Annotated in this window: 48 protein-coding genes and 2 pseudogenes; 21 read left to right on the top strand and 29 right to left on the bottom strand. The window is 59.8% G+C overall.

What is annotated here, in order from left to right:
* Window positions 1-174: 174 nt before the first annotated feature.
* Together ACPYOJ_RS16645 and ACPYOJ_RS16640 are read right to left on the bottom strand one after the other, a co-directional pair.
* Window positions 175-965, bottom strand: a pseudogene (locus ACPYOJ_RS16645) (HEPN domain-containing protein).
* Window positions 966-977: 12 nt separating this feature from the next.
* A pseudogene (locus ACPYOJ_RS16640) lies at window positions 978-1265 on the bottom strand (beta-barrel domain-containing protein); the annotation flags it as partial.
* Between ACPYOJ_RS16640 and ACPYOJ_RS16635 the strand changes: the two are divergent.
* The 4 genes from ACPYOJ_RS16635 (at window position 1245) to ACPYOJ_RS16620 (ending at window position 5632) form a co-directional block, all read left to right on the top strand.
* Window positions 1245-1895, top strand: a complete 651-nt coding sequence (locus ACPYOJ_RS16635) for a GntR family transcriptional regulator (RefSeq protein ID WP_481417256.1) — start codon at window positions 1245-1247, stop codon at window positions 1893-1895. The pseudogene ACPYOJ_RS16640 and the gene ACPYOJ_RS16635 sit on opposite strands and share 21 nt — an antisense overlap.
* Window positions 1896-1986: 91 nt before the next feature.
* Window positions 1987-3423 (top strand): FAD-dependent tricarballylate dehydrogenase TcuA, encoded by a 1437-nt coding sequence (gene tcuA, locus ACPYOJ_RS16630; RefSeq protein WP_481417255.1) that lies wholly within the window; start codon window positions 1987-1989, stop codon window positions 3421-3423.
* The gene (tcuB, locus tag ACPYOJ_RS16625) at window positions 3420-4556 is read left to right on the top strand and encodes a tricarballylate utilization 4Fe-4S protein TcuB (protein WP_481417254.1); all 1137 of its coding nucleotides are present in this window, start codon (window positions 3420-3422) and stop codon (window positions 4554-4556) included. The genes tcuA and tcuB overlap by 4 nt, the downstream gene beginning before the upstream one ends.
* Before the next feature lie 179 nt (window positions 4557-4735).
* Window positions 4736-5632 (top strand): LysR substrate-binding domain-containing protein, encoded by an 897-nt coding sequence (locus ACPYOJ_RS16620; protein WP_481417253.1) that lies wholly within the window; start codon window positions 4736-4738, stop codon window positions 5630-5632.
* Between the two features lie 50 nt (window positions 5633-5682).
* Here the strand turns inward: ACPYOJ_RS16620 and ACPYOJ_RS16615 are convergent, their stop codons facing one another.
* The 13 genes from ACPYOJ_RS16615 to kdpF all read right to left on the bottom strand — a co-directional run bounded on the left by ACPYOJ_RS16615 (window position 5683) and on the right by kdpF (window position 23110).
* Window positions 5683-6939 carry a LeuA family protein gene (locus ACPYOJ_RS16615; protein WP_481417252.1) on the bottom strand — a complete coding sequence of 419 codons (1257 nt, stop codon included), beginning with the start codon at window positions 6937-6939 and terminating at the stop codon, window positions 5683-5685.
* A gap of 15 nt (window positions 6940-6954) precedes the next feature.
* A complete protein-coding gene (locus tag ACPYOJ_RS16610) occupies window positions 6955-8055 on the bottom strand; it encodes an ABC transporter ATP-binding protein (RefSeq protein WP_481417251.1) in 1101 nt (366 codons plus the stop codon).
* 10 nt (window positions 8056-8065) lie between these two features.
* The gene (locus tag ACPYOJ_RS16605) at window positions 8066-9760 is read right to left on the bottom strand and encodes an ABC transporter permease (RefSeq protein ID WP_481417250.1); all 1695 of its coding nucleotides are present in this window, start codon (window positions 9758-9760) and stop codon (window positions 8066-8068) included.
* A gap of 17 nt (window positions 9761-9777) precedes the next feature.
* Window positions 9778-11148 (bottom strand): MmgE/PrpD family protein, encoded by a 1371-nt coding sequence (locus ACPYOJ_RS16600; RefSeq protein WP_481417249.1) that lies wholly within the window; start codon window positions 11146-11148, stop codon window positions 9778-9780.
* Complete coding sequence (locus ACPYOJ_RS16595) at window positions 11145-12197, bottom strand: ABC transporter substrate-binding protein (RefSeq protein ID WP_481417248.1); 1053 nt, start codon at window positions 12195-12197, stop codon at window positions 11145-11147. The genes ACPYOJ_RS16600 and ACPYOJ_RS16595 overlap by 4 nt, the downstream gene beginning before the upstream one ends.
* Window positions 12198-12228: 31 nt before the next feature.
* Entirely contained in the window at window positions 12229-14310 is a 2082-nt protein-coding gene (locus tag ACPYOJ_RS16590; RefSeq protein ID WP_481417247.1) for a hydantoinase/oxoprolinase family protein, read from the bottom strand.
* A 1-nt stretch (window position 14311) separates the two neighbouring features.
* Window positions 14312-16015, bottom strand: coding sequence for a hydantoinase B/oxoprolinase family protein (locus tag ACPYOJ_RS16585; protein ID WP_481417246.1), 1704 nt, complete (start codon window positions 16013-16015; stop codon window positions 14312-14314).
* 261 nt (window positions 16016-16276) lie between these two features.
* Entirely contained in the window at window positions 16277-16987 is a 711-nt protein-coding gene (locus ACPYOJ_RS16580) for a response regulator (protein WP_481417245.1), read from the bottom strand.
* Window positions 16959-19070 carry a DUF4118 domain-containing protein gene (locus tag ACPYOJ_RS16575; protein ID WP_481417260.1) on the bottom strand — a complete coding sequence of 704 codons (2112 nt, stop codon included), beginning with the start codon at window positions 19068-19070 and terminating at the stop codon, window positions 16959-16961. The genes ACPYOJ_RS16580 and ACPYOJ_RS16575 overlap by 29 nt, the downstream gene beginning before the upstream one ends.
* A gap of 28 nt (window positions 19071-19098) precedes the next feature.
* Entirely contained in the window at window positions 19099-20490 is a 1392-nt protein-coding gene (gene kdpB / locus ACPYOJ_RS16570; protein WP_481417244.1) for a potassium-transporting ATPase subunit KdpB, read from the bottom strand.
* A 14-nt stretch (window positions 20491-20504) separates the two neighbouring features.
* Window positions 20505-21179, bottom strand: a complete 675-nt coding sequence (gene kdpC / locus ACPYOJ_RS16565) for a potassium-transporting ATPase subunit KdpC (protein WP_481417243.1) — start codon at window positions 21177-21179, stop codon at window positions 20505-20507.
* 12 nt (window positions 21180-21191) lie between these two features.
* A complete protein-coding gene (kdpA, locus tag ACPYOJ_RS16560; protein ID WP_481417242.1) occupies window positions 21192-22895 on the bottom strand; it encodes a potassium-transporting ATPase subunit KdpA in 1704 nt (567 codons plus the stop codon).
* A gap of 134 nt (window positions 22896-23029) precedes the next feature.
* Window positions 23030-23110: a K(+)-transporting ATPase subunit F gene (gene kdpF, locus ACPYOJ_RS16555; RefSeq protein ID WP_168832197.1), complete on the bottom strand. Its 81-nt coding sequence runs from the start codon at window positions 23108-23110 to the stop codon at window positions 23030-23032.
* A 377-nt stretch (window positions 23111-23487) separates the two neighbouring features.
* Here kdpF and ACPYOJ_RS16550 point away from each other — a divergent pair, with 377 nt between their 5' ends.
* Complete coding sequence (locus tag ACPYOJ_RS16550; RefSeq protein ID WP_481417259.1) at window positions 23488-24207, top strand: response regulator; 720 nt, start codon at window positions 23488-23490, stop codon at window positions 24205-24207.
* A 38-nt stretch (window positions 24208-24245) separates the two neighbouring features.
* On the opposite strand, the gene ACPYOJ_RS16545 is transcribed toward ACPYOJ_RS16550, so the two are convergent.
* Complete coding sequence (locus tag ACPYOJ_RS16545) at window positions 24246-24380, bottom strand: hypothetical protein (protein WP_481417241.1); 135 nt, start codon at window positions 24378-24380, stop codon at window positions 24246-24248.
* Between the two features lie 860 nt (window positions 24381-25240).
* On the opposite strand from ACPYOJ_RS16545, the gene ACPYOJ_RS16540 reads away from it, so the two are divergent.
* The 7 genes from ACPYOJ_RS16540 (at window position 25241) to ACPYOJ_RS16510 (ending at window position 32561) form a co-directional block, all read left to right on the top strand.
* Window positions 25241-25891, top strand: coding sequence for a hypothetical protein (locus ACPYOJ_RS16540; protein WP_481417240.1), 651 nt, complete (start codon window positions 25241-25243; stop codon window positions 25889-25891).
* A gap of 366 nt (window positions 25892-26257) precedes the next feature.
* Window positions 26258-27211, top strand: coding sequence for a C45 family autoproteolytic acyltransferase/hydolase (locus ACPYOJ_RS16535; protein WP_481417258.1), 954 nt, complete (start codon window positions 26258-26260; stop codon window positions 27209-27211).
* 197 nt (window positions 27212-27408) lie between these two features.
* Window positions 27409-28935 carry an ABC transporter substrate-binding protein gene (locus ACPYOJ_RS16530; RefSeq protein ID WP_481417239.1) on the top strand — a complete coding sequence of 509 codons (1527 nt, stop codon included), beginning with the start codon at window positions 27409-27411 and terminating at the stop codon, window positions 28933-28935.
* A 63-nt stretch (window positions 28936-28998) separates the two neighbouring features.
* A complete protein-coding gene (locus ACPYOJ_RS16525; RefSeq protein WP_481417238.1) occupies window positions 28999-29940 on the top strand; it encodes an ABC transporter permease in 942 nt (313 codons plus the stop codon).
* On the top strand, window positions 29940-30809 hold the full coding sequence (locus tag ACPYOJ_RS16520) for an ABC transporter permease (RefSeq protein ID WP_481417237.1): 870 nt from the start codon (window positions 29940-29942) through the stop codon (window positions 30807-30809). Before ACPYOJ_RS16525 ends, ACPYOJ_RS16520 begins: the two co-directional genes overlap by 1 nt.
* A gap of 3 nt (window positions 30810-30812) precedes the next feature.
* Window positions 30813-32024, top strand: coding sequence for an amidohydrolase/deacetylase family metallohydrolase (locus ACPYOJ_RS16515; RefSeq protein ID WP_481417236.1), 1212 nt, complete (start codon window positions 30813-30815; stop codon window positions 32022-32024).
* A 24-nt stretch (window positions 32025-32048) separates the two neighbouring features.
* Window positions 32049-32561, top strand: a complete 513-nt coding sequence (locus ACPYOJ_RS16510) for a RidA family protein (protein ID WP_168834327.1) — start codon at window positions 32049-32051, stop codon at window positions 32559-32561.
* Between the two features lie 13 nt (window positions 32562-32574).
* Here the strand turns inward: ACPYOJ_RS16510 and ACPYOJ_RS16505 are convergent, their stop codons facing one another.
* Entirely contained in the window at window positions 32575-33441 is an 867-nt protein-coding gene (locus tag ACPYOJ_RS16505; protein WP_168834328.1) for an IclR family transcriptional regulator, read from the bottom strand.
* A gap of 78 nt (window positions 33442-33519) precedes the next feature.
* On the opposite strand from ACPYOJ_RS16505, the gene ACPYOJ_RS16500 reads away from it, so the two are divergent.
* On the top strand, window positions 33520-34716 hold the full coding sequence (locus ACPYOJ_RS16500; RefSeq protein WP_481417235.1) for an aminotransferase class V-fold PLP-dependent enzyme: 1197 nt from the start codon (window positions 33520-33522) through the stop codon (window positions 34714-34716).
* A 35-nt stretch (window positions 34717-34751) separates the two neighbouring features.
* Window positions 34752-36587: an ABC transporter ATP-binding protein gene (locus ACPYOJ_RS16495; protein WP_481417234.1), complete on the top strand. Its 1836-nt coding sequence runs from the start codon at window positions 34752-34754 to the stop codon at window positions 36585-36587.
* Between the two features lie 305 nt (window positions 36588-36892).
* Here the strand turns inward: ACPYOJ_RS16495 and ACPYOJ_RS16490 are convergent, their stop codons facing one another.
* The gene (locus tag ACPYOJ_RS16490) at window positions 36893-38383 is read right to left on the bottom strand and encodes a sulfatase (RefSeq protein WP_481417233.1); all 1491 of its coding nucleotides are present in this window, start codon (window positions 38381-38383) and stop codon (window positions 36893-36895) included.
* A gap of 273 nt (window positions 38384-38656) precedes the next feature.
* On the opposite strand from ACPYOJ_RS16490, the gene ACPYOJ_RS16485 reads away from it, so the two are divergent.
* The 7 genes from ACPYOJ_RS16485 to ACPYOJ_RS16455 are packed head-to-tail and all read left to right on the top strand — an operon-like array spanning window position 38657 to window position 45848.
* On the top strand, window positions 38657-40003 hold the full coding sequence (locus ACPYOJ_RS16485; protein ID WP_481417232.1) for an extracellular solute-binding protein: 1347 nt from the start codon (window positions 38657-38659) through the stop codon (window positions 40001-40003).
* A 55-nt stretch (window positions 40004-40058) separates the two neighbouring features.
* A complete protein-coding gene (locus ACPYOJ_RS16480) occupies window positions 40059-41360 on the top strand; it encodes a carbohydrate ABC transporter permease (protein WP_481417231.1) in 1302 nt (433 codons plus the stop codon).
* A gap of 2 nt (window positions 41361-41362) precedes the next feature.
* A complete protein-coding gene (locus ACPYOJ_RS16475; RefSeq protein ID WP_481417230.1) occupies window positions 41363-42205 on the top strand; it encodes a carbohydrate ABC transporter permease in 843 nt (280 codons plus the stop codon).
* A complete protein-coding gene (locus tag ACPYOJ_RS16470) occupies window positions 42205-43260 on the top strand; it encodes an ABC transporter ATP-binding protein (protein WP_481417229.1) in 1056 nt (351 codons plus the stop codon). Before ACPYOJ_RS16475 ends, ACPYOJ_RS16470 begins: the two co-directional genes overlap by 1 nt.
* The gene (locus ACPYOJ_RS16465; protein WP_481417228.1) at window positions 43260-44039 is read left to right on the top strand and encodes a glycerophosphodiester phosphodiesterase; all 780 of its coding nucleotides are present in this window, start codon (window positions 43260-43262) and stop codon (window positions 44037-44039) included. The genes ACPYOJ_RS16470 and ACPYOJ_RS16465 overlap by 1 nt, the downstream gene beginning before the upstream one ends.
* Window positions 44023-45027 (top strand): LacI family DNA-binding transcriptional regulator, encoded by a 1005-nt coding sequence (locus ACPYOJ_RS16460; protein WP_481417227.1) that lies wholly within the window; start codon window positions 44023-44025, stop codon window positions 45025-45027. The genes ACPYOJ_RS16465 and ACPYOJ_RS16460 overlap by 17 nt, the downstream gene beginning before the upstream one ends.
* A complete protein-coding gene (locus tag ACPYOJ_RS16455; protein WP_481417226.1) occupies window positions 45027-45848 on the top strand; it encodes an inositol monophosphatase family protein in 822 nt (273 codons plus the stop codon). The genes ACPYOJ_RS16460 and ACPYOJ_RS16455 overlap by 1 nt, the downstream gene beginning before the upstream one ends.
* On the opposite strand, the gene ACPYOJ_RS16450 is transcribed toward ACPYOJ_RS16455, so the two are convergent.
* The 11 genes from ACPYOJ_RS16450 to ACPYOJ_RS16400 all read right to left on the bottom strand — a co-directional run.
* Window positions 45849-46700, bottom strand: a complete 852-nt coding sequence (locus tag ACPYOJ_RS16450) for a glycerophosphodiester phosphodiesterase (protein WP_481417225.1) — start codon at window positions 46698-46700, stop codon at window positions 45849-45851. It lies immediately after the preceding gene.
* 150 nt (window positions 46701-46850) lie between these two features.
* A complete protein-coding gene (locus ACPYOJ_RS16445; RefSeq protein ID WP_481417224.1) occupies window positions 46851-48215 on the bottom strand; it encodes a M24 family metallopeptidase in 1365 nt (454 codons plus the stop codon).
* Between the two features lie 244 nt (window positions 48216-48459).
* Window positions 48460-49353: an intradiol ring-cleavage dioxygenase gene (locus ACPYOJ_RS16440; RefSeq protein WP_481417223.1), complete on the bottom strand. Its 894-nt coding sequence runs from the start codon at window positions 49351-49353 to the stop codon at window positions 48460-48462.
* A gap of 7 nt (window positions 49354-49360) precedes the next feature.
* Window positions 49361-51115 (bottom strand): FAD-dependent oxidoreductase, encoded by a 1755-nt coding sequence (locus tag ACPYOJ_RS16435; protein ID WP_481417222.1) that lies wholly within the window; start codon window positions 51113-51115, stop codon window positions 49361-49363.
* On the bottom strand, window positions 51108-52196 hold the full coding sequence (locus tag ACPYOJ_RS16430; RefSeq protein WP_481417221.1) for a branched-chain amino acid ABC transporter permease: 1089 nt from the start codon (window positions 52194-52196) through the stop codon (window positions 51108-51110). Before ACPYOJ_RS16430 ends, ACPYOJ_RS16435 begins: the two co-directional genes overlap by 8 nt.
* Window positions 52197-52201: 5 nt before the next feature.
* Entirely contained in the window at window positions 52202-53065 is an 864-nt protein-coding gene (locus tag ACPYOJ_RS16425; RefSeq protein ID WP_481417220.1) for a branched-chain amino acid ABC transporter permease, read from the bottom strand.
* The gene (locus ACPYOJ_RS16420) at window positions 53052-53771 is read right to left on the bottom strand and encodes an ABC transporter ATP-binding protein (RefSeq protein WP_481417219.1); all 720 of its coding nucleotides are present in this window, start codon (window positions 53769-53771) and stop codon (window positions 53052-53054) included. Before ACPYOJ_RS16420 ends, ACPYOJ_RS16425 begins: the two co-directional genes overlap by 14 nt.
* Window positions 53771-54490 (bottom strand): ABC transporter ATP-binding protein, encoded by a 720-nt coding sequence (locus ACPYOJ_RS16415; protein WP_481417218.1) that lies wholly within the window; start codon window positions 54488-54490, stop codon window positions 53771-53773. The genes ACPYOJ_RS16420 and ACPYOJ_RS16415 overlap by 1 nt, the downstream gene beginning before the upstream one ends.
* A 64-nt stretch (window positions 54491-54554) precedes the next feature.
* Window positions 54555-55838, bottom strand: coding sequence for an ABC transporter substrate-binding protein (locus tag ACPYOJ_RS16410; protein WP_481417217.1), 1284 nt, complete (start codon window positions 55836-55838; stop codon window positions 54555-54557).
* 33 nt (window positions 55839-55871) lie between these two features.
* Complete coding sequence (locus tag ACPYOJ_RS16405; RefSeq protein ID WP_481417216.1) at window positions 55872-56933, bottom strand: maleylacetate reductase; 1062 nt, start codon at window positions 56931-56933, stop codon at window positions 55872-55874.
* Window positions 56930-57671: dioxygenase family protein (locus ACPYOJ_RS16400; protein ID WP_481417215.1), on the bottom strand; the 742-nt coding region annotated here is incomplete at its 5' end. The genes ACPYOJ_RS16400 and ACPYOJ_RS16405, both read right to left, overlap by 4 nt.

Genomic DNA, 57671 nt, shown 5'->3' with positions numbered 1-57671 from the left:
CGGCAATCCGGTGCGATGGTAACCCGTTGAAATCATGGGAACGAGACCGTTAACCAGAAGCGATACCGGTGCTGGCTTCCGTCATCGCTGCGGATTTTGGGCGATGTTCTCACCATCGATAAGTATAGGTTATCGATGGTGATTTACCGATGAATTCCGAACGCCTCAGCTAGCTCAAGTCTCTCTCACCTTTTCCTGACATAAATGCTGAATGGTTTTCGTGAGATCGCTTGTTTTCTCTAGGAGCCATTGAAGGGCCTCGTCGGTGATTGCGTAGTTCGGCGAATACCGGGCCTTCACATACGCTTCATTGACGACGTTAAACCAAGCAATAAATCTTTGTCGGTCCCGCGGCCAAAGGTTGGCGAGTTTCTGCTGATATTGCTCGGAAAGGCTCCTCAACAAATTGAGATTATGGGAGGCCGGCGAATAGTTCGTGAACACTAGGAGAAACGTATTGTAGCTTGCCTTTATCGCTTGCTGGAGATTGAAGGCAGCAAGGTTTCGATCTCCTCTTTTCAAATGAAACACGCGCCTTCAAGAAAGCCGACCGCCAAGTGGAACCGCGCGTTGAAATGAGACTGGGCAACCGCCGCAATCTCTTCATTCGACAGCATTCGAGGCTGTGGCAGCGAAGTTTGGTCGAATTCATAGAGGATAATTCCGTCACGCCGAATATCCAAGAAGAACGGTTGGCCCAGGTGTAACGCATCCCCGACTTCGCGGCGTGAATGGATGATCGGGATGTCATAGTCCGAGCGATAGCCCTTGGTCGTGTGCGGTTCATCGACCCAGGTGCCGCGCGCATAGGAGCCGAAGAGAATGATCTTCCAGATGCGGCCCTTCTTCTTGAACTCCGCCTCCCCTCCCCTCAAGGCATCCTCGAACTCCTCGTGAATGATTTCGACGACGCACGCGAGTTCGCGCTGCTTCTTTTCCGGCCAAGCCTCTGCCATTCCCCTCAAAACCCCAGCGCGGACGACATAGTAACGTTGCCCGGATCGCTCATCGGCGGTGAGGTCTGCTGCGACGCTGGCGATGATGCCATTCAGCTCAGGCGTATTTCGTTGACTAAAGGCTGAAAACCGCACGTGGACCTGCTGCCCGACCGAAACGTGATCAACGTCCTGCGGTGCCAGTTTGACCTCCGGAACGCCTTGCGCGGCCCTTGGATAGTCCGGCTTTCGTAAAATCGTTAGCCCCTGTAATAAGATTTGCCACTCTTCGACCCTCGGAAAAGAATCGTGACAAGAATCGACAGCCAATCCGTCTCACGCAGTCAGAACACGTATCAAGCTATCCTGACGGCAATACGCGAAGGCATTTATCGGCCGGGCACCGCGTTGCGCGAGGAGGAAGTGGCCGCCCGTCTTGGGGTAAGCCGCACGCCGGTACGCGAAGCGCTCGGTAGATTGCAGGAGAAGGGTTTGCTTGAGGCCGCTCCCGGTCGAGGCGTTGCAGTCGCCGTGCTGTCCATGCCGCAAATCTTCGAGCTCTACGCCATCCGCGAGGCCTTGGAGGGGATTGTCGCACGCTACGCCGCGCATCATGCGACAGAAGCGGAAATTGCCAATCTTGAGCGCATCAATCGCGAATTCTCCGAAGCCGCCGGTGATGCGCGCAAAGCGGCCCAGCTCAACCGGGAATTCCACGCCCGTCTCTACGAGGCTGCCCGCAATCGCTATCTTCGTCAGGTTGTCGAAGACCTCCAGGAAAATATCGCGCTGCTTCCAGATACGACGTTTACCGTCGAGGGTCGCACCGCGACGGCTGCCCGAGAGCACAATGCGATCATCATGGCGATGCGCAAACGCGATGGCGAGGGAGCGAGCGCACTTGCGGCAGAACACATTCAAGAAGCCCTGAAGGTCAGGCTCACCATCTCCCCCGGCTGACATCACCAAACCCGACGAGCGCGTCGGATTTGACAAGCGCCAAATCATGCCGTATCCGTTTGCATGCAATTGTATTCATACGGATACGACAATGATCGATATTTCCCGCAATTATGATGTGCTTGTCATCGGAGGCGGCAATGCAGCGCTGTGCGCTGCAATCAGTGCGACGCGGAACGGAGCGAAGGTGCTCGTCGTCGAAAAGGCGCCGAAATTCTATCGGGGCGGCAATACGCGACATACCCGTAACATGCGCTGTGCCCATGATGCGGCCACTGAGACGCTTTCAGGCCCGTATCTCGAAGAAGAATTCTTTGATGACCTATTGCGTGTGACCGGTGGGAACACCGACGAGAAGCTTGCGCGCATGATGATCCGCGAATCGAAGGACATGCTGAACTGGATCGTCGACCAGGGCGTGCGGTTTCAGCCTTCCCTCGGCGGAACCTTGAGCCTCGGACGGACGAACTCGTTCTTTCTGGGCGGCGGGCGGGCGATGCTGAACGCCCTCTATCGGACCGCGGAAGGCTTGGGCGTCGATGTCGTCTACGACGCTGAAGCTGTCGCCCTCCAGACTGAACGCGGTCGTTTTTCGTCCGCCACCATTCGCCATGCCGGCCGCGACGTGACCGTGCCGGCAAAGGCACTTGTAGCGGCCTGCGGCGGCTTTGAAGCCGACATCGAATGGCTCAAACAGGGCTGGGGTGAGATCGCCGAGAATTTTTTGATCCGCGGCACGCCCTACAATCGCGGGACGGTTACAAGAATGCTGATCGATCAAGGTGTCAAACAGATCGGCGACCCAACGCAATGTCACGCTGTGGCGATCGATGCGCGAGCGCCGAAATTCGACGGCGGCATCATCACGCGGCTGGATTGTGTGGTCTTCGGTATCGTCGTCAACAAGCATGCCAAACGCTTTTACGACGAGGGTGAGGATGTTTGGCCCAAGCGCTATGCCATCTGGGGGCGCCTCGTGGCAAACCAGCCCGACCAGATCGCCTACATCATCTTCGATGCGAGGTCGCTTGAACTTTTCATGCCGTCGCTTTTCCCTTCAATCAAGGCCGGCAGCATCGAGGAACTTGCCGAAAAGCTCGGCCTTGACCACGCAGCGCTCGGTGAGACGGTCTCTTCATTCAATTCGGCTGTTCGGCCGGGCCAGTTTGACCACACGGTTCTGGACGACTGTCACACCGAAGGGCTTACGCCGCCCAAAAGCCATTGGGCGCGGCGGATCGAGAAGGCGCCCTTCTACGCTTACCCGGTGCGGCCGGGCATCACATTCACCTATCTCGGCGTCAAGGTGAACGAGCAAGCGCGCATGCTCATGGCGAACGGCAGCGAAGCTGAAAATATGTTCGCTGCGGGTGAAATCATGGCTGGCAATGTGCTCGGTCAAGGTTACGCGGCCGGCATCGGCATGACGATCGGCAGCGTCTTCGGACGGATCGCCGGGCAGGCGGCCGCCGCCGCCTGCTTGCCCACCAATAGCCGATCAAGGGCGATGCAGGCGGAGGTTGCATGAATATTCATACCACGATCGATATTCTCGACATGAGCAAGACCGCAGCGGAGGCTGAACGCCTCATGACCGTCTGCAACTCATGCCGCTATTGCGAAGGGCTTTGCGCCGTCTTTCCGGCCATGGAAATGCGGCGGGCATTTTCGGAGGGAGACCTCAATTATCTGGCCAACCTGTGTCACGGTTGCGGCGCCTGCTTGCCGGATTGCCAGTTTTCCCCGCCGCACGAATTCAACGTCAATGTGCCGCAGACCCTTGCGAGACTGCGAGGCGATACGTATCAGGCCTATGCATGGCCGCGCGCATTATCTGGACTTTTCGAGCGGAACGGCTTGGCGATCGCGTCAATCGCGGCCCTCAGCGTTTTTCTGTTCATCGCAGGCTTTGTGGCCTGGAATGATGAAGCCTCGCTTTTTCGCGCGGATGGCGGAGCGGGTGCTTTCTACAGGCTGATGCCACACAACGCCATGGCCGGCCTTTTCATCGCTGTGACGCTTTCCGTGGTCGTTGCCGTCATCATGAGCTGTCGTGCGTTCTGGAAAGATATCGGCGAGCCCGCCGCGACTCTGCGGCAGCCCGTCTCGCTGTGGCAGGCGATCCGCGACGCCGGGACGCTGCGATATCTCGATGGTGGCGGCGTCGGCTGCGTCAACGATGACGACATGCCGACGGATCGGCGCCGGCTTTATCACCACATGACGTTCTATGGTTTCCTGCTGTGCTTCGCCGCGACCTCGACGGCGACCCTCTACCACTATCTGCTCGGCATCGAGGCACCGTATCCATGGTACGACCTTCCCGTCCTGCTCGGTACCGCCGGCGGTATCGGCTTGGTCATTGGTCCGTGCGGTCTCCTTCTGGCAAAGTTGCGCCGGGATCCGCTCCTTCTCGACCGGCCACGCTGGGGCATGGACGTCGCATTTATCGTCATGCTGTTTCTGACCAGTCTGACCGGCCTGTTGTTGATGATCTTCCGCGCGTCGCCGGCGATGGGAGTGCTGCTTGCGCTGCATCTCGGCGTGGTTTTCAGCCTGTTCTTCACCATGCCCTACGGCAAATTCATGCATGGCATCTATCGTTTCCTGGCCCTGGTTCGCTATGCCAAGGAACGTCGCGAACTCGAAACTGGCCACTGAGCGCGCCCTTCAATTTTCGCGCGCTCGTCTCAAGATCGCCGCGGCACACCGCCTTGCCGGCTGCAAATCCCACACTGCCCTTGCGCCAGCTATTCAAGCGTGGGGCGTTATTGTCCTTCATCTCACAGCAAATCCGTTTATGCTCCCGCATGGAATAGCGACGGAGGTCGAAGAAGCGTATGTTGAACTTGCGCCAGCTTGAGGCGTTTCGGGCTCTGATGCTGACTGGGACGACGGTTCAAGCGGCCGCCATGCTGGGCATGACGCAGCCGGCAGTCAGCCGGCTTGTCTCCGATCTCGAATATCACGCGGGCCTTGACCTCTTTGCAAGGTCGAAAGGCCGCCTCCGGCCGACGCCCGAAGCGGAAATGCTCTTCAGGGAGTTGGAGCGCACCTTTGTCGGGCTCGATTATCTCGGAAACTACATAAAGGGGCTGAAGCGGTATTCGGGCACGGTCAATACGCTGTCGACGATGCCGATCGCGCACGGCGTGCTGCCGACCGTCATCAATCGGTTCAGGGCCGTGCAACCCGACGCCGTCGTTAGCGTCAAAACGGTTCTCAGTCGCGACGTGAGGTCGTGGCTCGACACGCAGCAGTTCGATATTGCCTTGACGAACTATCCGGTCGACTACCCGGCGTCCGCCACGGCCGAACTCGCGAGATCGAGCGGCGTCTGCATCATGCCGATCGGTCACCCGCTTTCCGGCAGGGAGCGCATCTCGGCGTCGGACCTCAATGGAGTTCCGTTCGTCGCCATGGCACCGGAGACGCGGCATCGACAGAAGGTGGACGGGGCGTTCGCAAAGGCGGGCATCGAGCCGCGCATCGTCATCGAAGCGCAGACGAGCGCGATCATTTCCGATCTCGTCGCCGCAGGCAACGGCGTTTCAATCATCGATCCGATCAGTGCCAATGCCTTCGTCGCCAAGGGGCTCGTCATACGCCCCTTCGAGCCGCAGTTAATCTACGAATTTCGCATGCTCTTCCCGCTTCAAAAGGCCCGCTCGAAACTGACGCAGCTGTTTGCGAAATTTGCCGCCGATTACACACGCGAGCTCGGGTTCCTGGAATAGGAAGGCAACGTATGGCCTGCCCCGGCTGCAGCCGGCCGGGGCAAGTTCGGTTACGCATAGATCTTGCGAATGACCTCTTCAACCTCGCCTTCGCTGATCTCGACCTTCTCGTAAATCAGCTCTTCGAGCTTCTCGAACACCTTTTCGATATTGGCGGAAGCCGGATCGAAGCCCATCGTTTCGACCTTGATGGAGACCGGCGCGGTTTTGCCACGACGCAACGATGTCGGCCCAAAGGCAACCGACCGCACGTTGCCGACCGTCTCGGCCCGGATGTTTTCCCAGAAATACCATTGGCCGCGGAGGATGCCTCCGAGGTGGCTCCCGCCATAGGAGTACATGTGCTTGCCGGTGATCGGAAGGTTGGTCGGGATCGGAACCTTGTAGAGTTCGGCAATCATGTCGGTCAGCGAAGTGAGCTGCGTCATATCGATGTCGGTCTTGATGCCGTAAAGCGACTCCAGGGCCGGAACGACCTGTTCGAAGGCGGCGTTGCCGCAGCGATGGCCGGTCGAGTTGACTGTCACGTCGCAGGTCACCGCTCCGGCCCTGATGGCCTCGATGGAATTGATCGTCGCCAGGCCCATGTCGTCATGGCAATGCACGCCGATCTCGATGTCGGGGCCAGCAAGCGCGCGCACGTAGCGCACTAGGAACGACATGCTCTCGGGTACGAACCAGCCGCGCACGTCGTAGACGACAATCCGGTCGGCACCTGCCTCGGCGGCCGCCTTGACGACACGGGCGACGAGGTCGAGGCGATGGTAGTCGGTTCCAACCGCAATCTTTTTGGCGCCGTGCCGCTTTGCATGGCGCACCGCATCGCCGATCCGCTCCTCGATATTGCCGTTCCAGTTCTGCGGGCAGAGCGCATGGGTCATGATGTAGCCCCAGTAGCCCACGAGGTTGACGAGATCGGCTCCGGCATCGATCGTCTTTTCGATTTCGGTCCGATAGTCCGGATCGTAATAGCGTGTGTGCATGCCGAGTTCCATTTTCGAACCGGCAGCCTTCAGCATCTTCACGAATTCAACATGCTCGGGGATGGTCGGATAACCCACCTCGGCTTCCACCACGCCCATGCCTTCGATCTTTTCGGCGACGCGCATCTTGACGTCGTTCTTGACGTAGACGCCGGGCGTATTGACGCCCGAACGCAGCGTGTCGTCGCGGATGATCACCCTATCCATCACGCCCTGCGGGCGGTGCCCCATCGCGACCTTGTTGACGACCGGCGTCATCCATCGCTCCTGGGGATCAATATCGACTTCCTTGAGAAGGTCGGGATGCAAGTCACGCAGCTTCATGTTTTGTCTCCTCTTTCAATCTCTGATGATGAAGCAGTCCTGGGGGGCGACGCTCGCCACAACAGCCTGGCCGGCATTGAAACGGACATAGGGGGGAACCTTGGCCTTCAGCACGGTGCCGCGCGGTGTCGCAATCTCGTACTCGATGCAGTCGCCGAGGAAGATCGAATCCCGGATCGTGCCTTCCCAGCGATTGTCGCCGCCAAAGACATCCTCGCCCGGCGCCATGAGCTTGATGAGTTCGCACCGCACGCCGAGCTGAACGCGATTGCCGGCCGCCCCGCTGGTGCCACCGTCGACGGGCGCGCGTTTTTCTTCACCGTCTTCGCTGCTCAGGCGCAGCCAGCCAGGATCGGACCCAGCGGTGCCGATTTCCGTCATTTCGAGAAGGTTGACGTTTCCAAGAAAGCTCGCGGCAAACCGCGTCTTCGGCCGGGCATAAAGCGCCTCCGGCGGCCCGATCTGCACGATCCGGCCCTTGTCCATCACGACGATGCGGTCGGAGATTGCCAGCGCCTCCGACTGGTCGTGCGTCACGTAGACGGCAGTGATGCCAAGCCGCTTCTGGATATCGCGGATTTCATTGCGCAGCTGTTCGCGCAGCCGAACATCCAGATTGCTGAGAGGCTCGTCGAACAGAAGGATCCGGCACTCAGACGCGAGAGCTCTCGCAAGCGCGATGCGCTGCTGCTGGCCGCCGGAAAGCATGCCGGGAGAGGATGCGCTCGCACCGGCGAGGCCGACGAGTTCAAGCGCGTTCAGCGCGCGCTTCTGCCGGTCCGTTGCCGACAGCTTTTGTTGCCGCAGCGGATAAGCGACATTTTCGAGCACGGTCATATGCGGCCATAGCGCATAGGACTGGAACACCATTCCGATCCGGCGGCGCTCAGGCGGGATGTTGACGCCCTTCCGGTCGGAGAAAATGCACTCCCCGCCCATGGTGATTTCACCCGATGTCGGAGGTTCGAGGCCTGCGATGCAGCGCAGGGTCGTCGACTTGCCGCACCCACTGGGACCAAGGAGCGTGACCAGCTCGCCCTCGGCCGCCTCGATGGTTACGTCGCGAACGGCATCGAAGGCGCCGAAAGACTTGCCGAGGGAAGTAACTCGAAGCATGTGTTTCTCCTTAAGCCTTGGGTTTGATTTTTACGCCGAATACCAGCGCCGAAAGCACAAGCGTCAGGAGCACGATGACCGATATGCCGGTGCCGAGCGCGGCTACCTCCGGATAGCGGCCCTCAAGATATGCGTCGAATATCAGGACGGGCAGCACGACAGAATTGAATGCGTAGAGCAGGACGGAAGTGTTCAACTCCTTGATGAAGGAGATGAAGTAGAGAACCCAGCTGGAGAGGATGCTGCCCCTGATCAACGGGAAGGTGATCGTCAGTGCGGCCTTCGTCTTGGAGGCGCCCGAGACCCTGGCGGCATTTTCCAGGTCGCGATCCACCTGAGTGAGTGCCGCCGACATGTTGCGAATGCCGAAGGACAGGAAGCGGGTGATGTAGGCGATCAGCAGGATCCAGATCGTGCCGTAGATCGGCAGGGGAACGCGGATCCATGCCCAAAGCAGCGCGACGCCGAGGACGACGCCGGGTACGCCGACCGTCATGGAGCTCAATATGTCGAGGAAAGCCCTGCCCGGCGCCCGCGTGTGCGACACGACATAAGCCACGGCACCGGCAAGGGCGCAAGCGATGAATGCGCCCACGAAGGAAAGCAAGAAAGAGTTCTGGGCGGCGCGAATAAACAGGCCGCGGGTGAACACCGCCTCGTAGTTAACGAAGGTGAACGCCGTGAATTTCGTGGTCCAGTAGAACTGGAAGGACGCCATCACCATCGTGAACAGGGGCAGGACCGTGGAAATGAAGACGAACAGCAGAAGCCCGCCGAAGGCGACCCAGCGCGCCCGGCCGAGGGAAATCAGCATCGGGCGGTAGCTCTTGCCGCTGATGGCGACGTAGTTCTTACGCCCGAGGAAGCTGCGCTGGACGAGCAGGCCAAGAGCCGTCATCAGCACGAAGGAGATCGACACGACGGTTGCATATCCGTAATCCGGCGGTGGATAGGAGAATTTCAGATAGATCTCTGTCGGGATGAACGGGATCTGCGACGGCACGCCGAGCACGGCAAGAACCCCGAAATTCTCCATAGACAGGACGAAGACGAGCAGTGCGGCAGCGAAAATGGAGGGCGTCACGAGGGGGAACGTCACGCGCATCAGCGTCTGGAACATGCCCTGACCCGACAGCCGTGAAGCTTCCTCCATCGAGGTATCGATCGACGTCAGCGGACCCGAAGTAAACAGGAACACATAGGGCGTCATATAGAAGCCGAGCACCATGGCGATCCCTGGCAGGCTATAGATGTTGACGTGGATCGGCAGCCCCAGTCCCGAAAACACCCGGTTGAGCAGGCCGACATTCGGTGCGGCGAGCCCGCTCCAGGCGATCGCGCCGATGAAGGGGGAGATAAAGATCGGTAGGATCACCAGCAGTTCGCAGATGCGCCGGTAGGGAAGATCGGTGCGCGATATCAAAAAGGCCGTTCCGAGCCCGAAGACGAGCGCCATCACCGACGAGCCGATGCTGACGAGGATGGTGTTGCGCCAGGCCATCCAAAACTGCGGGTCGCTCAATATCCTTGCGAAATTCGCCGCGCTGAGTCCTCCCGCCGAGCGATCCGGACCGGAGACATTCAGACTTCCATAGACAAGACTCGCCAGTGGATAGGCGACCAGAATGAGCATGATGACGACGAGGACTGCCGTGACAGCAGTTTCGCCGGCGGGCATGCGCCAACTCTTTGTTTTCTGCGTCATTTTGCGATATCTCAAGGTTAATGTGCCGCAGCGCGGCATGCGTCCGAAATCGCCGAGGTGAGATCCAGGCAGCTATTTGCCTCCAGGTTCTCCACAAGGCCGATGACCCTCTCGACTGCGGAAGATTCTCCGATCGGTCCCGCCATCCGGCGGAATTTTTCAGCAACGTCGGAAAAGCTCGGTGGGCTGGCGGCGTCGCCGACGGGCGCCATTATGGCCCTTTCCTCGATACGGCCGTCCTCCAGCTGCGCGCGCACGGCAGCGCCGAAGCGAGGCATGCTCTCGTCCGCGATCAAGCGCACCTGAGGCAGGTGACGGCGAATATCCGGATCCCAGAGCTCTTCCTCTCCAAGATCGCCCCTCAGCACCGAACCGCGATGCAGGATGAGGGCGATATTGTATTGCATGCTCAGCCGGGCTGCGAGCAGCGTGGACGGATTGACCTCGTTGTTGTCACGGAAGACGACGGGATGACAGCGAACCTCGATTTCGGCGATGCGGGCCTCGTTCGAAAGACCGCGCAGGATCTCTTCGGTCGCCCCGGACGCTGCGAGCGTCGAGCTGCAGCCGTAATAGAGACGGAAGCTCGTCTCTTCGATCAGGAACCTTTCACCGAGATCCTGCGTCAGCACAGTTTCGTCGAACTGATCCGTCGTCGCCTTACAGAAGCCCTTGCTGCCTTCCATGACGGTCGCGGGACCGGACAGTCCGTCTTGAACGAGAAGATTGGCCTCGACGCCGTTCTGGCCTGCCCGCCCGGCATGGAAGATCATCGTCAGCGTGCCGTCGTGGTGGAATTCGTAAAGGCCTGCCGCCTGACTCCCGGCGATCCCGAAGGCACTCGCAAGTGCGGCCGGGTCGGCGCCCATCATGCGCCCGACGGCGGCGGTCGCGCCGAAGGTGCCGATGGTTCCGGTGGTGTGGAACCCTCGCTCACGGTGGCTGGGAGCCGTCGCGGTTCCAAGCCTGCCGTTCACCTCGTAGCCCGCCACCATCGCGGTCAGGATGTCTTTTCCGTCGCGCTCCAGCCACTCGCCGGTCGCCAGGACCGGCATGACGATGCAGCCGCCAGGGTGCGACGTCGAGGGCTTGTGAATATCGTTCAGACCGACGCTGTAAAGTGCGATCGAATTCGCGAAGGCGGCATCACGCACGGAGCCCTTGAACCCTCCGGTGAAGATCGTGCACTGCGGATGGCCGCCGAGCCTCTTCACTGTTGCCGCGGCACTTTTTCCAGGGCCGCCGCGTGTCCCGACCACGAGACAGGCCAGCCCGTCGAGCAGCAGGTTCCTTGCCATCTCCACGGCAGAGCGCGGAATGGCGTCATAGGTAAGCCGCGAGCAGAATTGCGCGAGGCTCTGTGTGGCTCCGTGCGATGAATGCGTCATTGAAAACCCCAAGCTTTGCGGATGGCTGCCTGGATCGTGTTCTGCTGGGCGATCATGTCGTCGAGCGGTGTATCGAGCACCTTGATCTCGGTGAGCGGGGTCATTCCCTCGCGCGTTGGAACATCCGGGCGAAGCGAGTAGCTGTATTGCGAGTTGAAGATCGCCTGGCCCTCCTTCGATGCCAGGAAGTCCATCATCACCTTGGCGGCGTTCGGGTGGGGTGCCTTCGCCACGATGCCGACCGGGCTCCAGATCATCGGCGCGCCGTCCTGCGGATAGAGGGCCTTGATAGGAGCGCCCTTGTCCAGGATGGCTTCATCGGTCATGTAGTTGAGGTCGACGCCCGTCGTCAGCTCACCGGTAATGATGCGGTCGTTGATCGGCCCGTGACCGGGGTAGAGCTTGGGCTCGTTCTTGGCCATCTGCGCGAAGAAATCGGGTCCGTAAAGCTTCCAGATCGCATACTGCCATGTGTAGGCGCCGCCCGAGAGACGGACATCCATGATGCCGACCTTGCCCTTGTATTTCGGGTCGGCGAGGTCCTTGAGGGTCTTGGGCGCTTCGGCATCCGAGACGAAGGCGGGATTGTAGGCGATGTTGAGGAAGTGGGCCCGGGCCACGAACCAGGTGAAGTCCTTGTCGACATATTTGGAATCGTAGGCCCGGTATTCCGGCGACTGATAGGGCTCCAGCCGCTTTTGATCCTTCAGGTCGGTGATCGTCGCCACATCCGAGACGTGGATGATGTCGCCGTTGACCCGATTGGCATCCTGTTCGGCAATCAGTCTTTCATAGACCTGCGAGGAGCCTGCGCGGTAGTACTCCGCCTGAATCCCTGGATAGCGTTCGTTAAAGGCTTTCGTCAGCTCGTCGAGCAGTTCGGACGGCGAGGCGCTGTAGATGACAACCGAACCTTCCTTCTTGGCGGCCTCGATGGTCGCCTCGTCGGCGGCTGCGGCGGCCTGGTAGCCAATGGCACTCACGGCGAGCGCCATCAGCCCTCGCACGATCGATTGACCTCTGCCTGAACCTGTTACTTGCTTGAACATGGTTACTCCTCCCTTGAACCATTGTTGTCGGCTAATTCACATGCGTATCGAACCTGATGATGAGATTGCGGTGCTCGTCGATTGTCAGCGACGCGTCCGGTGGGATCACGGTGGTGGACTCGTCCTCCTCGACGAGAAGCGGCCCCCGCAGGCTGGATCCGATCGCCAGCGCCGAGCGTACGTAGGTTGGCGTCACGACATAGCCGTTGGCCTCTTCGAAAAAGGCCATGCGGGTGCCGCCGACAGGCGTGTGCTCGATCGTGCCGCTGTCCTTGGCGTTCGCCACAACCGGCTTCGGGCCGGAGGTCTGGACCTGCCAGTTCAGGGCTTCAACCTTCACCTTACGGTTTGCGCGCCCGTAGACACGCTGGAATTCATCCGAGAAAGCCGCAGACAGATGGGTGATATCGTCTTTCGTGAGCCGGCCGTTCGGGACGGGAATCTTGAGCTCGCTACTCTGTCCGCGATAGCGTAGCGAGGCAAAGCGACGGATTGAGATTTCCGAGGCCTTGACGCCGGCCCGCTCCACGAATGTGCGCCCGCGGCTTTCCAACTGCTCGAAGAGGGCGTGCAGGTGGTTCAGATCGATGCTTGCGAGCTCAATCGGATAGCCCTGAACGAGGGTGATGGACAGCGGAGCCGCAAGGAAGCCGAATGCCGAGGCCACGCCGGCGCCGGACGGAATGACGACCTCGCCAATGCCGAGTTTCTTGGCGAGGCGGCAGGCATGGAGTGGACCAGCGCCGCCAAACGCAACCAGGGAAAATTTCCGCGGGTCGACACCGCGTTCCAGCAGATGCAGCTGGGCTGCCTGCGCCATGTCCTCCGTTACGATCTCGTGGACACCCCAGGCGGTCCGGGTCAGATCGAGCCCCGCTCGATCGCCGAGCCTGCCAAGGGCGGCGGTGGCGGCTTCTGCGGACAAGGTCATCCTTCCGCCGAGGAAGTAAGACGGGTTGAGGTATCCGAGAACCAGGTTGGCATCCGTTACGGTCGGATCGTCGCCGCCAAGGTCGTAGCAGGCCGGCCCCGGACTTGCGCCGGCGCTGTGGGGACCGACCTTGAGAAGGCCCATGTCGTTGATTGTGGCGATCCCCCCTCCCCCAGAGCCGATCTCCATCATCTCGACGACGGGAATGCGGATCGGCAACCCGCTGCCGCGCTTGAAGCGATAGCGGCGCGCCGTTTCCAGCTCATCGGAAGTCAATATCTCTCCGCCGGAAATGAAGGTGATCTTGGCAGTCGTGCCGCCCATGTCGAAGGCGACGAGATCCGGACGCCCCAGCAGGTCACTGTAGTGGCGGGCGGTCACCGCTCCCCCTGCCGGGCCGGATTCCATGAGACGGATCGGAAAGGCCGTCGCCGTATCGACCGTCGTCAGCCCGGCATCGGACAGCATCAGATATAGATCGTGCCGATAGCCGAGCCCCTTCAGATCGGCGGCCATCCTGTTCAGGTAACGCCGCATGATCGGCTGGGTGTAGGCGTTGGCGACGGTCGTCGACGTGCGCTCATATTCCCTGATGTCGGGTGCGACCTCGGATGAAATACTGACCGGAATTTCGGGCGCTACCTCCCGAATAAGCTCGCGTGTGCGGATTTCATGTTCGGCGTTTCTGTAGGAGTGAAGGAAGGACACGGCGATCGCCTCGACCCCCGCATCGACCAGGGTTTGGGTGGCAATCTTGGCCGTCTCTTCGTCGAGAGGCGTCAGCGCTTTGCCATTGTGGTCCATGCGTTCGGTCACCTCGCCCACCAGGTTTCTGGGCACGAGAGGCTTTGGAACTTCGATAAAGAGATCGTCGATGTCGAATCTCTTGCCCCGCCGCATCTCCAAAATGTCGGGGAAGCCTTCGGTGGTCAAAAGCGCCGCGCGGGCGCCCTTCTGTTCGATGATCGCGTTGATGACGAGAGTGGTGCCGTGAATGACATGCCGGAGCTCGTCGGCCGTAGCACCCGCGTTGGAGAGGATTGCTTCAATGCCCCGCAATGCGCCAACGGCGGGGTCGTCCGGCGTCGTCAATACCTTGCCCAGCCTCCGTTCGCCTGTGTCGATGTTGAGAAGAACCAGATCGGTGAAAGTGCCGCCAATATCGATGCCTAACCGATACATATCAAGCCCTCCTTGCCGTGCGCAGTTCCTGTGTCGCTGCCTTGTCGAGCTGTCCGTCGTCGCTCAAGACCAGCCCGTAAACGCGCCTTGCGGCCGCTGGCGTGACGAGGCCTGCCGCAACGTCGCTCAGGACGTTGTCGATCGGTCTGGTTTGGGGGTCGAACATGCCGCCGCCGCCCGAAAGGCCGATTTCGAGCGTTTCGCCCTTCTGCAAAACGACATTCGTCTTTCCAGGCAGGTCGCGATGTCCCATGCGGTTAAAGCCGTGGCCGCCGTCGTGCCCACCGGCATATCCGATGGCTGCGGTATGAACCTTGATGTTCTGCACGAGCATCTTCAGCGGGTGCGCGCTTTCCGATCGGATCCCGATTTGCTGTCCGAGACCGCCCCGGTAGCGCCCCGGCCCTCCCGAGTCCGGAATCAATTTCTTGTGAGTGATGGTAATCGGGAGGGAGTTTTCGAGCATTTCGATGGGCGTTTCCGCGCCGGCAGCCGGAAACGACATGCAGGAGACACCGTCTTTCGAATATCTCGCGCCAATTCCACCCATGAAGTGCGGGGTCTCCGCCAGGGCACGACCGTCGTCCGCGGTGGCAAAGCAGCGGATGACGCACTTGATCCCGGATTCGGCAATGACCCTCTCCGGCGTGATGGATGCAAGCGCCCCGAAGATCGCGGCCGGGATGAAGTTGCCGGTGCTCGACTTCATCCGGACAGGAGCCGGATGGCGGGCGTTCAAAAAGGAGCCGAGCGGCGCCTTCATGGATATCGGCTTGAACAGGCCTTCATTATAGGGAATGGACGGCGCCACGATGCAGCGGATCGCGTACAAGGTCCATGCGTGGGAGTAGGCTTCCGTGCAGTTGATGCCGACAGCGCTCTGACCATCGGTTCCATCGTAGTCAACTGTCAGGTTGCCGTTTTCGTCCCTCTCGATGGTCACCGACAGCGAAAGCGGCTCCTCCGATTCAAGCCCGTCAAGGGAAATCCGGTTTGTGTAGACGCCCGGGGGAATGTTCTCCAGGATGCTCTTGCGGATGGCGCTTTCCGAGCGCCGGATGATCTCGTCGGCAATGCCCTGCAGGTTGTCGAGCTTCTGATCCGCCAGGAATGCCGCAACGCGTCTCTCGCCGAGCTCCAGGGCGGAGATGAACGCTCGAATGTCGCCCTCCAGCTGGTCGGGTACCCTGACATTTGCCCGGATCAGGTCCCATACCTCCGGAATATCCTCACCGGCCTTGATGAGGTGAATGACAGGAAGGCAAAGGCCTTCCTCGTAGACCTCGCGGGAGTTGTTTGTCAGGCTGCCACCGATATCGGGCACATGCGCGAGGCATTCGCCGAAGCCGATGAGCGCACCACGATGGAAGAGCGGCTTAATGACCGAAATGTCGTAGAGATGGCCGCAGCAGAGCCACGGGTCATTGGTAATGAAGACGTCGCCTTCGTTGATTTTGCCGGCCGAAAAGCGCTCCAGAATCGTCGCCACCGTTCGTGGAGACGGCGCAAGCTTGCTGGAGACACCTGTGTCCTGGGCGATCATCCGGCCATGTTTGTCATAGAAGAGACAACCAAAGTCGCCGCCTTCGCTTACGATCTTCGAGAACGACGTCTTGACGATCGTGAGCGCCGCTTCTGAAAGGAAGGAGATCAAACGTTGCCATTGGATTTCGATATCTATGGCGTCGGTGAAGCTGCCCGTCATTGAAACCTTCTCTCCGTGCAAAAGAATTCGACGGAAAGAAAATCGCCATTTGCCTATGCGGTCAACGACTTAAATAGCATGCATCTATGCATTTTAAGCATACACGCCCTGATGGAAAATACGGCCCATTAGTTTTTGATGTGAGTCCCGGCAGTGCACTAGTCGGCATAAAGAAGCTTGCTTAGTTCTATATTGGGAACAGGGTACCCGTCTGCTTCACCATACCAGCGACCGTGAACAACACTGCACGGTTTAATTGCCTCAGCCGAGTTCGACCTCAAGCCCGGCGAGGCGATAACCAACCTGCAATTCGGTGATAAGATAGACGGGCTGCGATGGATCGTCCTCGAGCTTTTGCCGCAACTGAGCCATGTAAATGCGAATGTAATGAGAGCGCTCGGCGTAGCCCGGCCCCCAAACATCCATAAGCAGTTGCCGGTGTGTCAGCACTTTGCCGTGTCCTCGGATCAAGGCGGTCAGCAACCGAAATTCGTTCGGCGTCAGATGGACGGGCTCTCCCTTCCGCAGCACCTCATGCGTGGCCAGATTGACCTCGATCTTCCCGAACTTGACGGAGGGAGAAATCGCCACTCCCTGCCCCACCGAATTGGCGCGTCTCAGTTGTGCCCGTACACGGGCCAGCAATTCAGGCACGCCGAAGGGCTTTATGAGGTAGTCATCGGCCCCAGCATCCAGCGCCTCGACCTTCTCGGATTCCCGTTCTCGAGCGGAAAGTACGAGGATGGGTGCCGAAACCCAACCTCTGACCTCGCGGATCAAATCTTTTCCGTCACCGTCCGGCAAGCCGAGATCGACGATCATGAGATCCGGCTTGCGGCTTACGGCATTTATGCGGGCTTCCTCAGCCGTAGCGGTCTCGAAGACACTCATTCCCTCCTTTTCAAGCGCCATGCGGACGAAACGGCGAATATCAGCTTCGTCTTCAACGATCAGCACTCTTGACTTGATCATTCACAATCTCGCTTTCGATTTCAGGGGGCGTACCCAATGGCAACCGGATTTCAAAGGCAGCGCCGTGTGGCTTTCGCATCTCAGCCCGGATAGTTCCTCCGTGGGCCGTAACAATACTGCGGCAAAGCGCGAGGCCAAGGCCAACTCCGGCAATCGACGATTCTTTCCGACCCCTGGTGAAAGGCTCAAATAGCACTTGGGGGTCAGCCGCCGGCAAGCCGGGGCCATCGTCCTCGACGACCAGATACATGGAATCGCCTGAGGCGCCGCCACGAACTGCAATGGTGCTCGTCGCTGGCGTATATTTCGCAGCATTATCGAACAGGTTGATCAGAACGCGCTCGATGAGGGTCGCGTCGACCTCGACGAGAGGCAGGTCGGCCGCCAGGTTGGTCCGGATTGTCCGTGGCTTCAGAAGCGGAGCCGACTGCGCCAGTGCGCTGCCGACAATCTCGCTGAGAGAATGCCATTCCCTGTTGAGACGCACCCCCTCGCTCTGCATCCGCGCGAGGTCAAGCAGATTACTCACGAGCCGCTTCAGCTCATCCGCCTGAACGCGAATAGAGCGTGCGAGATCGCTTCGATCCTCCTCGGGAAGATCCTTTGTGGACTCGAGCGTTTCAGCCAGGCCGCGTATTGCGGTGAGCGGCGTCTTGAGATCGTGAGAGACCGCTGAAAGGAGCGCATTGCGCAGCTTTTCGCCTTCCATCCGGACGAGCGTGTCCTGAGCAACCTCGACAAAGTGGATGCGTTCAAGAGCAAGAGCGATGGACGAGCAGCAAGCGTCGAGGAGGCGCCGGTCATCGGGATTGTTTGACAAGGGAGCGTCGGTAGGCAGGATGGCGAGCACCCCTCGGGTGGCCATCGACGCCTTCAAAGGCAGATAGAGCGCGTCGGCCGCATTCAACGTTTGGGTGCCGAGACCTGCTTCCTGCGCGTGCTCGAAGGCCCATTGAGCCACAGACAGATCGATAAGGGCGGCATCCTGGGTGGGGACCAGGCGTTCCTTTTCGTCCGGGATCAGAAGAAGCACGGTTGCACCGAACAAAGGCGTGATGGCATCACGGCACACCGAGATGACCTGCTCGAGCTTTATGGCGCTCGACAGATCGCGGGCAACGCGAGCAAGTGCAGATGCACGACGCTCTCCTGCGCGTGCGACCCTGGCTTCGGAACGCATGCGAGCGGCGAGCTGACTGATGACGAGCGCTACGACCAGCATGAGGGCAAAGGTGAAGATATATTGGGTGTCGGTGACGGCGAAGGACAGTCTCGGCTCAACGAAGAAGAAATCGAAGCACGCGACGCATAGCAAAGCCGCCCAGGCACCGGCGAAACGCCCGAGACGCATGGCGACAAAGACGACCGTCATCAGGAACAACATGACGACGTTGGAGAGGTCAAAAACGCGGATCAATGAGGCAGCGAGTGCGGTCGTCACCCCGCACGCAAGCGTCGCAACCGCAAGCGTCCGGCCATAACCCACGGGCTCATCGGCAACATTGCGTTTGATTGCCGGCCGAACCTCGTCAACGCCCAGCAGGATCAAACCCATTTCCGGATTTGCACGTGCGATGCGCTCCTGAAGTCGCGGCCGGTAAGGCATGAAACGCCGGCGGGCGGAATTACCTATGATGAGTTTGGTGACGTTGCGCTTGCGCGCGTAATCCATGAGAGTTTCGGCAACATCTTGCCCCGGTACATTCGCAAACTCCGCCCCTGCGGCTTGGGCAGACGCGGCGATATTCAACAGTGTCTCGCGCGCTCTCGGGTCGTCGCCTTGAAACGGCTGGTCGACATGAACCACGATCCATTTGGCCTGCAGGCGTTGAGCGAGTCGCGCACCTTCGCGGACCAACCGATCCTGGGAGCGGTCTGCGCTGACGCAGACCATGAGCAATTCCTGCGTGGGCCAAACCGTTTTGATGGCGTGGGAGACGCGGTAGCTGCGCACATCGGAATTGACGCGGTCGGCGACGCGCCGAAGCGCCAGTTCGCGCAGAGCGATCAGATTGCCGCGGCGAAAAAAATTCTGTCGCGCGCGCTCGACCGATACCGGCAGGTAGACCTTGCCTGCATTCATGCGCGCCAGCAGGTCGTCCGGCGGCAGGTCAACGATGATGTCCTTGAGTTCGACAACGCCGAGAACGGTGACACCATCGCTGACCACCAGAGGCGTGCTGCCGCGCCGGGCGACATCCTCGACAAATCTTGGTGACTTCCTGTGGGAATACACCTCCGATCGCCTCGACATGGGTGCGGATTGCGCTCGCCGCGCCCTTGCGGATCTGGCGCCCTTCGATGTTGATACCGCTCATGCGCGTCTGAGCGCTGAACGCGATTGCCTCCGCTCCTTTGAGTTCGCGGCCGCGGATGTTGAAGGCATTTTTCGCGAGCACGACGATCGAGCGGCCTTCCGGCGTCGCGTCAGCGAGCGAAGCAAGCTGGGCGGCGTCGGCAAGCGTGCGCTCATCGACACGCGGCGCGGGGTGGAACCTGGTGGCCTCGCGATTGCCGAGCGTGATCGTGCCGGTCTTGTCGAGAAGCAGGACGTCGACGTCGCCAGCTGCCTCGATGGCGCGCCCCGACGTTGCGAGCACATTGGCCTTCATCATCCGGCTCATGCCCGCGATGCCGACAGCCGACAGCAATGCGCCGATGGTTGTCGGAATCAGGCAGACCAGCAGGGCGATGAGCACGGTGATCGTCACTACGGATCCCGTGCCGTTGACGATCGTACTGAAACTCGAGAACGGCAGGAGCGTCACGCAGACCAGGAGGAAGATCAAAGTGAGTGCCACAAGCAGGATCGTCAAAGCGATCTCGTTCGGGGTTTTGCCGCGCTTGGCACCTTCCACCATGGCGATCATGCGGTCGAGGAAGGCCTCGCCCGGCTTTGCAGTCGCACGCATGATGATCCAGTCGGACAGCACGCGGGTCCCGCCGGTGACAGAGCAGAAATCACCGCCCGCCTCACGGATCACGGGGGCAGATTCACCTGTGATGGCCGATTCGTCGACCGAGGCGGCCCCCTGGACGATCTCGCCGTCCGTCGGGATGATTTCGCCGGCTTCGACGAGCAGATAGGCGCCAACCTCCAACTCATCACTTGGCATCAATGTGGACGAGCTTCCTCGAGTGGCCTCGGTGAGAACTCGCGCCACCACTGTCTGACGGGTTGCACGAAGAGCATCGGCTTGCGCTTTTCCTCTCCCCTCTGCCATCGCCTCGGCGGCATTGGCAAAGAGCACCGTAAACCAGAGCCAGGCGGCGATCGAAAAAATAAAGCCGGCAGGAGCTTCTCCTTGACCCTGCAGGGCCTGGATCCACAAAAGCGTCGCGATGATACTGCCGAGGTAAACGACAAACATCACCGGATTCTTCACTTGAACCTGCGGGGAAAGCTTCTTGAAAGCCTCACCGATGACCGATGTCCATTTCACCGGCCTGGCCTTGCTGCCAATATCGGCGCCTTGCGGCGCCACTGCGTCTATACGTGACATGAGGCACCGCCTATTCACTGTGCGTTAGGACGGACCGGTGAGGCCTCGTCCAACGCGAGATTGAGTTCAAGAACGTTGACCCTCGGGTCACCGAGAATGGCAAACTGCGGACCGCTCGTGTTCTGATCGATCAGCTCCTGCACTTTCTCCGTCGAAACGCCGCGTGCGGTGGCCACGCGGGCCGCCTGCAGCCTGGCGTTGGCAACAGAAATATGCGGATCGAGGCCTGAGCCGGATGCCGTGACGGCGTCGACCGGAACGGGAGTATCCGGTGCAAGTCCATTCTCCTCTCGGTAAGCCTGGGTGCGATCCGCAACCGCATCCAGAAGCTTCTTACTGGTAACGCCTTGGTTGCTCGCCGCGCTTGAGGCGGCGTTGTAAGGCTGATCGATCGTCTTCGATGGATCAGCCGGGTCCGCTCCCGACGTCACGCTTGGCCGACTATGAAAGTATTCTGGCTTCGAGAAATACTGGCCAATGACGCTTGAACCGACCACCTGCCCATTGGCGATGACAAGGCTTCCTTCGGCCTGTCTCGGGAAGAGAAGTTTGGCAAGGCCGGTTGTCGCCAGGGGATAGGCAATGCCGGTGACCACCATGAAGAAGGCGGCAGACACGAGCGCAGGTCGCACAACGCTGCGAGTGACAGAATGGGCAACAGGCGCTGTTGCTTTGGATATGTTTTGCATGGGAAGCAATCCTTAGAAAGTCGTGCCGGAGAGCATGAATAGATGCTCGACGACCGGACCCAGAGCCAAGGCCGGCAGGAACGTTAGACCGCCGACGACAATGATGACGAAGACTAGAAGACCGGTGAACAAAGGCGTTGCAGTCGAAAGCGTTCCTGGACCTTCCGGCACGGTCTTTTTGGCTGCCAGCACGCCTGCGACCGCCAACATGGGGAGCAGCGTGAGGAAGCGTCCGATCAACATGGCCAAGCCAATCGTCGTGTTGAAGAAGGGCGTGTTCGCGTTAAGGCCTGCAAAGGCTGAGCCGTTATTGGCGGTGCCCGACGTGTAGGCGTAGAGAACCTCGCTGAAGCCGTGCGGGCCCAAGTTAGCAAGACTGTTGAGCGTCGACGGCATGAGGCATGCGAGCGCCGTGAAGCCGAGAATGCTGAACGGGTGAGCCAGGATCGCGAGCATCACATACTTCATCTCGCGGGCCTCGACCTTCTTTCCGAGGAATTCAGGCGTGCGCCCGATCATCATGCCAACCAGGAACACAGTCAGGATCGCATAGGTCACCAGATTGATGAGACCAACACCGTCGCCGCCGAAAACGTTGTTCAGCATCATCTGCGCGATCGGCACGAAACCGCCAAGCGGTGTGAGCGACGAGTGCATCGAGTCCACCGAGCCGGTCGTGGCTGCGGTCGTGGTCGTTACGAACAGGCTGGTCTGAGCGATGCCGAAACGCAGCTCCTTGCCTTCCATGTTACCACCGGCCTGGAGAACTGTGTGGGTCTGGTCGACCCCCAGTCGAGCAAGCAACGGATTGCCGCTCTGCTCGGAGCTATAGACGATGGCAAGGAAGCCCACGAACATGACGAGAAAGGCGGCAAAGAAGGCCCATCCCTGCCGGCGGCGCAGGATCATAGCGCCGAAGGTGTAGGTGAGCGCCGAAGGGATCAGCAACATGCTGAGGATGTGCAGCGTGTTCGTGAGCGGCGTCGGGTTCTCAAACGGATGCGCCGCGTTCATGGAATAGAAGCCGCCACCGTTGGTGCCGATGTGCTTGATCGACTCCAGGCTGGCGACCGGCCCGATGACAAGTTGTTGCTTGGCGCCCTCGAGGGTGCTTGCGATTGCCTCCGCGCTGAGCGTTTCCGGCATGCCCTGCCAGACATAGACCAGCGCCATGACCACACAAAGCGGCAAAAGCAAGCGATAGGTGACGCGCGTGAAATCGACCCAGTAGTTGCCGATATCGGCGGTGCTTCTGCGGCTGAGGCCCCGGATGAAACCACCAGCTGCCGCCACCCCGGTCGCAGCACTGACGGTCATAAGGAAGGTAATCACCGCCATTTGCGAGAAATTCGACAGGCTCGACTCGCCAGCATAAGACTGCCAGTTGGTGTTGGTTATGAACGAGGCAGCGGTGTTGAATGCCTGATCCGGTGCTTGCGATGCGCGGCCCAATGGATCGCCAGGCAGAAGGTCCTGCAATCGCAGGATCAGGTAGCTTAAAAGCATCATCGCGGCGTTGCTCAGCACGAGCACCATGCCGTACCGCTTCCAGGACATCCTCTCCTCCGGCGTGACGCCGAGGACACCATATGTCATACGTTCGAGGATGTTATGTTTAGGACTTGTGAAAAGATGCGTCATCCATTTGCCGAGGACCACGACCAAGCCGGTCATGATCGAGAGAATGACGATGAATTGAATGATGTCTTGTGTCACGTGCGCGTCCTCAGATCCGATCCAGGGTCACGAGGAACCCCGCTGTGAAAAGAAAGAAGACGAGCGTCACCGCCACGAATACGAGGTCGCCCATAATTGCCACCAGGTTGGTTGTTGGATTTGTTGATCTGTCCTCAGAAGCGCTCTGGCTTCACGAGGGCGTAGAATAGGTAAACGCACAGGCCAGTGGCGCAGACGCCAGCCAACGTTGTCATCAGTGAAGATGTCACGACAGTGTTTCCCCCGGAAAGCGATTGATCCGGCGTAACGAATTGTCGGGTCTTCCTGACGGGAAGATCAGCGCGGCAGATGCAAACCGCCGAGCAAAGGGTAGGAAAACGCTTATCATGTTTGTCGACTCCTTAAGTAATCAGAGTTGCCGACATGATTTATTGCTTCGCGTATAAGGTTAGTGCTGAGATTTTACGCGCTTGTGTAAAGACGGCGTAATGATCCAGGCGTTTGATGCCGGTACTTATATAGCCTTTATAGAGATCCCGAAAATATAACGTCGTTCTGACAATTAAGTTGGTAATCGGTCGAAGGTCGCTTTTCAAAGCAGCGAGACAGAAAGGCAACCAACGTGTCTGCGATGCCGATCCATGCCCCCGAGATACTAATCATCGAAACCGAGGAAAAGCTTCGGCACACTCTCACCGCGCTGATCGGCTCGTTGGGTTATCGCACCTTTGCCGCCGCCTCCGCGGCTCAGGCTGTCAGACGCGCAGAGACGGAGCCGGATCTGATCATCCTTGATCTTGCAGCTCCCGATATCGACGGTTCTCAGACGATCCCGGAGCTTCGCAAGATATTCGCCGCGGCTCCAATTCTTGTCATCTCGCATAGAGGCGATACCGGGGTGAAGGTTGCGGCGCTGGATGCCGGCGCGGACGATTTCCTGACAAAACCCATTAATCTTGAAGAGCTCGGCGCGCGGGTCCGAGCAATGTTGCGACGCTGTATGATACGACCGGAGACTCGGCTGCCCGTTCGGATTGGAGAATTCGAGCTCGATGCCGAGAAGCGCTCCGTAACGTTAAGGGAGCGCTCCATCTCGTTCTCCCGTAAGGAATTCGACCTATTGCAGATCTTTGCTCGGCATGCGGGGAAGGTTCTGACGCACCGCTTTCTGGTTTCGCAAATGTGGAACGAACAGGTCGACAGCCAATATGTCCGTGTCTATGTCTCGCAAATTCGCAGCAAGATCGAGGCGAATCCGGCGAAACCCAGATACCTGGTTACAGAGCCTGGGACAGGATATGTATTTCACAGCACGCAGCAGGATCGTATAGCAGGCGGCATCCGAGTATAGGATCCGGCACAAATAGAGACGAAGAGCGATCCGAAAGCTCACAAAAGCAAATACAGGCCCGCGGCGAGGAAGCTCAGCCACAGCGCTTCGCTCCAATGATTAAGGCTGTCGGCGGAATAGCGCTGGCGGGTAAATGTGGCGACGACGGCCGCGAGGGCTGCGTACAGGAACAAGCATCGGGATGCCGATGTCAGGTAGTTTGCCTTGGAGAACAAGGCAATCGCAGACGCGATGTAACACTTCCAGACAAATCTCCTGACCGTCGCCCGCGATATCTCGTTCAGCTCGATTGACTTCATCGGTCGGCAGTCAGCTCGCGACCCAGAGGATGCATGCGAGGCCGGCAAAGAAGACAGCGAGGACCAGGGCGAGCCTGATCAAGATCCAGAGGTCGTCTGTGCGATTGAACGCAACCTCATTCGCTTGCCGGGTCTTCCAAGATGGATGAGACTGAGCCACCTGACGCTCGCGCGCCTGCAAGTAATATGCCCACCAGCGACCATACATCGTCTTTTTCCTTCCAGCGAAAATGCATCTGTCCGCGCTGACGAAGACTCGTCCGCGACGGAAAAACTATCGATTGTGGCATATGTTTTCGATTGGGACGGGCAGGCGCTGATATAATCTTCGTATAAAAGCGGCAATGGACCTGACGTGTCTGGTCCGAAGCGGAATGGGCGCGGACAACGCGCTCATTCCGGCGGCTTTCTTTTATGCAGCCTTTGTAAAATACGGCTACGCTGCACGTGGATCACAACCACCGATACCGGCCGTGACAGTGCGCACGGTGTCCGCGTCAAGATCGAGGATCATGGAGGCCCTAATCATCCCGACTGAAGCCCGATCAAGGCGCTTGTCAGTGACATTTCGATCATGGGTTATCAAGTTCCCGTCTCGGCGCTTCGGAGCACATCTCGCCCATCAATCAAGTATAGCTAAATCTACTCCGACTGATTCCTGCGAATAATTGCACATTGACTACAACCTAGAATCACCGCTCTTTTTTCGCGTCAAGGTTTTATCGGGGGCGGCAATGAACAAAGTTCTTATTTTGTGTGTTTCCGTTGCGTTATTGAGTTCGTGCCAGAAAGGCGTTTTTCAGCAGCGTAATCCGCTACTGAGTCAGACCGCTGCAGAACAAGCACTCCAGCCCGGAGCATATTCGACGGCACTTGTGCCTTCAAAGACGGTTCTTGCTGGAAGGATCTATCACCAAGACCGATCTGGGCGGTTCTACGAAATCTGCCAGAAGGATTTTGAAAAGCAGAATGCTTTGAAAGCTCTTGTGCAGGAGCAGACACCTTCTGAACCTGACGACGTAGTCGAGGATCAGGTCTATCTCTCAAACGTCTCGGTCGGCGTCGGTCCAAGCAATCTTCGAATTCCATACACTCGCACTAAAGTGACAGGATACACGACGTCCACAGTCGAGACGGATGGCGATCCCAGCGACTTTATTATTTCGAACCTCGCGGAGAATTGCAGAAACAAGATATTGCCGAGGAACAAGCCTTACTTCGTAACTTCATCTGTAGCGGTTGCTACCAAAGCTGAAGTGTATTCGCGCAGCTTCGTCGACTCTATCTCGTGGGGGTCAGCCCGGTACGACGGCGATGGCAACGAAAAGCTTGAAGCAACCCGGAAAAAGGTTGTCTTCGGAGTGCTGGCTTCCAGGGTCGAATGACCGCGACGGTGGCAGCAGCCCGCCTCCGAGTTAAAGGGCGGGCTGTTCGTTAGCTTTGCCGGGCTAGTCAGGCGAACAATCAGCACTTCACCGAGACGTGCGATTTCATGATTTGATTTGGCTCGGGAACATATCGCTTCGACACGCGTTACCTTTGCGCAACGCACGTCCAATGTCGTTGCAAATGACTGCATTGTCTTCAATCGCAGTCAAACAGGCCCGGAGCTGTCCAGCACAGCGCCGGGCTTTGTTCGTTCAGGGGCGAGTGTCTGACCCAGAAAAGTTCGCCGGCAGAGGGTGGGTCGCGAGTAGACGTCAAGGCTTTCCTTGCCATTCGCGCTGTTCAATTCTTATACTCCTTTTGCTATGGACAAGACGTTCGTCACAGCGCGGGAGGACCGGCCGGGGAAAGCCTGGCTATCCCGTTTTATCGCTGGGCGAACTGAGGCCGAGAGCTGGTATTTCGGCCAAGCCGTGTCACCGACCCCAACCGCCAAAGACTGTCGCGCTGCCTTGCTGCAGCATATGCCGGAGTTGATTCCCCACTATGAGCACGCCTGCGCCCTCGTAGGAGATGATGAGGTGGCGCACAGGATGCTGAGCCACTACCGTCCCGCGCCGGAACGTTATGGCTGCAGCCAGGCTGTCTGGCTCGGAGAAGAAGGCCCGGCGCTGATCCGCAACTTCGACTATCCGCCCGACATCGTCTCGGACCGCTTTGAGATGACCGCATGGTCGGGCTTAAGGGTGATCTCGAAGGCCCAGCGACCCTGGGGAGGTTGCGTCGACGGGATGAACGAAGAAGGACTGGTCGCCAGCGTGACCCTCGGCGGAAGCCGCACTCAGGGCGTCGGTTTCTCGATAATCCTCATGATCCGCTACGTCCTCGAGACCTGCCACCACGTGAACCAGGCCGTGGAAGCGCTGTGCCGAATTCCAGTGGCGCTTCCCCAGAACGTGACCGTCCTGGACCGTTCGGGCCGCTACGCCACCCTGTTCCTCGGCCCCCGCCAGCGACCAATCATTTCGCGTCTGAAGGCCTGCACGAACCATCAGCGAACCGCAAGGCCCTCATCGTCTTCATTGGCGCGTCAGCTCCGGGTTTTACAGGCTCTTGAGGAGCCTTCGATGTCTCTTTCGAGGCTGACTGGCCTATTCCTTATGCCGCCGCTCTATTCCGGGCGGAGTCCTTACCCAACGCTCTACACGGCCGTCTACCGGCCTGCAGAAGGACGCGTGGACTACATCTGGCCGGGGAAACGCTGGTCCCAAGATTTCGACGACTTCCGAGTAGGCGAATACACTCATTGCTACGGCTGACCTATGATCGACGCGCTTCGTCGTTGCTCAAGTGAGTGACGACGAAATCCCTCTCGTTCGCGCTTTGTGCGGATACGCGGATACGGAGAGATCGGATCGTTTGCTCTTTCTTGATTGACAGGTCCTCCTCGTTGGCTATTCTATTATAAAATTCACTATAACATAATTGTGGAACTACTGAACGGGAGATCAGCAGCATGAAAACTGTCCTTGCATGCCTTCTTGGCACCGCGCTCGTCGCATTGCCTTCCGCGCTCATGGCCCAGGAGAAGGGTGGCGTCATCAATGTCGCGACCATCGGCGAGCCGCCGACGCTCGATCCGATGTCGTCGACGGCCGATCTCGTCGGCATCGTGACGCAGCACATCTTCGAGACGCTCTATACGTTCGACAAGAATTGGAAGGTCACGCCGCTTCTTGCCGAAAGCCTTCCTGAGATCAGCGCAGACGGAAAAACCTACACCATCAAACTCAGGACCGGCATCAAGTTCCACGACAATACCGACATGACCTCGGAAGACGTTGTGGCGTCGCTGAACCGCTGGACGAAGGTCGCCTCGCGCGGCAAGCAGGCGGCCGGGTTTATCGACACGATCACCGCCGTCGATCCGGCCACCGTCAAGATCACGCTGAAGCAGCCCTATGCGCCGCTGACCTCGCTGCTGGCCTTCAACAATTCGGCGGCCATCATCATTCCGTCAGAAAAGCAGGACGCGCCGATGAAGGATTTCGTCGGAACCGGTCCCTATATGCTGAAGGAGCGCAAGGCGGACCAGTATATCCAGCTCACACGCTTCGACGGCTACAAGTCGCGTGACGGCGAGAGCGACGGCTATGGCGGCGCACGCCACCAGTATCTCGACGAAATCCGTTTCGTGCCGGTTCCGGATCCGAACACCCGAGTCGAGGCCGCCGTCTCCGGTCAGTATGACTATGTCGACTCGCTTCCCGTCGAGTCCTTCGACAAGCTGAAAGGCTCGAGCGCAACCCAGCCGATCATGCTGAAACCCTTCGGCTATCCAGTCTTCGTCTTCAATACCAAGGAAGGCATCGCCAAGAACGTCGAGGTCCGCAAGGCGATCCGCCAGGCGCTCAGCATGGAAGACATGATGGCGGCTGCCTTCGGCAGCACGGATTTCTACACGCTTGACGGCGACATCTATCCCGACGCCTATTCCTGGCACACCGATGCCGGTGTCGAGGGCGCCTACAACCTCGCCGACCCGGAGGGTGCTGCAGAGGCATTGAAGAAGGCGGGTTACAATGGCGAACCGCTTCGTATCCTGACGAGCCGGCAGTACGAATTCCACTACAAGATGGCGCAGGTCGCCGCGGAATATCTGAAGCTTGCCGGCTTCACCGTCGACATGCAGGTGGTCGATTGGGCGACGCTGACGCAGCGCCGCACCGATCCGAAGCTTTGGGACATCTATATCACCCACAGCCCCTTCCTTCCCGAGCCGGCGCTGATTGGAGCGCTTTCGACCAGCTCGCCAGGTTGGTGGGATACGCCGGTCCGCAAGGCGGCGGTCGATGCCTTCACGTCGGAGGTCGATCCGGCCAAGCGGGTGGCACTGTGGGCTGACGTTCAGAAGGCCATCTACAGCGATGTCGCCTTCATGAAAATCGGTGATTTCAACGCGCTTGCTGCGGAATCCACCAAACTCGAGGGCGTTGATCCGGCTCCGTGGCCGTATTTCTGGAACGCTTCGATCAAGATGTAACGGTGACGCCCGAGACTGGCTGCATGGCGGCCGGTCTCGGGCTGTCCTGAGGATCGGATATCCATGATACGCTACATCCTACAACGCCTGTTCGGCATGATCGTCGTCATGTTCCTCGTGGTCACTATTGTCTTCGTGATCGTGCGTGTCACGCCCGGCGATCCTGCGGCCGTGATGCTCGGGCCGGATGCGACGCCTCAGGACATTGCCGATCTTCGCGCCAACCTCGGCCTCGACCAGTCGCTGCTCGTCCAATATGTCTACTATATCGGCCAACTGCTGAAGGGCGACCTCGGCCAGTCGATCTTCCTCAACATGCCGGTCACGTCCGCGTTGCTCGATCGCGCCGAGCCGACCTTCTTCCTGACCGTCTTTTCGCTTCTGATTGCCAGCATCATCGCGCTACCGATCGGCATCTATGCCGCCTATCGCCGCGGCTCCCTCGTTGACCAGGCGGCGACGACGGTCGCAATGCTGGCTGCCAGCATCCCGAGCTTCTGGCTCGGCCTTATCCTGATACAGTTCTTTGCCGTCCGCTTCAGCCTCTTCCCGGTGTCGGGCTATGGCGGTCCCGGTTCGACATTCCTCGATCGCATGTATCACCTCACATTGCCCGCCTTTGCGCTCGGAATCGTCTCTTCGGCGCTCATCCTGCGCTTCACGCGGGCCTCGATGCTCGACGTGCTCGGAGATGATTATATCCGCACCGCTCGCGCCAAGGGCCTGATCGAGCGCCGCGTCGTCCTGAAGCACGCCTTGAAGAATGCGCTGATCCCGATCCTGACGGTGATAGGCCTCACCGCAGCCGTGCTGATTTCCGGTGCGGTCGTCACGGAGACCGTCTTCGGCCTGCCGGGTGTCGGCAATCTGGTCGTTTCCGCAGTGCTTCGCCGCGACTATCCGGTCATCCAGGGCGCACTGCTGGTCATCGCCGCGCTCTATGTGCTGATCAATTTCGCCATCGACATGCTCTATCTGCTGATCGATCCGAGGGTGCGCTACTGATGACCGATATTGCTTCGAAACCCATACAGAGCGAGCGCAGCAAGTTCTTCAGGCGCCTGCTGAAGCGCAGGACTGTCGCTTTCGGCGTGCTGATCCTGGCGATCTTCGTGGTGCTTGCCGTGCTTGCACCTTGGATTGCGCCTTATTCGCCGTCGAAGCTTTCGATCGTGAACCGGCTGAAGCCGCCGAGCGGAACCTTCTTCTTCGGTACGGACGAATTCGGCCGCGATATCTTCTCACGGACCATCTATGCCGGGCGCTTGTCGCTGCTGGTCGGCGTGGCCGTGGTAACGCTCTCGGCGGTCATCGGTGTGACGCTCGGCCTGCTCGCCGGCTTCTTCAAGAAGCTCGATGCACCGATTGCCCGCCTGATCGATGCCATGATGGCCTTTCCGGACATTCTGCTGGCGATCGCGCTGGTCGCAGCGCTCGGCCCGTCGCTCGCGACAGTCATCATCGCACTCTCGGTCGTCTACGCGCCGCGGCTGGCGCGTATCGTGCGCGCCTCGACGCTGGTCATCCGTGAACTGCCCTACGTGGAAGCCGCAAAGGCACTCGGCATTTCCACACCCCACATCATGACGCGGCATGTACTGCGCAACCTGCTCTCGCCAATTCTGGTGCAGGGCACCTTCTTGTTTGCGAGCGCGATGCTCGCCGAGGCGGGACTTTCCTTCCTCGGTCTCGGCGTCAGCCCCGAAATTCCGACCTGGGGAACGATGATCGCCGCCGGCCGGCAATATATCGGCCAGGCCGACTGGATGACGCTCTTTCCCGGCTTTGCCATCATTCTCTCCGTGCTCTCGCTGCAGATGGTCGGCGACGGGCTACGGGATATTCTCGATCCAAGACTCAGAAAGGATTTGTAGGTCATGTCTTCCGCTGACAAGGCGATGAAGCCCCTCCTCATCACCAATGTGAAGCCTATGGCTTTCGGTGCCGACGCGCCGAACGCCGCGGTCGATATTCTCGTCGACGCTAACGGCCGGATCGCCGAGATCGGTCCGTCGCTGGCCGCTGCGGGCGACGTGCAACGCATCGAGGGCAAGGGCGCCTGGATTTCACCCGGTTGGGTCGACCTGCATGTCCATATCTGGCACGGCGGGACCGACATCTCGATCCGCCCGTCGGAATGTGGCGCCGAGCGCGGCGTCACGACGCTAGTCGATGCGGGGTCCGCCGGCGAGGCCAATTTTCACGGCTTCCGCGAATATATCATCGAGCCGTCGCGCGAGCGCATCAAGGCTTTCCTCAATCTCGGCTCCATCGGCCTCGTTGCCTGCAACCGCGTAACGGAACTGAGGGATATCCGTGATATCGATCTCGACCGCATTCTCGAGGTCTATGGGCAAAACAGCGAGCATATTGTCGGCATCAAGGTGCGCGCCAGCCATGTCATCACCGGCTCATGGGGCGCTACGCCCGTCAAGCTCGGCAAGAAGATCGCCAAGATTCTCAAGATCCCGATGATGGTGCATGTCGGCGAGCCGCCTGCCCTTTACGACGAAGTCCTTGAGATCCTCGGCCCCGGCGATGTGGTCACCCACTGCTTCAACGGCAAGGCCGGTAGCAGCATCATGGAGGACGAGGACCTTTTCAATCTCGCCGAGCGCTGTGCTGGCGAAGGCATCCGCCTCGATATCGGTCATGGCGGTGCGTCGTTCTCGTTCAAGGTGGCGGAGGCTGCAATCAAGCGCGGCCTGTTACCCTTCTCCATCTCGACGGATCTGCACGGCCATTCGATGAATTTCCCGGTCTGGGATCTCGCGACAACCATGTCGAAGCTGCTTTCGGTCGGGATGCCTTTCGACAAGGTCGTGGAGGCGGTTACCCATGCGCCCGCCTCCGTCATCAAGCTGTCCATGGAAAATCGACTTTCCGTTGGCGCTGACGCCGATTTCACCATCTTCGATCTGATCGATTCCGAGCTGGAAGCCACCGATTCGAATGGCGATGTCTCGGTCCTCACGAAGCTGTTCGAGCCTCGTTATGCCGTCATCGGTGCCGAAGCGGTCGCCGCCAGCCGCTACATTCCGAGAGCCCGCAAGCTCGTTCGCCACAGCCATGGTTACTCTTATCGCTAACAGCCGAGCCAATCAGAAAATCGCATGACAGGAGTTTGCGTGAACCAGTCCCCAGCAACCGCCGGCAAAAGTCAGAGCGCGCCCTATCAGCGCCTCTCCTCGCTCGGCATCGAGCTTCCGCCGTCGCCGCCACCGATCGCCAATTTCGTGACGCATGTGCGGGAAGGCAACATACTCTACCTTTCCGGCCAGGGTCCACGGGAGGCCGATGGCTTCCTGCATGCGGGCAAGGTCGGTGCCGACGTCGGCGTCGGCGATGCCTACAAGCATGCCCGGCTCACGGGCATCAACCTGATCGCCGTCATGCATGATGCGCTCGGCGATCTGTCACGGGTGAAGCGGGTCGTCAAGCTACTCGGCATGGTGAATGCCGTGCCGCATTTCGAGGATCATCCGAGCGTCATCAACGGCTGTTCGGACCTGCTGATCGAGGTTTTCGGCGACGCCGGCCAGCACGCGCGTTCCGCTGTCGGTTTCGGCTCGTTGCCGGGCAATATTACCGTCGAGATCGAGGCGATCGTCGCCTTGCACGACTGAGAGGAAGCAGATTTCAATGGCTGCGCCAGCCCATCAGCTTTTCGATCTTCTGCGCCGAGGCGATGACCTGGGAGGTATAGTGGCTCTCGTCAGAAAAGGCCTTCTGCTCGGGCAGGACGATCGAAATCGTCGCGACGCACTTGCCGTCGCGGTCGCAGATCGGCGAGGCGATGCATGCAACCGCATAGTCCGATTCTCCCGCCTGGATCGAAAGCCGCGTTTCGAACGCACTTGCGGCCGCAGCAGACAGGGTATCCGGATCGACGTCGGCACGCCCCGTCGGCGAGGAACGCGCACAACGCCTGAAAAGCTCGATGCGTTCGGCTTCCGGGAGATGGCCAACCAGCAGCCTGCCGGAGGCCGTCCAGTTCAGCGGAACGCGGGTGCCGACACGCGAGGCGACCTGAAAATGGCTCGGACCATCCGCCATGGCGAGAACGAGCATGTGGTCGCCGTCGCGGCCGCAGACCTGCACCGTCTCGCCCGCCTGACGGCAGAGATCGTGCATCTCATGGGTGGCGACGCTCATGAAGTCCAGCGAACGCGCATAGGCGAGACCGTAGTGGTAGAGTCTCGCGCCGAGCCAGATCGAGCCGTCCGCATTGCGCGCCAGCATGTTCTTTTCGATCAGGTCGTCGATGATGACGTAAACCGTGGACAGCGGCGCCTTGACGGCCTTGGCGATAGCGTAGGCGCCGGCCGGAGAACCGGTTTCGTAAAGATAATCAATCACCTGCAGCGCGCGGTCGATGCCGCTGACGCGCGACCGTCGCGTGGATTTCACCCCATTGTCGACATCCGCTTCGGGCTCATCGGGGTAATCGACGGATGATGACTTCGTATCCAAGCTTCGACTCCCATTCGAAATTCGAGAGCTCATTACATTATTATGGCATAGCTGTCGATGCGGCATTTTCACAACCACAGGTCTCGACAGTAAAAAATTCTGGAGATGAACATGACAGATGACGTCCGCCCATCCCTCGGCCTTCGACAGGTCATCAATGTATCGGGCACGATGACCAGCCTCGGCGCCTCGATCGTGGTTCCCGAGGCAATTGCCGCCATGTCGGCGATCCTGCCGCAATTTGTCGAGATCAACGACTTGCAGCGCAAGGCGAGCACCGTGATCGCGCGTCTGACGGGCGCTGAAGCGGGCTTCGTTACCGCCTCTTGCTCCTCCGGCATCAGCCTTGCGGTGGCGGCGACGATCACCGGCAATAATCTGCTGGCGATCGAGAAGCTGCCGGATGCTACGCCGGAAAAGAACGAGGTTCTGGTTCAGATGGGGCATGTCGTCAGCTATGGCGCTCCGGTCGACCAGGCGATCCGGCTTGCGGGCGGCAAAGCCGTTCTCATCGGTCAGGCGACGTCGACGCATCGCTTTCACATGGAATATGCGATCACCGAGAAGACCGCCGCCGCTGTTTATGTCGTTTCGCACCATGTCGTCGACTATGCGATGCTGAGCCTCAAGGAATTCTGCGAGATCGCCCACGCCAAGGGCGTTCCGGTCATCGTCGATGCCGCCTCTGAGTATGATCTGCGCATCTTCCTCGAGCAGGGTGCCGACATCGTCCTCTATTCCGGCCACAAGTTTCTCGGCGGCCCGACCTCAGGCATCGTCGCCGGCAAGAAGGAACTGGTACGCAATGCCTTCCTGCAGAATATGGGGATTGGCCGCGGCATGAAGGTCGGCAAGGAGAGCGTCTACGGCGTCATGGCGGCGCTGGAAGCCTGGGAAAAACGTGACCACGCCGGCATCCGCGCCCGGGAAATTGGCTATCTGAAGCTCTGGCAGGAGACGCTCAATGGCCGTTCCGGCGTCAAGGCCGTGATCGAGCCGGATCCGACCAACAATCCGCTCGACCGCATGCGCGTGATCCTCTCGCTACAAGAGGCCCATATCACCGCCTGGGATCTGGCAGATGCGCTTGCCCGCGGCAATCCGCCGGTCATCGTGCGGGATCACGAAGTGGAGCACAACCACTTCTATCTCGACCCGTGCAACCTGCATCCCGGTCAAGAGACGGTTGTCGCCAGCCGTCTCGTTGAGGAGCTGGACAAGGCCCGCGCCTCGAACGAGATCATCGCCACGCCGCTGGAAGAGCGCAGCAAGCGCCGCTTCGCCGGTCTTTTGCGCTGGCCGGATTAATTCCGATCGCTCCCGTACGAAGAGAGGAAACGAACATGAGCAGCTTCCAAGCCCAAACGATCCGGACAGAACAGCCCGTCCTTGCCGTTGAGGGATTGACGACTTCGTTCCTGGTGGACGGCGAATGGAAGCCGGTCGTTCGCGACGTCTCTTTCACGGTGGCGCCGGGCGAGACGGTGGCGATCGTCGGGGAATCCGGCTCCGGCAAGAGCGTTACTTCGCTCTCGATCATGCGGCTTCTGCAGGCCGATTCCAGCCGCATCGAGGGCCGCATCATGCTCGGAGGCCGCGATATTCTTGCGCTGCCCGAAAGCGAGATGCGCCAGGTGCGCGGCAATGACGTCGCGATGATCTTCCAGGAGCCGATGACGAGCCTTAATCCGCTCTTTACGATCGGAGACCAGATTTCCGAGGCCCTGCTTTGCCACACGAATATGAGCAAGGCCGAGGCGAAGAAGGAGACCATTCGGCTGCTCGACAAGGTGCGCATCCCTTCGGCCGCGTCGCGCTTCGATGAATATCCGCACCGTTTTTCCGGCGGTATGCGCCAGCGCGTGATGATCGCCATGGCACTTGCGAGCAAGCCGAAGCTGCTGATCGCCGACGAACCGACGACCGCACTTGACGTGACGATCCAGGGGCAGATCCTCGACCTCATCAAAATGCTCCAGGAAGAAGAAGGAACATCCGTCCTCTTCATCACCCACGACATGGGAGTGGTCGCCGAGATCGCCGACCGCACCGTCGTCATGTATCGCGGCGAGCAGGTGGAGACGGGTATCACGAGCGATATTTTCTATCGGGCCAGCCATCCGTATACGCGCGCCTTGCTGTCAGCGGTGCCTGTTCTCGGCTCGATGAAGGACTACAAGCGGCCGCTGCGATTTCCCGTCGTCAATACCAAGACGGGCGAATCCGATGTGCCAACCGAGGTAACCGACACGGTCGCCTCTGCGCAGCGTCCGGTGCTTGAGGTCAAGAATCTTGTCCGGCGTTTCGATATCCATTCCGGTCTGTTCGGCAAGCTGAGCGGCCGCGTCCATGCGGTCGAGAACGTTTCCTTCGACCTCCATGCCGGTGAAACGCTTTCGCTCGTCGGCGAATCCGGCTGCGGAAAGTCGACAACCGGTCGCGCCATTATGCGGCTGATCGAGCCTCAGAGCGGATCGGTGCTGGTCGAGGGCAAGGAGATGCTGGCCCTCGACAGGAAGAGTCTACGCGAGATGCGGAAATCCGTGCAGATGATCTTCCAGGATCCCTTCGCCAGCCTCAACCCGCGCATGACGGTCGGCGCCGCGATCGCCGAACCCTATCTGGAGCACGGCATGGGAACCGCGAAGCAGGCCCGCGATACCGTCGCCGATCTGCTGGTGAAAGTGGGACTTTCCCCAGATATGGCGTCGCGTTATCCGCACGAATTCTCCGGCGGTCAGCGTCAGCGTATCTGCATCGCACGGGCGCTGGCGCTCGAGCCCAAAGTGATCGTCGCGGACGAAAGCGTCTCCGCGCTCGACGTGTCGATCAAGGCGCAGGTCATCAACCTGATGCTCGATCTGCAGCAGAGCCTCAACCTCGCCTTCCTGTTCATCTCGCACGACATGGCGGTTGTCGAGCGCGTCAGCCATCGCGTCGCGGTCATGTATCTCGGCGAGATCGTCGAGATCGGACCGCGTGCTGCCGTCTTCGACAACCCCCAGCATGCCTATACGAAAAAGCTGATGTCGGCGGTGCCGATTCCGGATCCGGACCGTCGACGTGAACACCGCGGCCCAGTGAACGAGGAACTGAAGAGCCCCATCCGGCCGATCGACCACAAGCTCCAGCCCCTGCAATATCTGGAGGTCTCCCCCGGTCATATGGTGGCGCTTTAAATGCCGCAGCGTCCGGTGGTTCGGCTTTATCTTTCGGTTTCCGCCGAGCCCGCGCCTGGTCGAGGAGATGCTGCTGGTACATGGCCTTATGTTTCGTATGAGACGATCCGTCGCTGGGCCGGAAATTTGGTCCGGCTTTCGCAAAGCAGCTGCGTCGCAAGAAGGCTTCGTAGCCGCGGCCGTCTCGAACTCGATCTTCACTGCGACCGGTGGACGAATTCACAGCTTTTCCATCACGATCGACAAGATTCTGGACAGCGGCACCTCATGCAAAGAGCAATAGAGACGGACAAACTCCGGTCCGTCTAGCTAATGCCCAGTCGCTCGAATGCCTCAAGCGGCGCTTCATTTGCCCGCATCAGTGATGCCATGATTGCCGTCATCCTGGATTCTAATGCCTCGTCTTTCAGTGGACGAGCTTGACCAGGATCGTTGAGCAGATCGTAAAGTCGGGTCTCCTTTTCGAGGAGGGCGCCCGGACCGTAGTTCGAATACATCGGCGAGCGCTCGGTGACCGGTACCTTCAAGAGCGGTACGTTCTTCGTCCAGCCAAACGGCTTGGCCAGCGTGGATGACGCGAGTTCCTCCGGCGTGAACCGTTGCGTGATGTGGGTCGGCATCAGCGTGTATTGGAAGATTTCCTGCGTCTCGATGTCTTTCGGGAAGCGATGGTAGGTGTATCGTCCGTCGGTGACGTTCACTGCGCCGCCGAAATAGCCGAATATGACGGCCTCCCTTGCCTGGTCGCGAAGAAGCGACCTTCCCTCCGTCTCCGGAGGCGGCTCAACCCCATACAGATCGAGGAATGTCGGACCGACGTCGATCGACTGGGTCAGACGGGCCACGCGCCGGCCGCCGGGATTACGCGGGTCATGGATGAAGAGCGGGATATGTACGATCTCTTCGTACATATTCATGCGGTTCTTCGCCCAGAAGTCATGTTCGCCGAGCAGGAATCCGTGATCGGTAGTGACGACGAGCGCAGTGTCCTTCCATAGATCGTGCTCATCGAAGTAATCGAGCAACTGTCCGAGAAGGAAGTCGCAGAGAGATACGATCGCATAGTAGTTGGCGCGAAGCTCGTCAGCCTCTTCGGGAAGTTCCTCGACGCGACCATAGCGTGGCCAGTCGCGGATCGGACCGTTCCAGCCCGTCTTGAATGGCTCCTTGAATCTCTCGGGCGCGAAGAAGGGCTCATGCGGATCGAAAGTTTCTATCTGCAAGAGCCAGTTGTCCGCGTCGCGGTTGATATCGAGGAATTCGAACCCACGCGCGAAGCATTGAACGGACGGAAAATCCTCTTCCTTTTTGATGAACTCGCGGTTGATCATATACGGATTGTACTTGCTGATCGGCCCGCTTGCGGTCTGATTATGGTGGTACTTCTCGCGCAGACGCTCCCAATGAGGCTGGACCATCGCCTTCCACGGATCGCTTTCTTGACCCCGGATGAAGTCGAACGTGTTGTAGCGATTGTGGTAGGTCGCGCCGCCGTCCTCCCAATAGTGATAGTGATCCGTGATCAGGTGCGAATGGACGTCCGCCGTCTTCAGTAATTCCGGAAATGCGTTGTCGAATGGTTCGAGCGGCCCCCAGCTTCGATGAAGGAACGTCAGGCGCCCGGTCAGGAGATCGCGTCGCGCGGGCATGCATGGCAGCGAGCCGACGTAGTGCTTGTCGTAGACCGCCGTCCGCGCGGCCAGCCTGTCGAAATTTGGCGTCGGAATGCGTGTTCCACCATAGCCGCCCAGCATATGCCGATTAAGGGAATCAAAAAGTACGAAAACGGTCTTCATGATGAAATCTCCGATGATGGCGGCTGAAGCCGCGCAATTTTCCACATCTGACAAGATCGTTGAAGCCGATCCGTAGCGGCGAAAAACCCCGCTTGCAATGTTTTATTACCGCGTCATAATCATTTTTGCACACGTGCTCATTTTGTCATTCGACCGTTACAGAGGACCCCTAAGAGCGAATTCGTTCGTGCTTTTCATGGGGCCTCCAGGCGGTCGTCAGCAATGGTGATGGCCCGCAAAGAGGTTCACACCGATCATCTGGGAGATGAAGAGATGACTATTCTGCCGACATTGAAGTGCATGACCGTCGCAGTCGCCATCCTGGCCTCGACCACCGCGCTGTCCTTTGCCAAGGACGTGACCATCACGGTCTGGGCCGGCGGCACGGGCCCGAACGACGTCTATCGCCTGGACGCGATCGACATTGCAGCCGAGCAGCTCCAGCGGGAAGCCGCGATCAAGGGCGAAGACCTCAAGATCAAGGTGGAGAAAAAGGCCTATAGCGGCTGGGAGGACTTTAAGCAGGCGATGACGCTTGCCGCGGAAGCCAAGACCGCGCCGAATATCGTCGTCACCGGCCACGAGGACATTGGCCCTTGGGCGCAGTCCGGCCTGATCGTGCCAATCGAGGACTACGTCGATCTCGATTCCTGGCCGCTTAATGACATCTATGAAAATCTGATGACCATCGCCTCCTTCAATGGCACAGTCTACGGCATTCCGCAGGATGCCGAATCCCGCCCGATGTTCTTCTGGAAGCCCTACATGAAGGCAATCGGCTATAGCGATGCCGATCTCGATGCACTGCCGCAGAAGGTCAAGGACGGCAGCTATACAATGAAAAACGTGCTGGAAGACGCCAAGAAGATGCAGGACAAGGGCCTCGTCCAGCCAGGTTACGGTTTCTATCCGCGCAATACCAACGGCCCCGATTTCTGGCAGTTCTATACCAGTTTCGGCGGTACGATGGAAGAGAGTGGCAAGCTCGTCTTCGATAAGGCGGCGATGCAGCGCACCTACCAGTTCTTCGCCGATGCCGTGAAGGATGGCGTCACCAAGAAAAACCATATCGGCATGCCCGGTGATCAGTGGTGGAAGGAAGTCGCCTCCGGCAAAGCCGGCATCTGGCACGGCGGCACCTGGCACTACGCGCGCTATGTCAATCAGGAAGGCCTGAAGGACTTCTTCGGTAATGTCGTCTTCACGCTGATTCCGGCCGGCGAAGGCGGCAAGGCCAACACGCTGACGCATCCGCTCGTCTATCTTCTGACCTCGGGCCACGACAAGGACGACACCGAGATCGCCGCCCAGCTGGTCAAGATCGCCTCCGAGCCGCGCATCAACGTGCTGCATGCGGTCAAATCCGCCCATCTCGGCATTTCGAAGGCCGAAACCGAAATCGAGCTCTACTCCTCCGATCGGTGGACGCGTGAAGCGACCGAGCGCCTGTTGCCCTATGCCAATGCGATGCCAAACAATGCCGATTTCGGCACGTACTGGAACATCATGTGGAAGGGCCTCGAAGCGTCCTGGACGGGCGCCAAGACCCCCGATGCCGCTGCCAACGATGTCGAGAGCGAGCTGAAGAGCACGCTCGGCGACAAGATCGTCATCCGCTAGGCGCAAGCAACGCTCCGGGCGGCGTCGTCCGCCCGGACTCTTTGCGGAGGATGCCATGAGAACGTCCAGAACGCTTGGCCTCGTAATGATCGCGCCTGCAGCGCTCATGATTCTGTTGTTTTTTCTGATGCCGGTGGTGCTGACCGCCGTCTTTTCCTTCACCAGCATGACGACAGCCACGGGCATTTCCGGCGGCGCCTATCAAGTCGCGCCGAACTCTCTCATCGCGCTCAAGGACGAAATGCCGGACGTCGTGCAGCAGCTTACCGAGCCGCGCTACGTGATCGACGAAGAAGGGATCAAGGGCCTCGACGGCCTTGGGCTCGAGCCAGGCATCGCCAAGGAACTGCACGAAAAACACCTCGGCGAAGTCTTCCCCTCACGTCGCGAAGCCGAGCGCATGATCAAGGATCTTGAGGACCGGCCGTCGACGCGGGAGGTCAAGCAAATCTCGGAGCAGTTTAACCGTTCCGTTGCCAATCTGCGATTCTCGAACAAGGAAGAACTCTTCGCCTCGCTCGACAAGTTCGGCATCAAAATGACATCGGAGCAAAAGGAAAGCCTCGCCAAAGCGACCTATACCGGCTGGAGCTGGACGACGGAGAACTTCTCGCGCATCGCCTCCTCGCCGGACATGGCACAGGTCCTCTTCAACACATTGCTCTACGTCGCCCTTGTGCTCGTGCTCTTCAACACGAGCTACGCCATGCTGCTGGCGATCTGGACACACTATATGCCGGATGCGCCGGCGGCGATTTTCCGGTCTGTCTGGCTTCTGCCGCGGATCACGCCCGTCGTCATCTATGTGCTGATGTGGAAATGGCTCGCCTGGGATACCGGCTTCATCTCCACCCTCATGAGCAAATTCGGGTACCCGCCGAAGAACTACCTGCTCGACAACGCTTACAATGCCTGGTTCTTCGTTGTGCTGATCAACGGCTTCATCGGCGCCTCGATGGGCATGCTGGTCTTTTCCTCTGCGCTGAAAGCAATCCCGAAGAGCCAATTCTTCGCAAGCGAGGTGGATGGCGCCAGCCGCTGGCAGCAGATCCGCTATATCATACTGCCGCAGATGCGCTGGCCGATCCTCTTTGTCACCTGCTATCAAACGCTGTCGCTGCTCGCCTCCTTCAACGAAATCCTGCTTTCGACCCGGGGCGGGCCAGGCAAGGCCACTGAAGTCTGGTCCCTTGCCGCCTATCACACGGCACTCAATAACTATGCAGGTAATCTGGAATATGGCCTCGGCGCCGCCATGGCGCTGGTACTCGTGACAATCGGCATAATCCTGTCGCTCGCCTATCTGCGCGTCTTCAACTACGCGGCGCTGGTTGCGCGACCGCTCATCGAGGATTGATCATGGCGCAGAAATCGCAGCCCTCGGCAAACTACCGCACCTGGCCGGTCATTCTGGCGCTCACCATCGTCAGCCTGCCGTTGGTGCTGATGTATGCCTATCTTTTCATCGACACCATCACCGACAAGCAGCCCGCGTCGCTGATCCCGGATTCGCTCACCCTTCGCCACTGGTCATTCCTCTGGCAAACACCGCCCGGAAAACCGAACATCTGGCTGGTGACGCTGAACACGCTTATCTTCACGGCGAGCACAACGACCGTGGTACTCATCGTCTCGTCGATGGCGGGCTACGTGCTGTCACGTTTGAACGTACCTGCCCGCGGCTTCTTTCTCGCCGGGGTCATGGTGCTCCATGCCTTTCCGTCGGTCACGCTGATCATCGCGATCTTCATCGTGCTGCAGATGGTCGGCCTCTATAACTCGCTGATCGGCGTCATCCTTGTGAAGGCTGCCATCGACCTGCCGCTTGGCATATGGCTGATGAAGGGCTTCTACGACAGCGTGCCCTGGGAAATAGAAATGGCGGGCGTCGTCGACGGCGCCTCGCGCTTCCGCGTCTGGCGCAGCCTCGTACTGCCGCAGGTGCGGCCGGCGATCATGGCGCTGGCGCTCTTCTCCTTCCTTTCGGGCTGGGGAGAATTCATCCTGCCGCAGGTATTGGCGCCGGGCGGTCAAGTACAGGTGCTCTCGGTCTATCTTGCGGGACTGATCGCCGATGACAACAACTTCAACTTCGGCACCTTCAAGGCCGTGGGCGTGTTCTATGTGATCCCGGTGCTGCTGCTTTACGCGTTCTTCCACAAGTATCTCATGAATATCTACGGCGGAGGGAGTAAAGGCTGATGCGTATCCTCCTCGACAGTTTCTCGAAGAGCTTCGGCGCCACCAAGGTGATCGAAAACATGACCCTTGAAGTGGCGCATGGGGAGATGCTGGCCCTGCTCGGCCCCTCGGGCTGCGGCAAGTCGACGACGCTCTTTGCTATCTGCGGCATCCATCGCCCGACCGGCGGCCGCATCCTCTTCGGCGACCGCGACGTGACCAACCTTCCGAGTCAGGCCCGCAATGTTGGTGTCGTCTTCCAGTCCTACGCGCTCTACCCGCACATGACCGTTGCCGAAAACATCGGCTTTCCGCTGAAGGTCAAGGGTATGCCCTCAGCCGATATCCGTAAGGAGGTCGACGGCATCGCTACGCTCGTGCAGATCGGCAACTTGATGGGCCGGCGCCCCTCGGAGCTATCTGGCGGGCAGCAGCAGCGTGTCGCCCTTGCCCGCGCGCTGATCCGCAGGCCCGACGTCCTGCTTCTCGACGAGCCGCTCGCCAATCTCGATGCAAAGCTCCGGCTGGAGATGCGCTCGGAAATCCGCCGCATCCAGCGCGAGACGGGCATCACAGCAATCCTGGTCACCCACGATCAGGTAGAGGCCATGAGCATGTGCGACCGCATCGCCATCATGAAAGAAGGCGAGATCATACAGATCGCAACACCGGCAGAGATGTACAACGACCCGCACACCGCCTTTGTTGCCGGCTTCCTCGGTAATCCGCCGATCACCTTCCTCCACGGCGTGGCGGCACAGGGTGCCTTTTCCATTCCAGGCAGCGAGATCAAGGTTCCACTTCCCGTTTCGGTCGCCGCCGACGAAGGAACCAAGCTGATGCTGGGGGTGCGGCCGGAGCACTATAATCCGGCGGGCGACGTGCCGGTCACTGGCATCGTGAATTTCGCCGAAACGCAGGGCCGTGAAAATCTCTATGACGTAAAGCTTGCCGGCGGACCGTTGCTGCGCTCCATCCAGCCGGTTCGCCACGATATCAGGATCGGCGACGAGGTCACCTGGGCAATCGACAGCCGCAACGTGCTCGTTTTCGACGAAACCGGACGGAAGCTCTGATGCAACGCGATTTTTCGACCTTCTTCGAGCGCTACGGCTGGCCTGTCAGCAAGGGCAGGCTGCCTTTCTGCATCGGCCATCGCGGTGCAAGCGGCCATGAGCGGGAGAACACGCTCGAAGCCTTCCAGCGCGCCGCCGACCTGGGCGCGGAAATGTGGGAGCTCGATACGCAACTCACCAAGGACGGCGTGGTTGTGGTCTCCCACGACGATCATCTGGAGCGCGTTTTCGGCATCGACCGCCATATTTCCGAGATGACGGCCGCCGAGCTTGCCGCCCTCGAAGGCGTCAACGTTCCAACTTTCGAAGCAGTCGCAGCACTTGGGCGGCAGACCAACACGGGCCTTTACATCGAGCTCAAGGCGCCGGGCACGGGACTTCTCTGCTGGAAGCATCTCGCCGAAAAGAACCAGCGCTTCGCCTGCCTCGGTTCCTTCGATACAGCGCAGGTCCGCGAGCTGCGCGAGGCGGGCTGCGATTATCCGCTTTCCGTCCTGATCCGCGTCGGTCACGATCCGCATGCGCTCGGCGACGAGGCGGGCGCCGATATCCTGCATCTCTGCTGGGAGAGAGCCGGCGAACGGCCTCAGGATCTGGTCACTCCGGCTTTGATGGCACGCGCGTTCGGCGAAGGCCGCGAAATCGTGCTGTGGCACGAGGAAAGACGGGCGATCCTCGATGAGATAATGAGACTGCCGGTGCTCGGCATCTGCACGGATTTGCCGGACATGATGCGCACCGCGCCTGGTGGGGATGGAAAATTTGGCGGACAAGGATAAAGGACCGCGCCGGGTAACGTCCTTCGACGTGGCGCGCGTGGCAGGTGTCTCGCGCGCGGCCGTATCGCGCGCCTTCACGCCGGATGCGAGCGTTTCGTCAAAGACACGCGAAAAGGTCTACCAAGCGGCCAAGGAGCTGGGCTACCGCGTCAACTATCTCGCGCGCAGCCTGACGAACAAGCGCTCCGATCTCGTCGGCGTCGTCGCGGCAGGGCTCGACAATCCGTTCCGCACGCTTCAGATCGAGCATCTCACGCGGACGCTCATTTCCCGCAATTTCCGTCCGATCCTGCTGCCGACCTCGAAGGAGGCGGATACGTCGACCGTCATCGGCCAGCTTCTGCATTATGCCGTCTCCGGCGTGATCGTCACATCGGACGCGCCGCCGACGGAGATTTGCGAGCAGTGCGCCGCCGACGGCGTGCCGATCGTGCTGATCAACAAGGGCGACGACATCCCCTTCGTCGATCGCATCGTTTCCGATGACCGCACCGCCGGGCACCTGGCCGCCGATCACCTGATCGATAAAGGCGCCAAGCGCCTCGCCGCGATTGCCGCGTCCTCTGTCTCGTACACGGCACGCCGCCGCAGCGAGGCCTTCCTTGCCCGCTGCCGCCAGCGTGGCCTTGAGGCACAGCTATTATCCGCCCCCGTAAACGACTATCGAAGCGGCTTCGAGACGGCGTCTGGGCTTGTCTCCTCCGGCATCGACGGCGTCTTCTGCGCCAATGATTACATGGCCTGCGGCGTGATCGACCGGCTGATGGCGGGCTGCAGCCGTCAAGACGCGCCCGCCATACGCGTCATCGGCCACGATGATATTCCCCAGGCAAGCTGGGCCGCCTACGAACTCACGACCATCCGCCAACCCTGCGACCTGCAGGCCGAAAGGGCCATCGACCTGCTAACTAGCCGAATCGCCAAGCCCGACATGACGGCGCGCATAGAATTCACGCCCGTTTCGCTGATCACGAGAAGGACTGCCTGATGAGTTCCGCATTCGATTCCTCCGCCCTTGAGGCCCGTGCCGCGGCTGCGATCGAGATCGCCCGCCGTGTTGGCCGCGAGGCGGCTCGCTTCCGCAGGGAAATGGGTTCCGAATTGAAGGTCGAGAACAAGGGCCTGCAGGATTTCGTAACCATAGCCGACCGCAATGCCGAGGAGGCCATTCGCGACGGGCTGCTTATGCTGTTCCCGCAAGACACCTTCATGGGTGAGGAAACCGGCGGCGGAGCCGGCAGGGCTGGAACCTGGGTGGTCGACCCGATCGACGGGACGACGAACTACATCCGCGGCTTCAGCCACTGGGGTGTGTCGATCGCCTTCTGCGCCGAGGACCGTCTGGAGATCGGCGTGGTCTACGACGCCGCGAAGGATGCGGTTTTCTCGGCGATCCGCGGCCGAGGTGCCTTTTGCGAGGGGGCTCCCATTCATGCCGCAGCGACGAACGATCCTGCCAATGCCATTTGCATCCTCGGCCATTCGCGCAAGACGAGCTTCGACGAACACCTTGCGGTCTCTCGGCGGCTGCATGAATGTGGCATGGACTATCGTCGCATGGGTGCCGCAGCGATCGACCTTCTACGTGTGGCCGAGGGAGCGGCCGATCTCTATTACGAGCGGCACCTTAACGCCTGGGATATGCTCGCAGGCGCGCTGATCGCGCGCGAAGCGGGCGCGACGATCGCCATACCCGCGCTCTCGGCGCTCCTGTCTGAAGGCGGCCCGGTTGTTGCCTATTCACCGGGGCTTGCCCGACAATTCGAATTTCTTCTGGAAATCGAGGGTCTGGCGCCGGTAACGGACTGATCAGACCGTCGCGCGCCGTTTCCAGGCGCGCTCTGTGGCAGGGGCTTCGTCTGTAGTCACCTCATCCGGTTTCAGCGCCATCAGCGCCGAAAAGTTCATCCATTCCTGGTCGTCAAATCCCGCGTCCGGATTCTTCAATGTAAAGGTCCAGGCATCAACACGCCGTCCCTCGGCCCGGCAAAGGCCGATCATGTCGAAACCGTCGGAGTGGGCGCGCAGGATCAGAGGCCAGTGAAGGTAGACGATGTCCGGCTCCGTCGGCCCGCGCAGGTCGGTCAAGAGTTCCCGCTCAACGGCGGCCAGACCTTCCCGTTCGTAGATATCGGCCAACTTGTCGGTAGGATCGATACCCCGCTTCAGATGCGGCAGGCGCTCTTTTACCGCCACGATCAGGTCAAGGCAGGCACCGCTGACCACCACCGAAGCGGCGATGTTGCTGAAATGCGCCGTCAGATGCGTAACCCCCTGCTCACCGATCGTCGCGTAATCGTCCTTCATGTCGAACTGCAGCGACGCACGCGGATGGGCCATTTGCATCATGGCAGAAAGATCTTCGCTGAGGATCAACGGCCGCCCGCCTTCCTGCATGCGGACGGAAAGCAGTTCTTCCATCATCTTATCGGCAATTGGCCCGCGTCCCGTCGTCTCGCCCTCCAACACGGCGTCGTGCAGTACGACGAAGCCTCGATCTGCGCGCACACGAAGATCGAGCTCCATCGACGCGCCCTCCTTGAAGCCCGCCCGCATGGCCTCGCGCGAGAAAAGCGGGTCCCGCATGCTGCGCCGCAGGCGGTGCCATTTCAGGCGCGTGCAATGGCCTCCATGGTGAATTTCCAGACCCAATTCGCTCATGTCGCTAGCCCCTTCGTTGCCCCCTGTGTTGGCGTGGACCGGAACAATTTGCAAGGGGGCGTAGCACAAAGGCGCGCGGCTAATGACGATATCTGCGAGCTTGCTCAACCCGATGAGGGCCAGCAGTTCCCCTGTCGGCGTTTCGGTTCTCTAATCTCGCACCAGCACCGCGTCGCTTTTCAACCAAAATGGTGCCAGATAGAGCGGGGTCGATGAGAAGGGCAGGATTTCATCCCGAAGCTCGACCCCAAGGCTGTTCTTCATAAACTCGCGGCGGAGCGCGATACGTCGCGCGGCTTCCGGATGTTTTGCAGCGAGCTCATCGCGCAGGCTGCGGTCTGCGAAGACGACCGTGTCTTCACAATTCAAAGCCCAGCCAGTCGGAACAGGTGTGGGGATGACATCAACCTGAAAGAGCATGCCCGAACGAATTTTATCGGTGGAGCCCGGGCGAACCGGCGTATTGGTCCATTCTTCGTAGCCGCCCAGATGGCCCGGATTGAGGGCAGACTTCAGGTTCGCTTCGGCCAGCTTGCCGACCACGGCGTCATGGAGCGTTCCGCCCGATACGCCGATCGACGCCGTCTCATACCAGGAAATCAGTCCCTGAAAGTAACCCTTGGCGATGGAAAGAAATTCGTCGTTTCCGTCATCCAGCAAACCGGCACGGGAAGATAGCGCTCCCCAATGCCCAATGGCTGTGGTGACGCCGTCTCCCTTGTTCAGCTTTCGGCCGGTCGCACTCCGAAGACCGATTACGGGCTCTCGACGGCTCGCCGAGGCGAACATGGTATGAACGTTCAGCGCGTCACCGGCGTAACCCATGCGTGATACTGCATCAAACTCGGTATCACCGACCTTTGCCCCTGATACAATTCGCCATGTCGCAAGCGAGCAGCGAGTTGCCGCCCACTCGAACTGTACGATCTGGTCGACGTCAAGCGACGCCGCAAGGCCATTTTCCGGGTGCATGATCACTCTGGTCTGATCGGTAACCCGGCCAGCGGGACCCACGACCCGCTGAAGCGCCTGAACGTAGACAGCCGGAACAAAGAAGCCCGTATCAGCCTGCTGATCTTCATATTCTTCAAGGTATTTCCATCCAATGAGGCCGACGTGGTCGCCAGACTTGATGCCCGCGTCAGCGAGCCGGTCCGCAAAACGCGGGTACCGGCTTCTATCCTGTCCCATGAGGCTGAGCGTCTGGCTGAGCAGAACGTCCAGACCCGGCAAACGTGCGAGTGGCGCGTAGCTTTCTGATTCATTGCCCGTGATCAATACGCGCTTGCCCGCCGGACCCAAGAGAAGAAATGCTTCCTCGAAGCGTGGCTCGAAACCGGTGAGAAAGGCGATATTACCGAAGTGTTCACGATCAGCATAAACGGCCAGCCAGTCGCATTTGGCATTTGCATATGCTGCGTTGGCGCGAGCTTCGTAGGTTGGCGAAGGTACCAACGGCTTGTCACCAACCGCGCCGAAATCCGGGAGCGCGACTGTCTTGAGAGAGATCGTCATTTCCGTTCCTTTGTCGTTACGCGCGTGAGATCAATCGCTGTAGATGCTTAAAGTTTCACTGCACCTGCCGGGCGACCAAGGAACAGAGATCGTCGATCGCCTCCCGTCAGAGTAAGGCAGCGTAGTTAAGACGGTACGAAGGTACGGTTCCTTACCCAAGGTTCCAATATCAATCAGATCTACGGAAAGTTGGGGCCGTCCGGAACTCCGCAAATCAAGAGATCGAACTGGCCCCGCAACTGCTCTAGCCCCGTTTTTCACCGAGACGGGCAAGCACGAAATCGTACTGGACGTGCCAGAAGTCGCCATCGAATTCATAGGCCCTGGCGCGATCGGGGTCATCGATACGCCGGAACTCGGCAAGCAAGCTCTTCTTCACGCCGAACACCGCATCGGAGTTGATGTAGGGATCATCGGGGTCGAAGATATGGGTGATCAGTGTTTCGAAGCCATCGGCCTTGATAATGTAGTGGAGATGCGCCGGCCGATTGGGATGGCGGCCCAGCGTTTTCAGCAGTTTCCCGACCGGACCGTCGTCCGGGATCGGATAGTATTTGGGTTTCACCGCCCGGAACCAGTAGCGCCCGTCCGGGCCGGTACGGAACACGCCCCGCAGGTTGAAGTCCGGCTGAATCCCCTTTTGCTGGACGTCGTAGAAGCCCTCGTCGTTGGCCTGCCAGACATCCAGCAGCGCATTGGCGATCGGCTGCCCGTCGGTATCCACGATCCGACCTTCGATCACCATATCCTCGCCCTTCTGGTCGAGGCAGATGTTCGCCCCCATCGGCAGTTCCGGCGCGTCGGCAACGTGAAACGGACCAAGCACCGTGCTCTCCGATGCACCGGAGGGTTTGCGGTTGTTGATCGCGTCGACCAACATCGAGACGCCAAGAACATCGGACAGCAATATAAACTCCTGCCGCCACTCGTTGCACATCTGCCCCGTGCGCGTGAGAAAGAGAATGGCCTGCACCCACTCATCCTGCGTCGGCTCGATTTCCTTGACCGCCTCATGGAGTTTTCGGGTGATGACTTCCATCACCTGTTTCAGGCGCTCGTCTTTAGCGTTCTCATTTCTGCCGGTTACGACGGCGACAGAATCTTCTTCCGTGAAGAAGCCCTTTTCATGTGCTTCCATGATGCTCTCACTTATCAAGAACGGATTTCAGGACGCGGCGCAGTTCGGCCTCCGGATCGGAGACTACTGAATCTGCACGCCAGGCAACGTGGTGATCGGGTCGCACCAGAATGGCGCCGGAATCCCGGACTTCGCGCGCGCTGGCCCAATCGCCAACTAGATCCTGCCATTGCTGGCGCGGTCCGATCATGTGCGTGGCGATCCGGATATTGAGCTCCTTTGCGAGCGCCTTGGCGGCCGCGACCCAGCTGTCTCCGCCGATGCCGGTCAGAATGGTGAAGACGCCGTGACCGGTTAGATCAAGGGTCGAGGCTTTGTCGCCGCTATGATTGAACAGCCAAGCGTGCGGCAGGCGCGCGCCGGGCCACGTCGTCGGCTGATAATGAAGTTCCTGATCTTTTGTGAAGGCCGGCTCTGGCTGGCCGTCGGTGATGATCGCATGCGACTTGTAGCGCTGGTTCATCTCGACGCCATGGGCATCGAACTCGTAGACTTTGTAGGCAATCGCTTCCCGGATCGCTTTGCGCTGCTTTTCCGCCTCTGGCGTGTCCTTGCAGCGGGAATCCATATTCTCCTGCATCTTGACGGGATCGACAGAGTCCAACAATCCGAGCGCCTTGAATATCGGGCCGAATTCTTCGATCGACTTGTTGGCCCGGGTCACGATCTGCTTGGCAATCGGCGCACGCTCGGCATTGTAGGTATCCAGCAGACCCAATCCGGCCTGCCCCTTCAGCACCATGGACAGCTTCCATGCGAGATTGAAGGCATCCTGGATCGATGTGTTGGAGCCCAGTCCGTTCGACGGAGGATGGCGATGCGTTGCGTCGCCCATGCAGAAGACGCGTCCGTTCGACATCGTCGTCGCATACATGTTGTTGACGGTCCAGGTCGAGACCGACTTGATCTTCGGCTGAAGCTCCTGATCGCCGACGAGTTCGCGAACGACCTTGATGGCGAAATCCTCGGTCACTTCTGGCGCCGGCTGGTTGATGTCGTAGCCCCAGACGATCAGCCATTCGTTCCACGGCCGCACCATGCGCACCAGACCCATCCCGATGCCGCCGACATCGGCGCCCGGCTGCAGCACCCAGTAGAGCACCGAGGGGCGGTGCGCGACATGGCGCGACAGATCAGCCTCGAACAGGATATTCATCGAGCCGCCGACGCCCATCCGGCCGTCGAAGGAGAGCTTTGCGTGCTCGGCGACCTTCGAGTTGCTGCCGTCGGCGCCAATCAGGAACTTGGACCGGACGGTAAGTTGCTTGCCGGTCAGCCGATCCAGACATGTTGTCGTGACGCCCTCGGCGTCCTGTTCATGGCTGATATACTCCGTCGACATGCGCGGCTGTGTCCCGCGCGAGCAGGCTGTCTTGAAAAGCAGCGGCTCCATGAAGGTCTGCGGCAGGTCGTTCATCAAGCTCGGTGAGGAGAGCTGATGTTCGGCGCGAGACAGCGGATGCTTGCCCCAGCTCTTCATGCGGCCGATTTCCTCGCCTGTCAGCGAGGTACAGAAGACATTCTCGCCCATCAGATCCTGCTCGGCAGCGAACATGTAAGCTTCGTCCTCGACATCGCGGCCAAGATCGCGCAGCACCTCCATCGTGCGCTGATTGGTGATGTGGGCGCGCGGGGTGTTGGCTAGCCATCGGTAGCGGTTGATCACCAGGTTCTCGACGCCGTAAGTGGATAGCAACGCTGCAGTTGCCGAGCCCGCCGGGCCGGTTCCGATGATGAGTACATCCGTTGTGATATCAGCCATTTGGCTCTCCTATTTTTTTGTGTTCGATGGGTCCGCCCTTGAGGATTCGGCGAACCGGAAAAAGCTGGATGCCAGCGCGGTCGGAAAACAGGCCCCAGAGCCCGCGCGGCGCAAAAAGCATTGTGACAATGGCGACCAGACCCAGGATCAAAAGATACCAGGAGCCATAGCCGGCAAGCAGGTTCTGCAGAAGGAAGAAGACGATGACGCCGACGATCGGTCCCTCGACCGTGCCGATGCCGCCGATAACGACGATGAAGATCACATAGGCCGTCCAGTCGAGCACTGAGAAGGCTGCATCCGGCGAGATGCGTTGCTTCTGGACATAGATCAGAGCGCCACAGCAGCCTGTCAGAAATGCCGCCGTCAGATAAACCAGGGTCTTCATGCGCCGCGCATCGACGCCGACGGCGCGTGCAGCCTGCTCATTGTCCCGGACGGCCGCAAGACCAAGCCCGTGCCGTGACCGCAGCAACCCGTAGATGGCCCCGATCGTGGCCAGGGCGAGCAGCAGCGCAAGCCAATAGGTCAGCGCATCGCCTGCCTCCGCCGATTTCATCCGGAAGAGCGATTTCAAAGATTCGACGCCGATCATCTCGCGCGTCGCGTCCCGCGGCAACGATGTGCCGGTGCCCCCGCCGAGCGCCTTCCATTGAGCAAAGAGTAGGCGCCCGACTTCGGCGATGACCCATGTGCCGATGGCGAAATAGGGACCGTAGAGGCGGAAGGTGAAGAAGGCGGTAGGCACTGCGACGATCGCCGCGAAGAAGCCGGCGATGATGACTGCCGCAATCGGGTCCAGCCCGAGCAGGCTGACAAGGGCAAACATCGCGTATGCCCCACAACCGACGAAGAGCTGCTGGCCGACCGAAATCAGGCCGGCATATCCGGCAAGCAGGTTCCAGCATTGCGCCAGCACCAGCATGGTGAGGATGAAGAACAGGTCCTGGACAGCGCCGCGCGATACCAGAAGCGGAGCCAGGAACGCGAGGATCACCACGATCGCAGCCACGACGGCGAAGGCCGCGGATGCGCCCGTGCGGGTCTCGACTTTGAGGGTTGGTGCGAGCAACTGTTCCATGGAGTTCAATCCACTGCGCGCGGGAAAAGGCCGCGCGGCTTGAACAGGAGGACGAGAAGGAATGCGAGATGTCCGGCTAGGATCTGCCATTCCGGATTGATGGCCGCACCGACCGTCTGCGCGACACCGAGGATGATTCCGCCGACCAGCGTTCCCCAGAGCGAACCCAACCCGCCGATGATGACGGCCTCGAAGGCGTAAATCAGCCGGGCCGGTCCGGAGGTGGGATCGAAATTGGCACGCGTTCCGAGATAGAGAGCCGCAATAGTCACCACCACCATGGCAAGCCCCGTCGCCATGGCGAAAATGCGTTGCGGCCGGATGCCCATCAGGCCGGCCGTGGTGACATCGTCCGACGTGGCCCGAAAAGCCCGACCGATCGACGTGCGATAGATCAACTGGTTCAGCGCGACGATGACGAGGATTGCCGAGGCAAAGGCGAGCATCGGCATGACACCTGCATTGATCGGCCCCAGCGGAACGGAGGCTGTCTCGAGCGCCCCTGCCGAGATTCGCCGGCTGTCAGCCGTAAAGCCTTCCAGCAACCCGTTCTGGATGACAATCGAAAGACCGAAAGTGACGAGCAGCGGCGGCAGGATATCCTTTCCGAGCGTGCGGTTGAGTAGATAGTATTGAAGAATCCAACCGGTGGCGAACATGAGGGGAGCCGCAACAAGCGCGGCCACGAAAGGATGAAGCCCCAACAGGGACACAAGCGACAGGATCAGAAAGGCCGCGAAGACGATCAAGTCGCCATGGGCTAGATTGACCAGCCGCATGATGCCGAAGACCAGGCTGAGCCCCGCCGCAAAGAGTGCGTACAGACCGCCGAGTAAGATGCCTTGCGTTATCGTATCAAGCCAGTTCATGGCCATCTGCTCCGAAGTAAGCCTTGTGAATGGCATCGCGGTCGAGGTCGCACGGCTTTCCAGAGAGCGTGATGCGGCCCTCCATCATGCAATAGACCCCGTTGGAGACCTTGAGCGCCTGAGCGATGTCCTGTTCGACGATGATGATCGCAGCTCCCGTTGCCCGGATCCGCGGGAAGGCGGCGTAGATGTCGCGCACCACCACCGGCGCCAGCCCGAGGCTGATCTCATCGCAAAGGAGCACGTCCGGGTTCGACATCAATGCCCTGCCAATCGCCACCATCTGCTGCTGACCGCCGGACAGGGCCGTGGCAGGATTGCGCCGACGCTCCTTAAGGATCGGAAACAGCGCATAGATGCTCTCCAGCGTCCAGGGGCCTTTGGTCTTGCGGCCATAGGCACCAATCAGCAGGTTCTCCTCCACGGTCAATGATGGAAACAGCCGCCGGCCTTCGGGCACCATCGCGATTCCTCGAGCCAGGACATCCGGGGCGTGCAGCGCGCCGACCGCCTCCCCCCGATAGCGGATGGAATCCGGTTCGTTCTTGAGGACGCCCGATAGCGACCGCATCAGCGTGGTCTTGCCGGCCCCGTTCGCGCCGATGATCGCCAGCGTCTCGCCCGCTTCGAGGCTGATATCGACGCCGAACAGCGCCTGGAAATCGCCGTAGGAGGCCGTCAGATCATGGGTTTCGAGAAGTGCCATCACACATCGATCCCCAGGTAGATCTCGCGGACTTCTTTCGAGTTCATGATCTCGTCGGGTTTTCCGATGCCGATCACCCGACCGAAATGCAGGACGAGCAGACGCCCGACCACTGCATTGAGCGCATGCAGGACGTGCTCGATCCAGATCACCGCAATGCCTTTGTTGTGCAGGCCTCGGATCGTCGCGACCAGCGCCCGGCACTCGCCTTCCGTCAGCCCACCGGCTATCTCGTCGAGGAGAAGGAGTTTCGGATCGGTTGCCATCGCACGGGCCAGCTCCAACCGCTTGCGCTGCAGCAGCGTCAGACTGCCGGCCGTTGCATTGGCCTTGTCGATAAGGCCTGTATCGATCAGGATTTCCGCACAGCGATCGGCGAGCTCCCCTTCCCGCTTCCGCGCGCCGAACGATCCGGCCACCAGCAGGTTCTCGAATACAGTCAGTTGGTCAAAGGGCTGCGGAATCTGGAACGTGCGGCCCATTCCGGCAAAGCACCGCGCCATCGGCGGGGTTCTGGTCACATCGGATCCTCTGAAACGGATCGCCCCGCCGTCTGCTGCAATGTTGCCGGTGATCAGATTGAACAGCGTCGACTTGCCGGCGCCGTTCGGGCCGATGATTCCGAGCGCCTCTCCGTCTTCAACGGCGAAGGAAATCTGTTCGGCGACGGTCAACGCGCCGAACTTCTTCGAAACGCCTTCCAGCTCCAGTATTGGCATCCAAATCCTCCCAGCAGGAAGCCGCCTCAACGACTTCCTCCTTGATCTACGAACGCTGACGCGCTCAGGCGATCGGCTCCATTTTTCCGCCAGTCGGAATGTTGGGAGCCGTGGCATTTTCGACGATGACGAGATCATAGCCCTTGCCGCCCTGCTTCAGCCGCCACTGACCTCCGACAAGGGGCGTCTTGGCCACATTCTTCTGGGCGAAGGGCGGCAGTTTCTCGTTGCCCCAAGCGATCGGGCCAACGAGCGTGTCGAGCTTTGTTTCGCCGATGACCTTGGCGACATCCTCGCCGTCGCTGGGATCGTCGGCACGTTTCATGACATCGACCGCAAGCTCGAAGAGGGCGTGCGCAAATCCGATTGGCTGCGTCCAGGGCCTGCCCGTTGCTTTGGTGAAAGCATCGGCAACCTGAGCGGCAGTTTCACCCGTCAGCGACGACTTGAAGGGGTGGCTTGGCGTCCACCAGACCTCGGTCGAAAGATTGTGGCCGGCATCGCCGAGCGATTCCACCGTTTGAGGGAAGAGCAGCGCCTTGCCGACCGACGCAACCTTCGGCTTGAAACCCTGCTGCTTCGCCTGGTTCCAGAAGGTCGTCAGATCCGGTGGGATGACGACGCCGGTGACGATCTCGGCGTTCGCCTGCTTGAAGGCGTTGATCTGCGCCGAGAAATCATCTGAAAGGTTCTGGAAGCGGCCGGGATCGGTCAGCGTATAGCCGAGCTTCTCAAGTACCGGCGGGAAGCCCACGACCTTGTCGCCCCATGCGTTGCCGTCTCCGTCGTTCGGGAACAGTCCGCCGACCTTCTTGTTGGTCTCGACCTGGCCCCACATGCCGGTAAAGACGGCGATAATGTCCTCGAGCCCCCAGAAGAAGTGGTAGGCGAAGTTGAACGGCTTCCAGGAACTAGGGTCGCCGGGATTTGCCTGCTGGCCGATGAACCAGGGCTGCCACGGCGCTACCGTGGAAATGCAGGGCATCTCTTCGGCTTCGCAGGTCGTCGACACCGGGTTGGTGGTTTCGGGCGTCGAGGAAACCAGGACCAGGTTCACCTCATCGGTAACGATCAGTTCCTTGGTCACCTCGGCGGCGCGATTGGGATTGGACTGGCTGTCCTTGACGACGACCTCATAGTCGAGGCCCATCTTCTTGGTCGTCGCCAGAAAGTTCTCGATCACGAACTTGTCCGCTTCGCCGAAGGCCGCGAGCGGTCCGGTTTGCGGACTGACGTAGCCGAGCTTGATTGAGCTTTTCTGTGCGAGCGCCGGCAATGCCAGCCCGGATGTCGCGGCAAGCACGCCGGTGGCCGCAGTCTGTTTCAGGAATTCGCGTCGTGTTGTCATTTCATTCTCCTCCCATTCCCCCTTGTATGATGATTAATTCTCCGGGCGTCGGCCCTCCCAGGCCCGCTGCAGCAACGCACGGATCGATGACCGGTCGATCGGCCGCGGATTCCAGTAGGGATTCTCAACGGCAATCCGGCCCGCCTTATCGAGATCGGCTTCGGTGAGGCCGAGATCGCGGAGCGCCAGCGGCGCGCCGATCGATTTCGCGAAATCCCAAAGCCCGCCGCCGACCGAGCCGCCGAAAATCTCCGCCACAGGCTGAAGGAGATCTGGCGCCGCCACGGCATTAAAGGCGGCAGTGTGCGGCAGCATGATCGCATGCGTCTCGGCATGCGGCGTATCGAAGGTACCGCCAAGCGTGTGGCAGATCTTGTGATGCAGCGCCATGCCGACCGTCCCAAGGACCGCGCCGCAGAGCCAGGCGCCGTAGAGCCCTTCGGCCCGCGCCTCGATATCGCTTGAGGCCGCCAAGATTTCCGGAAGTGCGGACCGGAAGGCGCGCAAGCCCTCGATGGCCATAAGGGTCGAGATCGGGTTGCGATCCTGCGCGTAGAGCGCTTCGACAGCATGAGCCATAGCATTCAGGCCCGAGGTCATCGACAGGCTGACCGGAAGACCGGTCGTCAGCGTGGCGTCATAGATCACCACCTCGGGCAAAATCTTCGGATCTTTCACCGTCGTCTTGCGGCCGCTCTCGGTTTGCCCAAGGATCGGCGTGACCTCCGACCCTGCGTAAGTCGTCGGAATGACGATCTGCGGCAGGTCCGTGCGATAAGCGATGGCCTTGCCGAGCCCCGTTGTCGAGCCGCCGCCAAGCGACACGACACAATCGGCTTGGTTTTCGGCAACCACTTTCATCGCCATCTCGGTGACATCGACAGGCGTGTGCATGACCGCACCGCTGAACACGCCGACGGCAAGCGAACCCAGCCGCTCCACCAGTGCCTCGGCATCCGCCTTCTGCTGGGGAGTCGAAAGCACCAGAGCACGCTTGCAGCCCAGCTTCTTGATCCATTCGCCGGCGGTGGCGCTCTTGCCTTCGCCGAAGACGATATGGGCAGGACTGCCGCTATAAACGAAATTGCGGTTCATGCCCCTGTCCTCTGTTTTGCCCGGACCATGACGAAGGTCAGGTCTACCCGCCATGAGCCTTGGCCCTGCCGCTCAAATGTGCGCACCAGTTCCGGCTTGACGCTGAAGATCGCATCCTCGGCGAGATGGGGGTCACTGCCGTCGTAAATATGCGTGGTGATTGTCTCGAAGCCCGGCGCCTTGATCATGAATTGAAGATGGGCGGGCCTGCTCAGGGGATAGCCTGCCTGCCTGAGAAGCTTTCCGACCGGGCCGTCATCGGGCACACCATAGCCGCTGGGCTTGATCGTCCAGTAATGAAACCGTCCATCGTCGTCCGTTTTAAAACGGCCGCGTAAATTGAATTCCGGCTGCAGGTCCGGCTGCTGGTTTTCGTAAAACCCCTGCGCGTTGGCCTGCCAGGTAATGATCTCGGCACCGGCAACGGGATCGCCATCCAGGTCCTGGACGCGTCCAATGACCTCCAGCTTTTCGCCGACGCCGTCAAGCGAGATGTTCCCGCCGGAAGCCACTTGCGGCACGTCGGCACGAAAGAAAGGGCCGCGGACGGTATTGGGCGTCGCCGTCTTAGGACGGCGCGAATTGATTTCCTCGACAAGCGCCGAAGCCCCGAGCAGGTCCGAAAGCAGCACCCATTCCTGCCTCCGCTCATCACTGGCGTGCCCAACATCGGTGAGGAATTCGATGACCTTGCGCCAGTCGGCCTGCGTAGGCCGCAACTCGCGGATGATCGCATGA

It is taken from the genome of Rhizobium sp. SVR5-9E (assembly GCF_056755095.1).
Note: the sequence above shows the minus strand (reverse complement) of the source record. Positions and strands in the feature narration are given on the sequence as shown.

Coding starts and splice junctions, on each gene's coding strand:
- tcuA (WP_481417255.1), top strand. CDS start 1,987: ATGATCGATATTTCCCGCAATTATGATGTGCTTGTCATCGGAGGCGGC.
- tcuB (WP_481417254.1), top strand. CDS start 3,420: ATGAATATTCATACCACGATCGATATTCTCGACATGAGCAAGACCGCA.
- ACPYOJ_RS16620 (WP_481417253.1), top strand. CDS start 4,736: ATGTTGAACTTGCGCCAGCTTGAGGCGTTTCGGGCTCTGATGCTGACT.
- ACPYOJ_RS16615 (WP_481417252.1), bottom strand. CDS start 6,939: ATGAAGCTGCGTGACTTGCATCCCGACCTTCTCAAGGAAGTCGATATT.
- ACPYOJ_RS16610 (WP_481417251.1), bottom strand. CDS start 8,055: ATGCTTCGAGTTACTTCCCTCGGCAAGTCTTTCGGCGCCTTCGATGCC.
- ACPYOJ_RS16605 (WP_481417250.1), bottom strand. CDS start 9,760: ATGACGCAGAAAACAAAGAGTTGGCGCATGCCCGCCGGCGAAACTGCT.
- ACPYOJ_RS16600 (WP_481417249.1), bottom strand. CDS start 11,148: ATGACGCATTCATCGCACGGAGCCACACAGAGCCTCGCGCAATTCTGC.
- ACPYOJ_RS16595 (WP_481417248.1), bottom strand. CDS start 12,197: ATGTTCAAGCAAGTAACAGGTTCAGGCAGAGGTCAATCGATCGTGCGA.
- ACPYOJ_RS16590 (WP_481417247.1), bottom strand. CDS start 14,310: ATGTATCGGTTAGGCATCGATATTGGCGGCACTTTCACCGATCTGGTT.
- ACPYOJ_RS16585 (WP_481417246.1), bottom strand. CDS start 16,015: ATGACGGGCAGCTTCACCGACGCCATAGATATCGAAATCCAATGGCAA.
- ACPYOJ_RS16580 (WP_481417245.1), bottom strand. CDS start 16,987: ATGATCAAGTCAAGAGTGCTGATCGTTGAAGACGAAGCTGATATTCGC.
- ACPYOJ_RS16575 (WP_481417260.1), bottom strand. CDS start 19,070: ATGAATGCAGGCAAGGTCTACCTGCCGGTATCGGTCGAGCGCGCGCGA.
- kdpB (WP_481417244.1), bottom strand. CDS start 20,490: ATGTCACGTATAGACGCAGTGGCGCCGCAAGGCGCCGATATTGGCAGC.
- kdpC (WP_481417243.1), bottom strand. CDS start 21,179: ATGCAAAACATATCCAAAGCAACAGCGCCTGTTGCCCATTCTGTCACT.
- kdpF (WP_168832197.1), bottom strand. CDS start 23,110: ATGACAACGTTGGCTGGCGTCTGCGCCACTGGCCTGTGCGTTTACCTA.
- ACPYOJ_RS16550 (WP_481417259.1), top strand. CDS start 23,488: ATGCCGATCCATGCCCCCGAGATACTAATCATCGAAACCGAGGAAAAG.
- ACPYOJ_RS16540 (WP_481417240.1), top strand. CDS start 25,241: ATGAACAAAGTTCTTATTTTGTGTGTTTCCGTTGCGTTATTGAGTTCG.
- ACPYOJ_RS16535 (WP_481417258.1), top strand. CDS start 26,258: ATGGACAAGACGTTCGTCACAGCGCGGGAGGACCGGCCGGGGAAAGCC.
- ACPYOJ_RS16530 (WP_481417239.1), top strand. CDS start 27,409: ATGAAAACTGTCCTTGCATGCCTTCTTGGCACCGCGCTCGTCGCATTG.
- ACPYOJ_RS16525 (WP_481417238.1), top strand. CDS start 28,999: ATGATACGCTACATCCTACAACGCCTGTTCGGCATGATCGTCGTCATG.
- ACPYOJ_RS16520 (WP_481417237.1), top strand. CDS start 29,940: ATGACCGATATTGCTTCGAAACCCATACAGAGCGAGCGCAGCAAGTTC.
- ACPYOJ_RS16515 (WP_481417236.1), top strand. CDS start 30,813: ATGTCTTCCGCTGACAAGGCGATGAAGCCCCTCCTCATCACCAATGTG.
- ACPYOJ_RS16510 (WP_168834327.1), top strand. CDS start 32,049: ATGACAGGAGTTTGCGTGAACCAGTCCCCAGCAACCGCCGGCAAAAGT.
- ACPYOJ_RS16505 (WP_168834328.1), bottom strand. CDS start 33,441: ATGAGCTCTCGAATTTCGAATGGGAGTCGAAGCTTGGATACGAAGTCA.
- ACPYOJ_RS16500 (WP_481417235.1), top strand. CDS start 33,520: ATGACAGATGACGTCCGCCCATCCCTCGGCCTTCGACAGGTCATCAAT.
- ACPYOJ_RS16495 (WP_481417234.1), top strand. CDS start 34,752: ATGAGCAGCTTCCAAGCCCAAACGATCCGGACAGAACAGCCCGTCCTT.
- ACPYOJ_RS16490 (WP_481417233.1), bottom strand. CDS start 38,383: ATGAAGACCGTTTTCGTACTTTTTGATTCCCTTAATCGGCATATGCTG.
- ACPYOJ_RS16485 (WP_481417232.1), top strand. CDS start 38,657: ATGACTATTCTGCCGACATTGAAGTGCATGACCGTCGCAGTCGCCATC.
- ACPYOJ_RS16480 (WP_481417231.1), top strand. CDS start 40,059: ATGAGAACGTCCAGAACGCTTGGCCTCGTAATGATCGCGCCTGCAGCG.
- ACPYOJ_RS16475 (WP_481417230.1), top strand. CDS start 41,363: ATGGCGCAGAAATCGCAGCCCTCGGCAAACTACCGCACCTGGCCGGTC.
- ACPYOJ_RS16470 (WP_481417229.1), top strand. CDS start 42,205: ATGCGTATCCTCCTCGACAGTTTCTCGAAGAGCTTCGGCGCCACCAAG.
- ACPYOJ_RS16465 (WP_481417228.1), top strand. CDS start 43,260: ATGCAACGCGATTTTTCGACCTTCTTCGAGCGCTACGGCTGGCCTGTC.
- ACPYOJ_RS16455 (WP_481417226.1), top strand. CDS start 45,027: ATGAGTTCCGCATTCGATTCCTCCGCCCTTGAGGCCCGTGCCGCGGCT.
- ACPYOJ_RS16450 (WP_481417225.1), bottom strand. CDS start 46,700: ATGAGCGAATTGGGTCTGGAAATTCACCATGGAGGCCATTGCACGCGC.
- ACPYOJ_RS16445 (WP_481417224.1), bottom strand. CDS start 48,215: ATGACGATCTCTCTCAAGACAGTCGCGCTCCCGGATTTCGGCGCGGTT.
- ACPYOJ_RS16440 (WP_481417223.1), bottom strand. CDS start 49,353: ATGGAAGCACATGAAAAGGGCTTCTTCACGGAAGAAGATTCTGTCGCC.
- ACPYOJ_RS16435 (WP_481417222.1), bottom strand. CDS start 51,115: ATGGCTGATATCACAACGGATGTACTCATCATCGGAACCGGCCCGGCG.
- ACPYOJ_RS16430 (WP_481417221.1), bottom strand. CDS start 52,196: ATGGAACAGTTGCTCGCACCAACCCTCAAAGTCGAGACCCGCACGGGC.
- ACPYOJ_RS16425 (WP_481417220.1), bottom strand. CDS start 53,065: ATGAACTGGCTTGATACGATAACGCAAGGCATCTTACTCGGCGGTCTG.
- ACPYOJ_RS16420 (WP_481417219.1), bottom strand. CDS start 53,771: ATGGCACTTCTCGAAACCCATGATCTGACGGCCTCCTACGGCGATTTC.
- ACPYOJ_RS16415 (WP_481417218.1), bottom strand. CDS start 54,490: ATGCCAATACTGGAGCTGGAAGGCGTTTCGAAGAAGTTCGGCGCGTTG.
- ACPYOJ_RS16410 (WP_481417217.1), bottom strand. CDS start 55,838: ATGACAACACGACGCGAATTCCTGAAACAGACTGCGGCCACCGGCGTG.
- ACPYOJ_RS16405 (WP_481417216.1), bottom strand. CDS start 56,933: ATGAACCGCAATTTCGTTTATAGCGGCAGTCCTGCCCATATCGTCTTC.